This is a genomic window from Paenibacillus sp. V4I5 (genome assembly GCF_030817255.1).
In the GTDB taxonomy this organism is placed as follows: Bacteria; Bacillota; Bacilli; order Paenibacillales; family NBRC-103111; genus Paenibacillus_E.
In genome coordinates this window covers 5,619,213-5,676,883 of sequence record NZ_JAUSZB010000002.1, presented here as the reverse complement: position 1 = coordinate 5,676,883, position 57,671 = coordinate 5,619,213, and the positions used below count along the sequence as shown (strand labels likewise).

At 44.9% G+C, this 57,671-nt stretch carries 55 protein-coding genes and 1 pseudogene (2 of these 56 cut by a window edge); 12 read left to right on the top strand and 44 right to left on the bottom strand.

Annotated features, from left to right (window positions below):
* On the top strand, window positions 1-641 hold the 3' portion of the coding sequence (locus QFZ78_RS27975; protein ID WP_307552369.1) for a DUF2264 domain-containing protein. 1,222 nt of this gene lie to the left of the window's left edge; 641 of the gene's 1,863 nt are visible here — the last part of the coding sequence; its start codon lies off the left edge, out of view; it ends in the stop codon at window positions 639-641.
* 635 nt (window positions 642-1,276) lie between these two features.
* Here QFZ78_RS27975 and QFZ78_RS27970 read toward each other — a convergent pair.
* Complete coding sequence (locus tag QFZ78_RS27970) at window positions 1,277-2,566, bottom strand: hypothetical protein (protein WP_307552368.1); 1,290 nt, start codon at window positions 2,564-2,566, stop codon at window positions 1,277-1,279.
* Between the two features lie 135 nt (window positions 2,567-2,701).
* Here QFZ78_RS27970 and QFZ78_RS27965 point away from each other — a divergent pair, with 135 nt between their 5' ends.
* A complete protein-coding gene (locus tag QFZ78_RS27965; RefSeq protein WP_307552367.1) occupies window positions 2,702-3,502 on the top strand; it encodes an AraC family transcriptional regulator in 801 nt (266 codons plus the stop codon).
* Between the two features lie 65 nt (window positions 3,503-3,567).
* Here QFZ78_RS27965 and QFZ78_RS27960 read toward each other — a convergent pair whose 3' ends face one another.
* A complete protein-coding gene (locus QFZ78_RS27960) occupies window positions 3,568-3,897 on the bottom strand; it encodes a hypothetical protein (RefSeq protein WP_307552365.1) in 330 nt (109 codons plus the stop codon).
* A 79-nt stretch (window positions 3,898-3,976) separates the two neighbouring features.
* On the opposite strand from QFZ78_RS27960, the gene QFZ78_RS27955 reads away from it, so the two are divergent.
* Window positions 3,977-4,111: a hypothetical protein gene (locus QFZ78_RS27955; RefSeq protein ID WP_307552363.1), complete on the top strand. Its 135-nt coding sequence runs from the start codon at window positions 3,977-3,979 to the stop codon at window positions 4,109-4,111.
* 392 nt (window positions 4,112-4,503) lie between these two features.
* Here the strand turns inward: QFZ78_RS27955 and QFZ78_RS27950 are convergent, their stop codons facing one another.
* The 11 genes from QFZ78_RS27950 to QFZ78_RS27900 all read right to left on the bottom strand — a co-directional run bounded on the left by QFZ78_RS27950 (window position 4,504) and on the right by QFZ78_RS27900 (window position 19,440).
* Window positions 4,504-5,925 carry an NAD-dependent malic enzyme gene (locus QFZ78_RS27950; protein WP_307552361.1) on the bottom strand — a complete coding sequence of 474 codons (1,422 nt, stop codon included), beginning with the start codon at window positions 5,923-5,925 and terminating at the stop codon, window positions 4,504-4,506.
* Between the two features lie 15 nt (window positions 5,926-5,940).
* Window positions 5,941-7,434 carry a gamma-glutamyltransferase family protein gene (locus QFZ78_RS27945; protein ID WP_307552359.1) on the bottom strand — a complete coding sequence of 498 codons (1,494 nt, stop codon included), beginning with the start codon at window positions 7,432-7,434 and terminating at the stop codon, window positions 5,941-5,943.
* Window positions 7,427-8,443, bottom strand: a complete 1,017-nt coding sequence (locus QFZ78_RS27940) for an ABC transporter ATP-binding protein (RefSeq protein ID WP_307552358.1) — start codon at window positions 8,441-8,443, stop codon at window positions 7,427-7,429. Before QFZ78_RS27940 ends, QFZ78_RS27945 begins: the two co-directional genes overlap by 8 nt.
* Window positions 8,444-8,468: 25 nt before the next feature.
* Window positions 8,469-9,446 (bottom strand): ABC transporter ATP-binding protein, encoded by a 978-nt coding sequence (locus QFZ78_RS27935; protein ID WP_307552356.1) that lies wholly within the window; start codon window positions 9,444-9,446, stop codon window positions 8,469-8,471.
* Between the two features lie 30 nt (window positions 9,447-9,476).
* On the bottom strand, window positions 9,477-10,403 hold the full coding sequence (locus QFZ78_RS27930) for an ABC transporter permease (RefSeq protein ID WP_373460192.1): 927 nt from the start codon (window positions 10,401-10,403) through the stop codon (window positions 9,477-9,479).
* 12 nt (window positions 10,404-10,415) lie between these two features.
* Window positions 10,416-11,333 (bottom strand): ABC transporter permease, encoded by a 918-nt coding sequence (locus tag QFZ78_RS27925; protein WP_307552354.1) that lies wholly within the window; start codon window positions 11,331-11,333, stop codon window positions 10,416-10,418.
* A 106-nt stretch (window positions 11,334-11,439) separates the two neighbouring features.
* Window positions 11,440-12,981, bottom strand: coding sequence for an ABC transporter substrate-binding protein (locus tag QFZ78_RS27920; RefSeq protein WP_307552353.1), 1,542 nt, complete (start codon window positions 12,979-12,981; stop codon window positions 11,440-11,442).
* Between the two features lie 60 nt (window positions 12,982-13,041).
* Window positions 13,042-13,758, bottom strand: a complete 717-nt coding sequence (locus QFZ78_RS27915) for a gamma-glutamyl-gamma-aminobutyrate hydrolase family protein (RefSeq protein ID WP_307552352.1) — start codon at window positions 13,756-13,758, stop codon at window positions 13,042-13,044.
* 230 nt (window positions 13,759-13,988) lie between these two features.
* Window positions 13,989-17,072, bottom strand: a complete 3,084-nt coding sequence (locus tag QFZ78_RS27910; protein WP_307552351.1) for a gamma-glutamyltransferase — start codon at window positions 17,070-17,072, stop codon at window positions 13,989-13,991.
* 219 nt (window positions 17,073-17,291) lie between these two features.
* Entirely contained in the window at window positions 17,292-18,290 is a 999-nt protein-coding gene (locus tag QFZ78_RS27905) for an NAD(P)H-dependent amine dehydrogenase family protein (RefSeq protein ID WP_307552349.1), read from the bottom strand.
* Window positions 18,291-18,531: 241 nt separating this feature from the next.
* Complete coding sequence (locus QFZ78_RS27900) at window positions 18,532-19,440, bottom strand: LysR family transcriptional regulator (RefSeq protein ID WP_307552347.1); 909 nt, start codon at window positions 19,438-19,440, stop codon at window positions 18,532-18,534.
* 52 nt (window positions 19,441-19,492) lie between these two features.
* Between QFZ78_RS27900 and QFZ78_RS27895 the strand changes: the two genes are divergently transcribed.
* Complete coding sequence (locus tag QFZ78_RS27895) at window positions 19,493-19,795, top strand: discoidin/SUN/FTP domain-containing protein (protein ID WP_307552346.1); 303 nt, start codon at window positions 19,493-19,495, stop codon at window positions 19,793-19,795.
* 84 nt (window positions 19,796-19,879) lie between these two features.
* Here QFZ78_RS27895 and QFZ78_RS27890 read toward each other — a convergent pair whose 3' ends face one another.
* From QFZ78_RS27890 to QFZ78_RS27870, 5 genes are all read right to left on the bottom strand, one after another.
* Complete coding sequence (locus QFZ78_RS27890; protein ID WP_307552344.1) at window positions 19,880-20,155, bottom strand: hypothetical protein; 276 nt, start codon at window positions 20,153-20,155, stop codon at window positions 19,880-19,882.
* 248 nt (window positions 20,156-20,403) lie between these two features.
* Window positions 20,404-21,027 carry an MBL fold metallo-hydrolase gene (locus tag QFZ78_RS27885; protein ID WP_307552342.1) on the bottom strand — a complete coding sequence of 208 codons (624 nt, stop codon included), beginning with the start codon at window positions 21,025-21,027 and terminating at the stop codon, window positions 20,404-20,406.
* A 12-nt stretch (window positions 21,028-21,039) separates the two neighbouring features.
* The gene (locus QFZ78_RS27880) at window positions 21,040-21,606 is read right to left on the bottom strand and encodes a thioredoxin family protein (RefSeq protein ID WP_307552340.1); all 567 of its coding nucleotides are present in this window, start codon (window positions 21,604-21,606) and stop codon (window positions 21,040-21,042) included.
* A 77-nt stretch (window positions 21,607-21,683) separates the two neighbouring features.
* A complete protein-coding gene (gene uptA, locus QFZ78_RS27875) occupies window positions 21,684-22,283 on the bottom strand; it encodes an undecaprenyl phosphate transporter UptA (protein WP_307552339.1) in 600 nt (199 codons plus the stop codon).
* A gap of 71 nt (window positions 22,284-22,354) precedes the next feature.
* On the bottom strand, window positions 22,355-23,266 hold the full coding sequence (locus QFZ78_RS27870) for a LysR family transcriptional regulator (protein ID WP_307552338.1): 912 nt from the start codon (window positions 23,264-23,266) through the stop codon (window positions 22,355-22,357).
* 119 nt (window positions 23,267-23,385) lie between these two features.
* Here QFZ78_RS27870 and QFZ78_RS27865 point away from each other — a divergent pair, with 119 nt between their 5' ends.
* The 3 genes from QFZ78_RS27865 to QFZ78_RS27855 all read left to right on the top strand — a co-directional run bounded on the left by QFZ78_RS27865 (window position 23,386) and on the right by QFZ78_RS27855 (window position 24,974).
* Window positions 23,386-23,862 (top strand): HPP family protein, encoded by a 477-nt coding sequence (locus tag QFZ78_RS27865; RefSeq protein ID WP_307552336.1) that lies wholly within the window; start codon window positions 23,386-23,388, stop codon window positions 23,860-23,862.
* Window positions 23,863-23,972: 110 nt separating this feature from the next.
* A complete protein-coding gene (locus tag QFZ78_RS27860) occupies window positions 23,973-24,419 on the top strand; it encodes a cupredoxin domain-containing protein (RefSeq protein ID WP_307552334.1) in 447 nt (148 codons plus the stop codon).
* A 237-nt stretch (window positions 24,420-24,656) separates the two neighbouring features.
* Complete coding sequence (locus QFZ78_RS27855; RefSeq protein ID WP_307552332.1) at window positions 24,657-24,974, top strand: dehydrogenase; 318 nt, start codon at window positions 24,657-24,659, stop codon at window positions 24,972-24,974.
* 60 nt (window positions 24,975-25,034) lie between these two features.
* Here the strand turns inward: QFZ78_RS27855 and melA are convergent, their stop codons facing one another.
* Window positions 25,035-26,333: an alpha-glucosidase/alpha-galactosidase gene (gene melA, locus QFZ78_RS27850; protein ID WP_307552330.1), complete on the bottom strand. Its 1,299-nt coding sequence runs from the start codon at window positions 26,331-26,333 to the stop codon at window positions 25,035-25,037.
* A gap of 146 nt (window positions 26,334-26,479) precedes the next feature.
* Between melA and QFZ78_RS27845 the strand changes: the two genes are divergently transcribed.
* Window positions 26,480-27,334: a helix-turn-helix transcriptional regulator gene (locus tag QFZ78_RS27845; protein ID WP_307552329.1), complete on the top strand. Its 855-nt coding sequence runs from the start codon at window positions 26,480-26,482 to the stop codon at window positions 27,332-27,334.
* A gap of 257 nt (window positions 27,335-27,591) precedes the next feature.
* On the opposite strand, the gene QFZ78_RS27840 is transcribed toward QFZ78_RS27845, so the two are convergent.
* From QFZ78_RS27840 to QFZ78_RS27830, 3 genes are all read right to left on the bottom strand, one after another.
* Window positions 27,592-28,614, bottom strand: a complete 1,023-nt coding sequence (locus QFZ78_RS27840; protein ID WP_307552327.1) for a hypothetical protein — start codon at window positions 28,612-28,614, stop codon at window positions 27,592-27,594.
* Between the two features lie 259 nt (window positions 28,615-28,873).
* Window positions 28,874-29,167: a Dabb family protein gene (locus QFZ78_RS27835; RefSeq protein ID WP_307552326.1), complete on the bottom strand. Its 294-nt coding sequence runs from the start codon at window positions 29,165-29,167 to the stop codon at window positions 28,874-28,876.
* Window positions 29,168-29,337: 170 nt separating this feature from the next.
* The gene (locus tag QFZ78_RS27830) at window positions 29,338-30,135 is read right to left on the bottom strand and encodes an RDD family protein (RefSeq protein ID WP_307552324.1); all 798 of its coding nucleotides are present in this window, start codon (window positions 30,133-30,135) and stop codon (window positions 29,338-29,340) included.
* A gap of 127 nt (window positions 30,136-30,262) precedes the next feature.
* Here QFZ78_RS27830 and QFZ78_RS27825 point away from each other — a divergent pair, with 127 nt between their 5' ends.
* On the top strand, window positions 30,263-31,234 hold the full coding sequence (locus tag QFZ78_RS27825; protein ID WP_307552323.1) for a stage II sporulation protein M: 972 nt from the start codon (window positions 30,263-30,265) through the stop codon (window positions 31,232-31,234).
* On the opposite strand, the gene QFZ78_RS27820 is transcribed toward QFZ78_RS27825, so the two are convergent.
* The 6 genes from QFZ78_RS27820 to QFZ78_RS27795 form a co-directional block, all read right to left on the bottom strand.
* Window positions 31,229-32,602: a DUF58 domain-containing protein gene (locus QFZ78_RS27820; protein WP_307552321.1), complete on the bottom strand. Its 1,374-nt coding sequence runs from the start codon at window positions 32,600-32,602 to the stop codon at window positions 31,229-31,231. The genes QFZ78_RS27825 and QFZ78_RS27820 overlap by 6 nt on opposite strands.
* Complete coding sequence (locus QFZ78_RS27815) at window positions 32,553-33,473, bottom strand: AAA family ATPase (RefSeq protein ID WP_307552319.1); 921 nt, start codon at window positions 33,471-33,473, stop codon at window positions 32,553-32,555. The genes QFZ78_RS27820 and QFZ78_RS27815 overlap by 50 nt, the downstream gene beginning before the upstream one ends.
* Before the next feature lie 5 nt (window positions 33,474-33,478).
* Complete coding sequence (locus QFZ78_RS27810) at window positions 33,479-34,717, bottom strand: DUF4350 domain-containing protein (protein WP_307552317.1); 1,239 nt, start codon at window positions 34,715-34,717, stop codon at window positions 33,479-33,481.
* Complete coding sequence (locus QFZ78_RS27805) at window positions 34,701-35,354, bottom strand: DUF4129 domain-containing protein (protein WP_307552316.1); 654 nt, start codon at window positions 35,352-35,354, stop codon at window positions 34,701-34,703. Before QFZ78_RS27805 ends, QFZ78_RS27810 begins: the two co-directional genes overlap by 17 nt.
* Complete coding sequence (locus QFZ78_RS27800; RefSeq protein WP_307552313.1) at window positions 35,347-36,402, bottom strand: DUF7847 domain-containing protein; 1,056 nt, start codon at window positions 36,400-36,402, stop codon at window positions 35,347-35,349. The genes QFZ78_RS27805 and QFZ78_RS27800 overlap by 8 nt, the downstream gene beginning before the upstream one ends.
* Before the next feature lie 108 nt (window positions 36,403-36,510).
* On the bottom strand, window positions 36,511-38,118 hold the full coding sequence (locus QFZ78_RS27795) for a sensor domain-containing diguanylate cyclase (RefSeq protein ID WP_307552311.1): 1,608 nt from the start codon (window positions 38,116-38,118) through the stop codon (window positions 36,511-36,513).
* A 200-nt stretch (window positions 38,119-38,318) separates the two neighbouring features.
* Here QFZ78_RS27795 and QFZ78_RS27790 point away from each other — a divergent pair, with 200 nt between their 5' ends.
* Entirely contained in the window at window positions 38,319-40,466 is a 2,148-nt protein-coding gene (locus QFZ78_RS27790) for a DNA topoisomerase III (RefSeq protein WP_307552309.1), read from the top strand.
* Window positions 40,467-40,512: 46 nt separating this feature from the next.
* Here QFZ78_RS27790 and QFZ78_RS27785 read toward each other — a convergent pair whose 3' ends face one another.
* The 4 genes from QFZ78_RS27785 to QFZ78_RS27770 all read right to left on the bottom strand — a co-directional run bounded on the left by QFZ78_RS27785 (window position 40,513) and on the right by QFZ78_RS27770 (window position 42,512).
* Window positions 40,513-40,851, bottom strand: a complete 339-nt coding sequence (locus QFZ78_RS27785; RefSeq protein WP_307552307.1) for a hypothetical protein — start codon at window positions 40,849-40,851, stop codon at window positions 40,513-40,515.
* 104 nt (window positions 40,852-40,955) lie between these two features.
* Window positions 40,956-41,426 carry a signal peptidase II gene (gene lspA / locus QFZ78_RS27780; RefSeq protein WP_307552305.1) on the bottom strand — a complete coding sequence of 157 codons (471 nt, stop codon included), beginning with the start codon at window positions 41,424-41,426 and terminating at the stop codon, window positions 40,956-40,958.
* A 160-nt stretch (window positions 41,427-41,586) separates the two neighbouring features.
* Window positions 41,587-42,222: an HAD hydrolase-like protein gene (locus QFZ78_RS27775; RefSeq protein ID WP_307552304.1), complete on the bottom strand. Its 636-nt coding sequence runs from the start codon at window positions 42,220-42,222 to the stop codon at window positions 41,587-41,589.
* Window positions 42,216-42,512, bottom strand: coding sequence for a hypothetical protein (locus tag QFZ78_RS27770; protein ID WP_307552302.1), 297 nt, complete (start codon window positions 42,510-42,512; stop codon window positions 42,216-42,218). The genes QFZ78_RS27775 and QFZ78_RS27770 overlap by 7 nt, the downstream gene beginning before the upstream one ends.
* Window positions 42,513-42,822: 310 nt before the next feature.
* Here QFZ78_RS27770 and QFZ78_RS27765 point away from each other — a divergent pair, with 310 nt between their 5' ends.
* Window positions 42,823-43,335: a CBO0543 family protein gene (locus tag QFZ78_RS27765; RefSeq protein ID WP_307552300.1), complete on the top strand. Its 513-nt coding sequence runs from the start codon at window positions 42,823-42,825 to the stop codon at window positions 43,333-43,335.
* 42 nt (window positions 43,336-43,377) lie between these two features.
* Here QFZ78_RS27765 and QFZ78_RS27760 read toward each other — a convergent pair whose 3' ends face one another.
* The 8 genes from QFZ78_RS27760 to QFZ78_RS27725 form a co-directional block, all read right to left on the bottom strand.
* Window positions 43,378-44,202: a carbohydrate ABC transporter permease gene (locus tag QFZ78_RS27760; protein ID WP_307552298.1), complete on the bottom strand. Its 825-nt coding sequence runs from the start codon at window positions 44,200-44,202 to the stop codon at window positions 43,378-43,380.
* On the bottom strand, window positions 44,199-45,083 hold the full coding sequence (locus tag QFZ78_RS27755; RefSeq protein ID WP_307552296.1) for a carbohydrate ABC transporter permease: 885 nt from the start codon (window positions 45,081-45,083) through the stop codon (window positions 44,199-44,201). The genes QFZ78_RS27760 and QFZ78_RS27755 overlap by 4 nt, the downstream gene beginning before the upstream one ends.
* Entirely contained in the window at window positions 45,084-46,370 is a 1,287-nt protein-coding gene (locus QFZ78_RS27750) for an ABC transporter substrate-binding protein (protein ID WP_307552294.1), read from the bottom strand. It abuts the gene before it with no gap.
* A gap of 122 nt (window positions 46,371-46,492) precedes the next feature.
* Window positions 46,493-47,653 carry a response regulator transcription factor gene (locus QFZ78_RS27745; RefSeq protein WP_307552292.1) on the bottom strand — a complete coding sequence of 387 codons (1,161 nt, stop codon included), beginning with the start codon at window positions 47,651-47,653 and terminating at the stop codon, window positions 46,493-46,495.
* 32 nt (window positions 47,654-47,685) lie between these two features.
* Complete coding sequence (locus QFZ78_RS27740) at window positions 47,686-49,518, bottom strand: cache domain-containing sensor histidine kinase (RefSeq protein WP_307552290.1); 1,833 nt, start codon at window positions 49,516-49,518, stop codon at window positions 47,686-47,688.
* Between the two features lie 169 nt (window positions 49,519-49,687).
* Window positions 49,688-50,644, bottom strand: a complete 957-nt coding sequence (locus QFZ78_RS27735; protein ID WP_307552288.1) for a glycoside hydrolase family protein — start codon at window positions 50,642-50,644, stop codon at window positions 49,688-49,690.
* Window positions 50,645-50,657: 13 nt separating this feature from the next.
* Window positions 50,658-50,912, bottom strand: a complete 255-nt coding sequence (locus tag QFZ78_RS27730) for a DUF6171 family protein (RefSeq protein WP_307552286.1) — start codon at window positions 50,910-50,912, stop codon at window positions 50,658-50,660.
* Window positions 50,909-52,390 (bottom strand): alpha-N-arabinofuranosidase, encoded by a 1,482-nt coding sequence (locus tag QFZ78_RS27725; protein ID WP_307552284.1) that lies wholly within the window; start codon window positions 52,388-52,390, stop codon window positions 50,909-50,911. Before QFZ78_RS27725 ends, QFZ78_RS27730 begins: the two co-directional genes overlap by 4 nt.
* Window positions 52,391-52,587: 197 nt before the next feature.
* Between QFZ78_RS27725 and QFZ78_RS27720 the strand changes: the two genes are divergently transcribed.
* A complete protein-coding gene (locus tag QFZ78_RS27720; RefSeq protein ID WP_307552283.1) occupies window positions 52,588-53,367 on the top strand; it encodes an AraC family transcriptional regulator in 780 nt (259 codons plus the stop codon).
* A gap of 114 nt (window positions 53,368-53,481) precedes the next feature.
* Here QFZ78_RS27720 and QFZ78_RS27715 read toward each other — a convergent pair whose 3' ends face one another.
* The 4 genes and pseudogenes from QFZ78_RS27715 to QFZ78_RS27700 all read right to left on the bottom strand — a co-directional run.
* The gene (locus QFZ78_RS27715; RefSeq protein ID WP_307552281.1) at window positions 53,482-53,991 is read right to left on the bottom strand and encodes a hypothetical protein; all 510 of its coding nucleotides are present in this window, start codon (window positions 53,989-53,991) and stop codon (window positions 53,482-53,484) included.
* 926 nt (window positions 53,992-54,917) lie between these two features.
* The gene (locus QFZ78_RS27710; protein ID WP_307552280.1) at window positions 54,918-55,226 is read right to left on the bottom strand and encodes a hypothetical protein; all 309 of its coding nucleotides are present in this window, start codon (window positions 55,224-55,226) and stop codon (window positions 54,918-54,920) included.
* A 97-nt stretch (window positions 55,227-55,323) separates the two neighbouring features.
* A pseudogene (locus QFZ78_RS27705) lies at window positions 55,324-55,619 on the bottom strand (iron-sulfur cluster assembly accessory protein).
* Window positions 55,620-56,065: 446 nt separating this feature from the next.
* On the bottom strand, window positions 56,066-57,671 hold the 3' portion of the coding sequence (locus QFZ78_RS27700; protein ID WP_307552278.1) for an ABC transporter ATP-binding protein. It continues 179 nt past the right edge of the window; only the last 1,606 of its 1,785 coding nucleotides appear in the window; its start codon lies beyond the right edge, outside the window — the gene reads right to left on this strand; the stop codon is at window positions 56,066-56,068.

Sequence of the window (57,671 nt, the reverse complement as noted above, 5' to 3'; positions counted from 1 at the left end):
ACTCCAATGTATTCGGTTTTAGTGTACCCAGAGCCGAGTGGGGACTCGCCCAAGGAGCATTTGACTCCATGCTTGCGCTTAGCGAAGGAGATAATATTTTCCGAGTAAAACGAAAATGCGAGGAATATTCGATCCAAGAGAATACCATCTTTACAAAGTGGAAACCATGGTCGAATGTTACAATCCAGACCTGGTTGATTCCTGGCGCCCCGTGGCATGTCCGTATACACTGTATAGACTCAGAACGTTATCTCGATACAGCAGATGGAGGCTTTGCCTTAGGTCTTGAACATAATCATTATCATGGCGGACAAAGTTCAGCAACGAAAAATGAAATCATCATGCAGAATGAAAATGGGGCATGCGGTGCCAAAATTTTATATGGGAACGGAAAACCTGATTTGATTTATCCCAATTCGAACACGAACATTATAGCCTCGCGTACCGTAATCCCTACTGTGAAAACTGGTATACAACCCGGTAGAAACTGGTTAGTATCGGCCTTCTACGGCGAAGCAGATAGGACAGCCTTTCCAGAGAGTGTCCAAGAAGCGCCTTATGCTGAAGTGAAAGAAAATCTATTAATCATTTATGCGGCAGACGGATCGATACGGTTTTCCCAAATGTTTTTTATAGCATAAGGAGGAGTGAGTTGGGAAATAAGGGAAATAGCGCCCTTCCTAATACTTTCCGAAATAATGACAAAAGCAGCCGCAAGCGGCTGCTTTTAATGTTTTTTAACTCATGGACTCGATTCCGAATTTGCTTCTCGAACACTCGCTAGCAAGCTTGTCTCCCTCTGTTTATCATCTTGGCGATTCATAAAACTGTATGGAATAAGAGAAACCAGCTTCCAGCCGTTCATAGGGGATTCTCGCTTAGAGATCAAATAGTCTGATGATCCCCACAAACATTAAAATCGCAGAATTTCACGACAAGAAACTAAAGCGCGAAAAGAAAATCCCTCGAATATGTGCAGAAATCAAAAGTGTATCACGGAAACAACTTGAATATTGGATATACTACTTCACCATTCATCCTCCAAGGAACAGATTGCTTACAGCACTTGGATTTGACCCCAATAAAAGAAACAGCGGTAGCCATGGCGTAGGTTGTGTTTGGAAATAATGGATGTTTGAAAGAACAACCAATAACCAAACAAAGACTACAATACAAAAGGAGTCGGTTCATTATGAGTAATTATACAAAATATGTGGTTTTTTTGGCTACGAGACAAACACAGGCTGCCGTATTGTGACGGCAGCCTGTATTCTTGTTAATAATTACCCGCGAAGCGGCTTGGCGGCGGTACATTTTCTACTTTTTCGAATGAGCCCATGTACACAGCTCGCTTCGCCACGGTAGCCTCCGCAGCCTCCAACGCTTTCACGTTGTCCCCGCTAAACAGCTCATCAATAATCCATTTCTGACCGAAACCGGCATGAACCACTTCGTCGGCCCAATCGAAATCCTGGAAGGTTGTCATTAACGGGTCATGGACAATGTCCCGGCAGAATTCCCATTCTTCCCTTTTTCCCGGGGGGTATTTCATTGCAGCTTTTTCAATGGCAATGGTTAAATGCGTATAGGCTTCATCGTTATTAAACAATTGACTAGTCATATCATACCAACCCGTCCAGTTCGGAATGGCATGGACATCATAGCCCTTACTCCGCAGCGCCGCTTCTCCGAACCAGCAGTGTCTGACTTCATCCCATAGATGTCTCGCGGTATCGTAGTAGAAGGACCATGGCTTCCCTTCCGTAGAGAAATGCACATAGGCAACGCCCTCAGCAGGCGACATCTCGAAATAACGGGAAAGCATCATTTGGAGAAAACGCCCTTCATCATTGTCTTCGAATGTCATTCCCTTCATTTTGACGACGGACGTTTGAAAACGATTGTCTCGGGTGCTCGTGAACGGTAGCTGAAAAGGTTCCGTAGTCACTATCAAACTCGCATCCACCGGTACCTTATCGGCGCATCCGTCAATGCCTCCGGCTGCTTGCAGCAGCGCTTGGATATATAGCTTCCAGCGCTCAGCGCTCGCTTTCTCCTCCTCAGTCGCTGATTCCGTAAAATGAGCAATCGCCTGCTTGCCCCAAACCATTTGCCCTTTGCGGTCAATGAGCTGATGCTGCAAAAGATGTATCGTCGGTTCATCAACGAGCGGCTGCGCTTCAGAAAGATACTTATGTACCGCATTGATGAGCGCCGGCTTCAACACTTCAAAAAGTGCGACAAGCAAATTCAACGTATTAGCCGATGCCAGAATGCTAGCCATCAGCGCCTCTAAAGGATTATCCGGGCATTTCTCAAAAGCTCTTGTGCCCATCCGAAGCTGCTTGCAGCGGTTCCGGAGTTGGTTATAGAATTCGGCATCCTGCCAAGTAAAGCGGGCTAATGCTCCTTTCACTTCATACTCCGGCCGTGCCGTCATATGACCCGCTTCCAGTCTCACGGAACTTCGGTCTACATACGCAATGCGCTGAAGACGCCTAGCTGATTCCTCAACAGACAAGCCAATACGATCCCAATGTTCAATCCCCATGAATGGATGGAGCATCTTGATACCACTCCCTCAAATATTTGTATTATGGACATCTAGCTATGGCTTCATATTACTGATAAATCGTTGTAAAATGAATTCACTGCAACACCTAATCTTTGTACTTTTCTACATAAGGGGAGAAACCTGAAGATGGAAGTGACATCTCATTTAGACTTGAATGGCAATTTCGGCAAAGTCACCTGCGAGCGGACATGGAAATGGGATACGCGGCATCAACCATTAGAAGATTTCGATTTATGGTATGCATGGAGCGGTACGGGTACGATGCTTCGAAACAAGAAGACTTATTCGGTCGAAGGCGGAACATGTTTTTTATTCCGGCCGGGAGACAGAACCGCAGCAAGTCATGATCCGCAGCAGCCTTTAACGGTCACATACATTCACTTTTCTTTACCTGCCTCTGAACAAATTATGCAACGTATTCCTTCCGGTTTTCATTTTGTAAAAGATCGATTTGTGTTCGAAACGTATCTCAATCGCTATGTGGAAACGATGATGGAGAATACGAGGGATTCCGCACTTGAGGGGAAATTGCTGTTGACTTTGATGTTGATGCAGCTAAAACGCGAGGAAGAGCAGCCGGCTGCACATCCTGCCGATCATTTATCTGCGATGATTCGAATGCTTGCTTACCGCATCCGCCAGACGCCGGGCATTCCTTATTCTCTGGGATCTTTAGCGGAGAACGCAAACTTATCTCCTCGCTATTTCTCTTTAAAATTCAAGGAAATCATGGGGATTTCGCTTGAACAATTTTTAATTCAGACACGCATTGAACGAGCCGAACACCTACTGCGCTTTAACGGGATGAATGCCTCTGAAGTGGCGGAAGCTTTGGGGTACAGAGACTTGTCTTTTTTCAGCAGACAATTCAAAAAGATAAGAGGAAAAAACCCTTCCGATATTAGGAAGGAAGGGGCTAGGCGTTAGATTCAATAAAGCTTGTCCTTGCAACACGAGCCGTTCTGTGCTCTTGGAAGCCAGTAAAGCGAGAGTTATTTCTTGTAAGCATCGAACAACGCGATTTTGGCGTACATATCCTCCAGTGTAAATCGCGCATCCACCTCGTTGTACCACCGAATGAAGCGTTCTTTTTGGTGATGGACATAGCACATATCCCGTGTAATTCGTGGTGCGCACTTCATTTCATAGGCATATTCATGGGTATCCAAAAGCAGACTAACCGCCGGCGAATCGTCTAGCAACCACATTTTTCCTTTCGGGAAACGTGGATTCCCAGCTGCAGCGGCGGTACAACTGAAAGCTGGCGAGCCGGCAGCCAAGACATTCTGGAACGGTAAGCTGGCAAATGTCGTCAAGCTCACGGAAGCGCCGGCTACGGATTCGGATTCGAAACAAGGGGCTCCCCTTCTAAGCTTAACCCATCTCAGGATTTTGTTCGGCGTGACCACAGCTTACTATGATAAGGTTTCCTATGGAGATAAGAATATGACGCTCAGCACCACGGAGTATGAGATTTCCGGCTTTGACCTGCCCGAGAAGGCAAACGCAGCAAAGCTTCATCGGGCTGCTGTATGAGGTACAAGGATGAAAAGGAGATTGACCCGCAATTGCAAATCATTGTCAACAACCGTGAAGCTGCAGACAACCAATCCCCTGTTCAACTTGCACATATGAAGCAACTCTACTGGGCTATGCGTGTTATGTAGGGATATTCATTTCGTAAATACAACGACAAGAACCTCCCTACAAAGTCAAAAAACCTTGATTTAACAAGGTTTCGTTGTAGGTACTTTCATGTCGTTAGACTTCAACAGAAACAAAGGGTGATTTTTTCTTTTTTTCTTTTTGAGTTCCCTTTGTTTGCAGCTTCTTTAAAGGCTAGGAACTCTCCAAGTACCTTGGAGAGTTCCTGATAGCCAAACAACAATTTCTCGTGCATCGCTATGATCTCATATTTAACAAAGCCCTTATCTGAATTCTTTCGGGACTTTTCGAGCTACCTTCGTAAGTAGGGCAGCTTTGATAACTTGGTCCCTGACGGCGGTTACAACTCTTTGATTGAATACACTGGGTATAATATGATTCTTGTTTCTTTCCTCATCACTGATGATAGAGGCAATAGCTTCAGCCGCCGCTAGCTTCATTTCTTCATTGATCGTAGTAGCTCGACAGTCCAAAGCCCCACGGAATATTCCTGGAAAGCAAAGGACGTTGTTGATTTGGTTTGGGTAATCCGATCGACCCGTTGCGACAACAGCGGCAATATCCTCGATATCCTCAGGTAGAATCTCTGGAGTAGGATTTGCCATCGCAAAAATAATGGGATCTTCTGCCATGGTCATAACGTCTTCTCGAGTTAATAAACCGCCCGAGGAAAGGCCGATGAACACATCAGCGCCACGTAAAGCATCCTGTAAAGTTCCTTTAATCCGATTGGGATTCGTATGTTCAGCAAACCACTGCTTCATTGAATTATCCTGTTCTTTATCTGAAGTCAATATACCCGTTCGATCTACACCAAGAATTTCCCTTACCCCTGCTGCCAACATCATATTCGTGCAGGCAATACCTGCTGCTCCAACTCCACATACGACCACCTTAATATCACTGATCGACTTTCCCACTAGTTTTAAGGCATTGATTAAACCAGCATACATAACAACTGCGGTTCCATGCTGATCATCGTGAAAAACAGGAATGTCCAATTCCTCGCGCAATCGTTTCTCAATCTCAAAGCAACGAGGGGATGAAATATCCTCTAAATTTATACCTCCAAAGGAGGTAGCAATGTGTTTGATGGTTTGAATAATTTCTTCCGTATCCATCGTGCTCAAGCATATAGGAAAAGCGTCTACATCAGCAAATTGCTTGAACAGTACAGCCTTTCCTTCCATGACAGGCATAGCCGCGCGAGGGCCAATATTTCCCAATCCCAATACAGCACTTCCGTCTGATATAACCGCTACCATATTTTTCTTAATAGTTAATGTAAATACTTTATTGGGATCTTCATGAATGGCCATACATACTCTTGCCACGTCCGGCGTATACACCCGTGATAAGTCATCGCGATTTTGGATCTGGCTTTTGGGAACCGTGGTGATCTTTCCACCGAGATGAAGTAAGAAAGTTCGATCGGAGACATGTACAAGTCTGATCCCTGTAATCAGGGATAGCGCTTCCGTAATTTGATTAGTTAGTCCTGCATCGGAACCATTAACCGTAACGTCACGAACTGTATTCGTTACGCTAGAATCGACAATATCTATGGCTACAATGTCCCCTCCGGCTCTAGCAATAGCTGTTGCTACTTCGCCGAACTTAATATGTGTCTCCATTTCAATACGAAGAATAATATTATTCCCCTCAAAAAAAGATGATTTCCCCATTGTTAATCCTCCTAATCAATATTTACCAACACCCCATGATCCACCTCTTCTTGGATCGGCAGCACCCCATACTTGACCAGCAGCATGAGTAGTCTTCAGTCCATGAACCCCGCCATAAAACAAGGCATCAGGATTATGTACAACCTCATAATCAAGCCTGATCAGCTTTTCTTCAACTTCTGCTTGTAGCTTGTATTCCGTTTGAACTACCTTTTCGTCTATAAAAAAACGGGGGGCAGCGACTGCTTCCTCTATACCTTTATCCCGCTTCACCATATTCTCCAGAATGATGGACATCGTCATTGGGATTCGTTTACCTCCAGCTGAACCGATTACTATGCTCTGTTGGTGGTTTCGCAGAATTGTTGGACAAGCGAAGCTTTGCGGCCTTTTTCCAGGTTCACATGCATTGGGTGAATCCACATTACTAGAAAAATTGCGCAGCTGGTTATTTAAGAAAAACCCGCCCGCAGCTATACCAGGCCCAAAGAAGCCGCCGATTGTATTGGTTGTGGATACAAGCATGCCATCACGATCGACGATAGCAAAGTGCGTCGTATTGCCTACATCCCCCATTGTTACTGCTGCCTCAGACGATTGATCCAATCTGATGCTTTCAACTAGTGGATTCATATATTCTCGACTAATCAGTCGTCGGCTTGGAAAATCGTAGAAATCTGGATCTCCCAATGTCGTACTTCTCAGTGCATAGCATTTACTCATAATTTCTCCCCACAAGTGGACATGAGGCACTGATCCTTGCGGAAAAGTATGTAGACCCAGTGCTTCGCTCATCTTCAACGCCTGAATCAAGCTAACTCCGCCGAATGGAGGAGGACATGTGATCAAATCGTAATTATCATATTCACTATAAAGAGGTTGCTTGAAAGAAATCTTATAATTCTGAAAGTCGCTTTCCTTCATTCCGTCAACGATCGATGAAATCTCGCGCGCCAATTCTCCTTGGTAGAACCAATCTGAACCATGCTCCTGAATAGCTCGCAGGGTCTGGGCTAACAGAGGCTGCTTTAATGGTTCACCTGGCTGAACCGCGGCTGTTCCTTCCGGGAAGAACTCTGGAAAGTTTTCCGGCTGGACATGCTGTACCTTCATCAATTGGCGATGCAACGCTTCTCCGACAGGAATTCCTTCCTCCGCGGCTTTAATAGCCGGATCAAGCAAGGTCCGTAAATCTATGCTGCCGAATCGCTCATGCACCCCTTGCATACCTTTGACGAATCCCGGGACGCCAACCTCCTCCATAGAGACAATCCCTGACATCGGAGCCACTTCACGATAATCACATACCACTGGTTCTTGTCCGGACTCAGGAAATATGAGCATAACCCCGCCCCCGCCAATTCCGGAAGCATAGGGCTCGACAACTCCGAGCATATAAGAAACCGCAATGGCTGCATCTACCGCATTACCACCTGATTTCAAAACGGATAAGCCTGCTTCCACAGCTAAAGGATGTGCCGCACTAACACCGTATTGACGCTCACCCATGAATTTGCACCTCCTGCTTGCTCGTCAGTGGATAATGACAAGCAACCAAACGATCCACTCCACTTGAAGCAAGTGGCGGCGCTTCAGCTCTACAAAGGTCCTGCACATAGGGACAGCGTGTATGAAACGCACACCCGGAGGGCAGATTGATTGGATTCGGGGTTTCCCCTTCCAAGGCCTTTCTTTTGATTCCACGATGTTCCGGATCAGAGATCGGTATGGATGCCAATAAGCCTTCGGTGTAGGGATGATCTGGCGCATGAAGCAAATCCTCCTTATTCCCAATTTCGACTATTCTTCCAAGATACATCACAGCAATACGATCACTGATATAAGCGACAGCCGGTAATCCATGCGCAATAAACACATAGGTTAAGCCATAGCGCTTTTGCAGAACAGATAGAAGATTGAGAATTTGCGATTGTATAGATACATCTAGTGCAGATACGGGCTCGTCACATACGATCAACTTAGGCTTCAGCGCTATGGCACGACCTATCCCTACCCTTTGCCGCTGACCTCCGCTGAATTGATGAGGAAATCTATTGGCATAATCTGGTGATAAGCCTACAGCTTCCAAAATATTATGCACTTGTTCCTTCAGTTCCTTACCTCTGGCAATTCCATGAGTGAGCAGGGGCTCTGCGATGATATCAAAAATCTTCATACGTGGATTGAGGGACGAAAATGGATCCTGAAAAATCATTTGAATGTCTTTACGCTTTCGCCGCAGCGTCTCACGTGACAACTTACTAAAGTCAACACCGTCAAATTCAACAGTTCCGTAAGAAGGCTCCGTTAAATACATCATCATGTTGCCCAAGGTAGATTTGCCACATCCGGATTCTCCCACTATACCTAGGGTTTCCCCCTCAAACACAGTAAGATCAACCTGGTCCACCGCTTTGAGAATTTGTTTTTTCTTATTAAATATCCCGTGACTGATGTCGAATTGCTTGCTTAATTGCTGAATTTGCAAGATCACCTTTCGTCCTTCCGTTGTTTTCATGGCAGCACCTCTTCTCTTGTTCAGCTTATTGGAATCCGTTCTCATAAAGTAAACACCGCACCTGATGGCCTGACTCTAATTCCCTCAATTGAGGTTCGTTTTGGTTGCATTTATCCGTAGCGTAGGAGCAGCGCGGATGGAAGCGGCAGCCTACTGGCATATTCAAGGGATGGGGTACAGAGCCTTCAATGGAATCCAAAGTCTCTTCATTATTATGCAATTTGGGGGTACTCTTGAGCAGTCCCTGGGTATAGGGATGCTTGGGGGCTTTAAATAAGGTATATACGTCACATTGTTCGACAATTTGACCTGCATACATGACCGCGACCCTATCTGCCATTTCAGCAATAACTCCCAAATCGTGAGTGATCAAAAGAATAGAACTGCCTTCATCACGGATAATTTCTTTCATAATCTTCAAAATTTGCGCTTGAATTGAAACGTCCAAGGCGGTGGTTGGCTCATCTGCGATTAAAATCTTAGGTTTGCAAGCAATCGCCATGGCAATCATAGCCCTTTGTCTCATTCCTCCGCTAAGTTCGTGAGGGTATGAATCGTATGCGCTTTCAGGTCTTGAAATTTTGACCTTTTTAAGCAGCTCCAGAGTTTGCCGTTCGGCATCTGCCTTATGCAATTGATTATGGTTCATCAGTACTTCCTGAATTTGATGCCCGATTCGAAAGACCGGATTCAATGCGGTCAGCGGCTCTTGAAAAATCATACTGATTTCCTTACCTCTAATCTTCCTCATTTCGCTTTCCTTCAGCTGCAGTAAATCCCGACCCAGAAATCTGACCTCACCTCCCACGATCCTGCCCGGGGATTCGATTAATCCTATAATCGATAAAGAGGTAACACTTTTCCCTGATCCTGACTCCCCCACGATTCCAAGCGTTTCTCCCTCCAGCAAGCTGAAGGTAACACCGTCAACGGACTTTACAGCACCATTCCCTGTAAAGAAATGTGTTTGTAATCCTGTAACTTGCAAAGTCGGCTGGTTCAATTTTTCTCCCCCTCATTACAGTCTCAATTCTTATACATCTCCAGAACGGGGGTCGAGAATATCCCTCAACCAATCCCCCACAAAAATAATTCCCAGGGTTGTAATGGTTATCGCCAAACCAGGAAACGTCGCCAGTCCCCAATTCGTCGCCAAATAATCCCGTCCAGTGCTGAGCATCCCTCCCCAAGAGATTGCCGGTGGTTGAATACCTAATCCCAAGAAACTCAAGGAAGCCTCAGCAATTATGGTCGTAGCCATACTCAACGTAGCGATTACACTAAAAGATGAAAATACATTGGGCAACAAATGTTTGACTATGATGCGCCAATCGCGGACACCAATCGATTTGGCTGCTCTTACAAATTCTCTCTCCTTCAGACTGAGAATTTCACTTCGAATTACCCGTGCATAAACTACCCAATTCGTTATCCCCAGCACAACAATTAACGTCATTAACCCCGGACCTGTCAGCTTCAAGATGACCAACGTAAAAAGAATACTTGGAATAGCCAGAAACGAATCGACAAGACGCATAAAAAAGTTATCGAGCCATCCACCGTAATAACCCGAAAGGAGACCAATGGTCATCCCAATCACACCTGCAACAACAACTGAAAATAAACCAACAATGACGGAAACCTGAGAGCCGTAGATAATTCTGCTTAAAAGATCTCTGCCCAAGTTATCGGTACCTAGTATGTATTGCGCACTACCGCCTTCCATCCAAAAAGGCGGAGCCAGCATATCGGCAATGTGCTGTTCTCCCGGATCGTAGGGTGCTATCCAAGGAGCAAATATGGCTGTCAGTGTAACAATAGTTAAAACAATGCACCCTATTGTCCCTGTTTTGCTTTTAAGCAGCAGTTTCCCCCACTTGGAGATTCGAGACTTTTCGTTATCTATTTGGTTTTCTTGCAAGGCTTCACTTACTAGGACCGTTTGCGTACTCGTCATCATCCATCTACTCTCCTATCTATATTTAATACGCGGATCGAGCCATCCTACCACAATATCCGTTATCAGATTCATGACTATAACCATAACGGCAATAACACATATTGCGGCTTGTACGACAGACATATCCCTTGCATTGATGGATTGAACAAGAAGCTGACCTAATCCCGGCCAAGCAAAAATCGATTCGGTAACAAGAGCCCCCCCGACCAAACCACCCGTCTGCAGCATAATAATCGTAACGACAGGAATCAATGCGTTTCTCAAAGCATGCTTATAGATCACAATCGAGTGTTTCAAGCCCTTGCTTTTTGCTGTCCTAACATAATCCTGATTCAAGGACTCCAGCATACTGGAACGTGTTAAACGAGCAATATATGCGGCAACGGATGTGCCGAGTGTAATAGCTGGCAGGACAAGATGTGCAAGTGTACCGCTTCCGGAAACGGGAAACCATTGCAAATTGACGGCAAACAATAATACAAGCATAATTCCTACCCAAAAGTTGGGCATCGCTTTCCCCAAAACCGTTCCAGTTGTTACTATTAATTCAATAGCCGAATTTTTACGGGTTGCCGACCAAATACCTAGTGGTACAGCCATAGCTATGGCAATAATCATGGAGGCAGCAGCTAGCTGAGCAGTTGCAGGCAGCCTTTCCAGCACAAGCGGCAAAGCTGCTTGGTTGTACCTGAAGGAATTTCCAAAATCACCATGCAGTATATTCCATAAATAGGTGCCAAATTGAACATAGAAGGGTTCATCCAGGTTTAACGCTGTCCTAAGCGCATCTCTATCTTCTTGAGTTGCATCCTCAGGAAGCATAAGTACAATAGGATCACCCGATATGTACATCAAGATAAACACAATAGAAATAATAATAAATAATACAGGTATCATCTGAATCAAACGTCTAATCGCATAGTGCTTCATGGATTCACTTCCTTAAGTTACGCAAAATGGGCACGCAGTTGTCCATTATTAAAAGAAAGGAGCTATACACGGCTCCTTCCCCTTTAGGGCTTAATTAAATTGATAATCAGCGTTTCGTAATGTCATAAGCTTTGAACATTTCATCCAATCGCGGTTTAAAGTCTACCAATTTGTTAACACCATAAGTGTTGTGTTCTAAATAGAGGTAAATACGCATCCGCTCTTGGGCTTCGATCTCTTGAGCTCGTAGATATTGCTTAGTACGATCTTCTGTATTCATGTTGTTCTCTGCCTGTTTAAGCAAGTTAAGAAGTTCCTGATTTACGTACCCCAGATTTTCCATTTTTCTACTCGATGTGAGATGCTCGCCTATCATAATATGTGCATCAAAGAATGAGTTTGCAAACCATACCATATGCAAATCACCGATCTTGTTCGCATTTCTCATTTCCAAATAACTGTTCCATTCCATTAATTCCAATTTCACTTTGATTCCTACGTTGGCCAACATACCAACAACCATTTCAGCAACTTCTTTGTCCCTTGCATAGCGACCATTAGAAGATTGCATGGTTAGCTCCAAGCCTTTTTCGTAACCGGCTTCTTTCAATAACTCTTTAGCCCGATTAATATCATACAAAGCAACATTATATAGTTTATCATTAGCTCCAAAGTTTCCAGGTGTTATACGAGTTCGAACTGGCGTAGCTCCATCTCCCAGTAACTTATTAATGATCAGCTTCTTATCGATGGCTAATTCTATGGCTTCTCTTACCCGAGTGTCCGCAGTAGGAGTGCCGGAGGTAGCCTTCGGCACTATCATTGCTACACGGTTGGATACCGCAGAAGCTAATTCCGTTTTGTTGTTTCCTTTAATACGTTCCCATTCGTTGCTAGTAACTCCAGGAATGATATCTACACCACCTGTTAGCAGCTCTCCAACCCTTGTCGTACTCTCAGGAAGGATACGAAACACCAACTTGCTCCAATCCTTAGCAGGTCCTTCGAAATAGGACTCAAAAGGCTGCATAGTAACGTGACTTCCTCGTTTCCATTCGACAAATTTATAGGGTCCCGAACCAATTGGATGTTCGTTAAAATAGTCCATACCCTTTTCTTCGATATATTTCTTTGGATAAATAGCAGCGCTGGTTCGAGCAAGCACTCCTAATAATAAAGGATCTGGCTTTGGCGTGATAATTTGGAATCTATGTGAATCTATTATTTTAACTTCTTTAATCGACTTGTAAGCACTACTTTCGTTCAGCGTTTTATCAGTAGCCGCTCTCTCTAATGAAAATTTAACATCCTCGGCCGTTAATTCTTGATCGTTGTGGAATTTCACCCCTTTTTTCAGGATAAACTCCCATGTTGTTTCGTTTAAACTTATGTATTTCTCTACTAAATCTTGAACAATTTCTCCCTTCGTATTACGCTTAAACAAAGTGCTATATAGGTTATTAATCGCCATCCATGTGACATGGTCGTTATGTGCATATAAATCCATCGTCTTGATTTCTGTCGGTAACGCGAAGGTAAGCGTACGCTGTTCGTCCTTTACATCGGTTGGAACTTCCTTTTTACTGCAACCCGCTATTAGAATTGAAATTGTAAGCAAACAAATTACTGCTGATTTCATAATACGCATAGTATTACCCCCTTTTTATTTTAAAAAATAATCGGAAAATCAGCTTAACAATTGGTCACCTTATCGTCGACAGGCTTCAATGAATGCGTTAAATAGTCTTAACGAATATACATCATTTTTTTGCGCCAAATTTTCGGGATGCCACTGTACGCCTAGAACAAAATGATGTTGTTTGCTTTCATACGCCTCTACGATACCATCACTGGATAATGCTGTGACATCAAATCCCTCTGGAACGCTCCGAACCGCTTGATGATGGAAACTGTTTACTTTGAAGCGGGTGGACTGAACAATGTCATGAATTAAAGAGCTTTCCTTTACATCTACATAGTGGGTGGGATGTGATCTAGGTGCTTTTTGAGTATGCTGCAAGAGGGGCTTGCCATATTGTACATGAATGTCTTGATACAATTTACCGCCAGCAGCAACGTTGATCATCTGACACCCTCGGCAAATTCCTAGAATGGGCTTATTTCTTGTCAACAGCTTGGTTATGAGCCTTATTTCGAAGTAATCCCTTTCCGGACAAACCTCACCGAGATTAGGATGAGGTTCCTCATCATAAAGAGTCGGATCAGCATCGTTACCGCCAGTCACCAATAAACCATCAATTGAATCGGCCAAACGATCGATCATAGATTCATCCGATAAATTCGGTAATACAATGGGTACACCTCCTCCTTTCACAATCGCGTGTATATTGCTTATGCCTGTTGTGAGTAATTTCTCTTCTCTGATGTTAGAGGTAATACCGATAATTGGTTTCAAATCGTACACTCCTTTTGCTCATTCATTGAATTGCTTGAAAATTTTTACTATTTTACTATTCTACCATGAAGCATTTCAAGGCAGTAAATACAAGATTCTTATATAATTATAATCAGAAGTTATATATACAAGCACTTTTATTAGTTAATTTTACATATATCCAGATAAGCAACAAATAAGAGACTCTCCTTCAATTAAAATACTTTCAGGAAAGCCTCTATTTTTGCTACTCAATTCTATTATGGATTTTGAACCATTGCACTTCCTCCACCTCTTCGGGAAGGTTCGGAAACAGCCTGCACTTCGCCGTTTGGAAAGAACTCTATTGCATTAACTGCTCCAATACCCTCTACTCCCGAAGTAACAAATAATTGCTGCCCACGAGCCAGTAATTGCTGGTATTCCACCGCATTTTGAAATTCAGCCTCAATAAGCGTATTTCCAAAAAAGCTATGGTTGCGCTGGGATAAACGAGGAGCCGCAACCGCCTGGGGAAGAGTCATCCCAAAATCAAGGCGATTCAATAATACCTGTACGACCGAGGTTATAATTGTCTCTCCTCCAGGTGAACCCAAAGCCATCACCGGAATCCCATCTTTCATAACAATAGTGGGTGACATACTGCTTAAGGCGCGCATTCCAGGACGTGGCCCATTAGGAGCTCCGACTGGAGAATTGGAAGGTACACGCGTGGCCAAATCGTTATTCAGAAGAAACCCATACCCTGGTACAACTATTCCATTGCCGCCAATGGAGTTAATGGTGCTTGTATAAGAAACGATATTTCTATCACTGTCAGATACGCTCAAGTGAATAGTAGATCCTTGATTCTTGAATACATCTAGGTCGAATACCTGCATATCATCCACTTGGAAGCTTCCCCCAGTACCTCCAGTTAGCTCGACTGCGCTGAGCAGGAATTTCCCAGGTGCAACAACATCACTATTCGTGCGCTGATGCAGCCAACCAACGGGCTCTACTTCCCCATCCTTCCAAATTTTAAGCCTAATTACATTGCCTTCGACACTGAAACGCAGCCACTGCCAATCTGTAGTTCGAGGATGGTTGATTTCAGTGAGAGCAAAGGCTCCGTTGCTTTGTCTTGTTCGAAGAATCCTCACCTTGTCAGAATTGGTCTTTATCTCCACACCATAACCGTTATGAGGAGCACTCGTGCTGTTCCATCCATCAGCTCTCAACCAAAACCGCAAATTACGATCGTTTGTAAGCTCATTCATTTTGAACTTAACTAACAATTCGGAGTCTGAGAGAGTATTCATCGACGATTCGGCCCTTGCGTAAGCAAATTGGGTTTTATCCAGATAAATCCTTCCTGTTTCACTCTGCACGTCGATCTGTGCCCCTACCCCTGGGTTACTTGCTCCTGTACCCAATTGGGTTGTGTATAATCCTGTGGAATCCCATGAGGAGCCGTTCGCTACACCGTTAAAGTTCGATGAGAATGCTAGTGGATGCAGATCAGTTACATGAATATCGTCTACGTTGAAGCTGCCACCTAAACTTCCGTTTGATAATGCAATAGCGCTCAGCAGCAATTTACCTGTACCAGTAACTTGACTATCTTGCATGGAATATTTCCAGTCTTCCCTAGGTTCATTCACGCCATTATTCCAAATACGCACTTGGAGTTGATTGTCTTCCACACGGAAACGCAGCCACTGCCAATCCGTGATGCGAGTATGTGCAAATGTTGCAATTGTTGTTATTTGGCCGCCTGCTGCTGCTCTTATGAGCTTTACGCTGTCCGTATTTGTATTTAATTCTACACCATAGCCGTTATTCGGAACGGTAGTGCTATTCCATGAATCAGCCCTCAACCAAAACCGTAAGCTGCGGTTTCCGGTTAGTTCATTCATCTTGAACTTAACAAGCAGTTCACTGTCGCTAATGGGTGCCATCACCGATTGGGCTCGCACATAAGCGTTTTTGCTTCCTGAAATTTGCATGTTACCCGTTTCGTTTTGAACATGAATCGCGACGGTTCCATTTCCACCCTTTGCGGTTATAAACTTCCCCGTGGAATCCCAGGTAGAACCATTCGCTATACCGGCAAAATTGTAGGAAAATGTATGCTTACCAGCAGCCGGTATCGGATTAGTCGGAAGGTTAGGGTTCGCATCGTACGGCCAAGGATCTCCTGCTTCCACCAAGCGTTGGGTACCGATATCTCCAATATTTTGTCTGACTCTTTCCGCATAGTTTTTGGACAACAATCCTGTAACAGGCATAGTCCCCGTATACGTCGCAGGATCACCTAAATAAGCTTTGCGGTCGGCAAAGGCATAACGCGATGCTTCTATAAAGTAATGCAGAGCCGCATCACGGGGAATTGTCCCCATATTGTACCCTTCAAGAATATTGAGAGTTTGCCCAACGGTAGTCCCACCGGATGAAGAAGGAGGAGGAGCATAAATATCATAACCCCTATAATTCACCTTGACGGGTGCATATTCAAGAACATTGTAATTTTGAAAATCGCTTAAGGTCAGGTCACCTGGGATGACTTGGTAAGGGGGATTAGCTACGACTGGCGGATTATACACCGCATCCACCACAGCTTGCCCAATCTCTCCGTTGTAGAATTTACTACTTCCATGCTGTGCTATGAGACGGTAAGTGTTAGCCAAATCCGGATTTTGCATGAGTGTTCCAACTGGCGGCACGCTCCCATCCGGATTTAAGTACAAATCAATTGTCGATTGATAGGCGCGAAAGCGAGGCGCATTCTCGGTTATCTCACGGATGAAATTATCATCTGCGTAGAAGCCATTTTCCGCCACCTGGATAGCTGGCTGCAGAAGTTCGCTCAAGGTTTTTCCTGTTCCATGCTCTTGCAGTGCCTTTTCCCAAGCTTTAACCACACCTGGAACCCCGGCGCTCGGGCCGCTACTATCACGGATATCTTCCGCATACTCTATGCCATTCGTGTCTAGAAATGAGTGAGCGCCAAAACTGCTTCCTGCCGTAGTACGATGATCAAGGACGACGAATTTGTTTTGATCTTTTAAGTAGATGTGCATGTATCCGCCGCCGCCAATGCCTCCAGAAAATGGTCTTACCACACCATGAACGGCTGCCGCAGCAATGGCAGCCTCTACTGCATTACCGCCCGAATTAAGAATATCCATGGCAGCCTGCGAGGCAAGAGGGTGCTCTGTAGCTGCAGCCCCCCCAGTCCCCGTAGCAACCGGACTTTGTTGATACCAAGGGAGACGATCTGCGAATATAGCTGTGGGAGTCGACAACACCAGGATGGTTGTTAACGTGGCACAAATCAGTGACCTTACATGTTTTCTAACCATACATCAACCTACCTCTCACAAATATAATTTCTTGTATTTCCTTCCTCGTTCTTATGTAAGAACCATGATGTAAGAAATTCAGAAAATGTGACGAGCTTGGCCTTGCGCTCCCAGTCTATTCACGACAGGAATTCTGGAAAGAAGCGTTCTTGCAAGATCGGAGCGTTATTGAACCGTCATTAATTGATCCACCTCCCTTCATAGATTGAATATCCGGGATTAGAGATTATGTATATTTCTTGGCAATCCAAGATCAGCCATCGTCAATAGCCCTACTTGATTGGACTGGTTAACAAGCTTGGCACAATTGATAGCTATGGCCGACGTTGCAGTATCACCAAAAATTCCGTCTGGGATCAACAGTCGGTGTATGGCATCCCCTTCAACAATGATTTCATCCGCTTGCTGGACTCCAACTGACATAACCAAATCAAGAATGATTTCCTTACCATCCTTTGTTTTTGCTGTTGAAACTTGGTGCAGTCCGCTCACTTGGCCTACCTTCAAAGAAGTTAATGCTAAGTCCACATTTTCTGAGGAAACCGTTGGCTCGATTTGGTTATTGACCTCGCCTACTTCCCAATTCAAGCCATAAGCAATCAGGCGTAAGGATTCTTCCAAACCAACATGGCCGATTTTATTATCTCTCGCTAACCCTTCAAACTCCTCTTTGGTCATGCCAATCCCAACCTTTTTTTGAAGAGGAATCCTCCGTTTGGAAACATCCACTTTCCTAGACACCGTTACTTTGGATATAGATTTGGTTACTGCCGTTAAACAAAGCACCATCGTATCCATGATAAACCCAGGATTTACACCAGTTCCGATCACGATTTGCCCTTTTTGCTTGGAATACTCGTTTATTTCTTTGGCCAATTCCGGGTAACGGTGAAAGGGATAAGATAATTCCTCACAAGTAGATACTACTGAAAAGCCGTGGTCCAAAAGCTCTCTAATCTGAGGCCATACTTTAACAAGATTTGATCCAGTTGCATGAATAGCAACCTTTTTGCCCTTGTTGCTTGGAAGACTATTTATATTAGAGACGACATAACTATCACTTCCTTCTGCTTCAGCTAATGCACCGATGTTCTTACCGATTTTATCAGGATCAACATCAACAGCTCCGATCACGAGAACATCGGGAGAGTGATAACCCATTTTCAAAATTTCCATTCCTATTGGACCAAGTCCAAATTGCACCATATTTAATTTCATTGCGATACTCCTCCTTGTTGGTTGTCTTTGCATGTGAATCGTATCAAAATATTAGAATAGTCGGAAATACCTATTTCTTATATATTTATAATAATCGATTATAAATAACGCCTGTTGTTAAGGTAAAATTATATCAAAGAAATGAGAAAAGAGAGTCTTTAAAAAAGACTCTCTTAAGAGAAGTTATCTATCCGTATGCTAGATTCTTGTTTATATCGAATTTATCAGTTTTTATCAGAGATTATTTGCTAAGCATGCTGGCCTTGATAATATTCAGGGTATGCTGTGTGGTAAGAGGCACATAATTGCTGTCTCTCCAAATGACCGAAATCGAACTGTTCAGTAATATTTCCTTCAAATTTAATGATTTAACTCTATTAGATTTCAGTAAATTGACCATGTCGCTTGGCATTAAGGTGACCCCAAGATCATCAGCAATGAGATTTTCAATCGTTAGGATCTCTGATCCTACACAAAGAGTTTTGGGCTGAAAGCCTGCAGTGAGACAAGCCTTTTCCAGTAGAAAATGAAGGGATGGTGCTTGTTCTTTATCATAATGAAAAAAGGGGTCATTTCTAAGCTCATACAGATCTATCGACTCATTTTGTGCAGAAGGGTGATTTAATGAAACAACGGCCTGCATGGGGTATTTTGTAAACTCAATAAGATTTAGCCCTTGATCCGTAATCGCTTTTTTGTCGATTGGTGTACGAATAAATGCAATGTGACTACTTTGCTGCTTAACATCTTCAATAGCTTTAGTAGAAGATGTCTCTTGAACATAAATTTCAACTTCCGGCAATTCTGAATGCAGTGTTTTAAATAGCTTGGGCAGCCAGGTGCTCGCAGCGGAAGGGACCGTTGATATGCGGATTATCGTTTGGGGAATAATTTTTCTATTGGAAATTTCATTCACAATAAATTCGATATTTTCAAATGAAGGGGAAAGCTTCTTATAAAGATACTCTCCTTCTTCAGTTAAGGTTACTTTTTTCGTGGTGCGGTTGAATAATTTCAACCCAATTTCTTTTTCTAGTGTAGATATTTGCTGACTAAGTCCAGGCTGAGAGATATGCAGCTCTTGGGAAGCCAAGCTGAAATTTAAGCTTTTGGCCACTTTCAAGAAGTAACGCAGACCTAATAAGTTCATAATGCATCACCTGTTTCTATTGATTGAGTAGAATACTAACAAGAGTCAATTCATGACGTCAAACTCGCAATTCTTGTTATCTATTCTATCATCTCAACTAGGAACTATCTACGTTAATGCTCTTTCCGTCCACGGTGAATGTTGGCAAACAATTATAGCCTGCTGCTTGTGCAACCATCGCTCTTCAATTGATAACACGACCTGGACGGATGCCTTTGTAACAACAACCGGCAATGGCGGTATTGACGATAATGCGTTTACCGCGAAAAACGGAAGATATGTGAGAGTGCTTTGTACAGCTAGAGGAACAACATACGGATATTCATTATTCGATTTCGAGGTTTACGGCTCTTAAGTTCACATTGAATAATAACAAAAAAGTAATCCACTCCGGTCGGAATCCCCGAGGTGGATTACTTTTTTGTTGACGATCAACGAATTAATATTTACAAATCCCACGTGTAATAATGACAAGCAAAATGAACAGAACGAGAATACTTCCTACTGAGTTATAAGAGCTAACTTTGGCTACAGGCTGCGCGGCAACTGGTTTTGGGAAAACATACGATGTTTGTTGGTAGGATGCATGCAAATGGATATCATTGTGAACCGGGCTTTGCATCATTGGCGCTTGCTGCTGTTGTACCGGTAACGGCATTGGGGTTGGCATCGGCATCGGGGCTATCGGATACGTTGGAGCTTTTACATATTCCATGAAAGAGCACCTCCTCATAGTTTTCCTTAAGGAAAACTTTCATCATAAAATTAAATGGTCTTAAACTTTGTTTTCGTTTAGGTTAGGTGAATAGCTTACAACATCAGTCTATGGGGGAGCACCTACCTTGAACACGGTAAACACCCAGATCCAAATAAAATGGTTAGATGTCATGGGCGAACGAGCATTCATGCTGCTAATGAAACGACAGAAGGACTGTCCACTACATCATGGACAGTCCTTCTTTATTACACATAAGGATTGTTTTCTCGTTCGAAACCAATCGTTGTTTTGGCGCCATGTCCAGGATACACAATGACGTCGTCTTCGAGTAAAAACAGCTTATCTTGAATGGAATCCAGCAGCACGTTGTTATCCCCACCGAGAAGGTCCGTTCGACCTACCGACAGTTTGAACAGAACATCTCCGCTGAACAGGTGCTTCTCGTATAAGAAGCTCACACTTCCCGGTGAATGACCGGGGGTATGGAACACCTTAAGCTTAATGCCAAGAAACTCGAGCGTTTGCCCTTCATCTAGCGCATATTCAGCCGGGTCCGTTTCAATCGGAGCACCTAGATCAGGCCAGCGAGCTGAGCCGTTTTTCTTCGGATTTGTCAGCCAATCGGCTTCTAGGTCGTGAATATACACGGGGCAGCGTTTGAGCTTGCGAATCTCATCAACACCACCGATATGGTCAAAATGAGCATGCGTGAGGAGAATCGCTTCGATTTCCAAATCAGCAATCTTTTTAATCAGCGACTTAGGGTTCATACCAGGATCTATGATAATGCCCTTTTTCGTTTCTGGATCAGATAATAAATACGCGTTCGTACTTACCGGACCTAGAACAAATGATTCTATTTTAATCATATGTATTCACCTTTAGAACGACTCGATTAATTCACGAAGTTCTTTCACAATAACAGCATGATATCCGTTACCTTCACCATATTGACGGCCCATTTCGGCTCTGGCTACTTGAATTTTTTCGTTATAATCTGCCGCTTCACGATCTGGATTTTCTTTTTTGAATTGATTCATGACAGCTTGCACGTGTTTCGGACGCGGACCCCATTGTCCCAAAACAAAACCGCCTGTATCTGTAAATATAACAAGTGGAATAGCACGACCGCCACCCGTTAGGAACTGATCAATGACGTCGTAGTTTTGTTCAATGATAAGTACTTCCGTAGGAATACCGCTGTTCTCTAGCGCTTTAAATACGACAGGTACGTTGCGAACAACGTCGCCGCACCAATCCGCAGCAACGATCAGACAGCGCAGATCATCCCGGTTGTTAAGAGAATCAAAATACTCCTTATCCTCTTCATTACCCCATTCAAATCCATTGTAATAAGCTACAAATTGCTCTTGATTTTTCTCCATGCTGTCAATGAACTGTTGTGGCTTTAAGCCAGTGCGCAGTTTGCTTGCAAGATTCGTACTCATCGCTGATCATCCTCTCTTATCGTCATTCGTTTCTTTTATTGTAGCAAATGCAAGCGAAAGCGCCAAATCTTTGTGGCCTATTTCTTCGCTTTTCTTTTCAAATATAATTGATAACCTACATATAAGATTGTTAAGACAACTGCTGCAATAATTAATGGCTTAATGTAAGGTCCTGCAATTTCGTCAATCGTTTCCCAGTTATCTTTGAGCTTCATGCCCAAGTAGACATAGAGAAAGGAATATGGAATTAAAGCTAGACCTGTGTAGAGTGTAAACTTACCTAGTGGCATTTTGGCCATACCGCCGGGAAGGGATATCGCATGACGGACAATGGGAATGAATCTAGCAGTGAAGATCATGCCTGTCCCATAGCGGTTAAACCAAGACTCGGCTACATCAATATGATGCTTGCTGATAAGCAAATATTTGCCGTACCTCTCAAGAAAAGGCCTGCCTCCGTAGCGTCCGATCCAATAGAGTACCACTTGTGCTAAGGTACCGCCAATTACTGCGCAAATAATGGCGCCAACAAAGTTAATTTCACCTTTAGATACCAGATAGCCTGCATAAGCCAACAGCAGTTCGTTAGGGATAACTTCCATCATTAATCCGAGGAAAATACCCCAATACCCAAGCCCTTCCAAATAAAGCAAAACATTATGAATTATCTCACTCATCCATGAAACCTCTCTCCACTTAGAATATCCGTCTCTAGTCTATAAAACATTCTATCACAGACGGGCTCCTATCAACCAGTTTCACGCTCTTTTTGCGCTAAAAAATAGGATATAATGTGCTCCTTGCAGGCCTGTACAGGTGCACTTAAGTCTTTGCCTGTGCGATGAATGAGCCCATGCTCTAACAGAATTATTTTTTCCTGCTGCAGTCTCATCAGCTTGCCCGATTGTAGTTCTTCCTGAACGGATGTTAACGGCATTAAGGACAGTCCCATTCCAAACATCATGGTCTGTTTAATCATTTCCGTGCTGTCGAACTCCATTGCTGTAAAAGTGGACAATCCTTTGTCTGCTAAGACCTGAGAGGCCATCGTTTGATAAATGCAGCGGCTTCCAAATCCGATTACCTTGGTATCCGCTATCGCTTCCCAACCATCGTTCTCCATTCGACTTATCAATGCAGGAGCCCCTACCCATACCAATTCATCTTGGATAAGCGGTATAAAAGTAAGATTGTTAGCTTTCGGGTCGCGAGGAACAATACCAAGGTCAACGCGGTACGCTGACACTTCTTGGATAATATCACGTTGAAACCCGGTTTCCAGATGCAATTGAATCTGAGGATATTGTTCAAATATAGTAGGCAGCAGCTGCGGGAGATGCGGCACGCAGAAGGATTCAAGCGCTCGGAGCCGCACCACTCCTTTGGGTTCATGCAGGCCGGTTAATTTATCTTGAAGGGATTCGCCAAGCTGTAGGTAACGATACGCATAGGGGGCAACTTCTTTGCCCGCAGCTGTTAACTCTACACCTCGGGGCAATCGCTTAAACAGAGCTTGACCCAATGTCTGCTCAAGCTGATGTATATGCATTGTAACCGTTGATTGTACGTATCCGAGCTTGAGGGCTGCCTTGCTGAAGCTTTTCTCCTCCATCACCGTGATGAAGGTTTTCATGCTGCGCCCGTCCATATGTTCAAGCATCGTACTCCACCCCCACCTATTGAATTTTCGAATACCTGACATCGAAATCATTCGTTTTTCAAATGATTTAACTCATGATACCATGAGAATTAATAAAGGAAAAGAGGTGTACACCAGCAATGAATAGCCCTGCATCATTCCCAAAAGTATTCACTTTGCTCATCCCCGGAATCGGCGGGTTTCTCGCCATTCTGGTTTGCAGCTTACTCGGCGATTTCACCCGATTCTCGCTGCTTATGGCGCCCTTCGGTGCTTCCTGCGTCATCGCCTTTGCGCTCCCGCAGAGCCCGCTCGCGCAGCCCCGCAGCCTTATCGGCGGCCACCTGCTGAGCACGCTCGTCGGGCTATGCGCACTCTCCGCCTTCGGCGTCCACGCGTGGAGCCTCGCCCTTGCCGTTGGCGCCGCCATCACGCTCATGCAGCTGACGCGCACGCTGCATCCGCCGGCCGGCGCTGACCCGCTGCTCGTGATGCTCACGGGCGCGGGCTGGGGCTTCTTGCTCACGCCGGTGCTGCTCGGCGCCGCGCTGCTCGTGCTGGTTGCCCTCGTTTATCACCGGGCAACCCGAACCCATTACCCCACAGCATGGTGGTAATTAGAACCCTCACTCGAACAGCGGCTAGAACTGTTCATCAGATCATTATCATGCGCTGACAAGCCTCTGCATAAGATGTACAAGAACCTTGTACAGGAGGCGGACCAACCATGTCCCAAGTATGGATTGTTAAACGTAAGCATCTCTATCTGGCAGCCGCTGCTCTGCTGCTGCTCCTCTCCGGCTTGCTGTATTTAAACCGTGGGAGCATTGTCTCAACAGCAGCCGAGCCGACTGCAGAAAGAACGATTCACATGGTTGCCGGAGAGTTTAAATCAACCACGGCAGACGGTAAAACAATCGAAGCCTATCGATGGGATCCAGGCACCGTCGTTGTCCAAAAGGGCGAGAGAATCAAGCTTAGCATCTATGGTGTGAACGGTCAGAGCCACCCTTTTCTCATTGAAGGGCTAAATATTAGCGGTGAAGTCAAGAAAGGGAAGGAAACCGTTGTACATTTCACAGCCGATCAGGAAGGGACTTACCGCCTCATTTGCTTGACGCACACGGATATTGCCCATAGCGGTCCGATGATCGGCTACATCGTGGTGGATTAGCAGCTTTTCTGACGAAAACCTTATCTGCTCTCAGGTCTCTTAACTCCTCTCGTGGCGTTCAGATATCAGGTGAAGCAGTAAGGTTTTTTTTCGTTTACACTGTTGCAAAGTTCAATGATTTCAAATAAGGCAGTAAATCGATAACACTCTCCCAAATGGGCGACTTAGGTTCCTGTCCCCAGTGGCTCTGTGCCCTCTCCATGCATACAAATAGCATAGAGGAGTGTGGATACAGTCATGATCAATAATAAGCCGAATGAAAAACATAAGCAGCAGTTCCCCAGTGCACGTGGAATTCGGAGAGCTTGCAGCAAGGAATTATACCGAACGATTAAACGCTTGAAAGTATGGATTTCCCCCGAGCAGATTAGGGCTGCTGAGGAGCTCTATGTGAAAAAGGTGATGTTGAATCTTCCATTCATCATGGAGAACGGCAGCAACCGCAAAGCGCTTTCCGACTGGTTCGACGAAAACGTAGGACCAGAAATTGCCCCGCTTTGGAATGTGGAGCTTGACGTATTAAACCATGCGTTTCGTGACGCATTCGGTGGTTAAAGCAAAGAAGGCCATGGGTATGTTAGACATACGCCACGACCTTCTTTTTCATATGAACATTTAGTGATATTCAGGCAGCCATTTGCCATGTGCTTCAATTAACTCATCACACATCGCAACGATATCGTCCATCGACAGTTCTGCTGATGTATGTGGATCCAGCATGGCAGCGTGATAAATATGCTCGCGTTTACGTGTGATAGCTGCTTCAATCGTCAACAACTGCGTATTGATATTCGTACGGTTCAGCGCCGCTAGCTGCGGAGGAAGATCGCCAACGTAGGTAGGTGTAACACCGTTACGGTCCACTAAACAAGGCACTTCAACGCATGCTTCGCGCGGCAAATTCGTGATCAAGCCAGTATTCATCACGTTACCGCCGATTTTGAACGGAATATCAGTCTCAATCGCTTCGAAAATGTAGGAAGCATACTCATGAGAACGCTTATGGGTCAAATTCGCATCATTCACCAGATCCTCGCGCATTTGTTTCCATCTGCTAATTTGCTCGATGCAGCGGCGTGGATACTCGTCGAGTGGAATATTAAAGCGGTCAACCAGCTCTGGATAATTACGTTTGATGAAATACGGATGGTACTCAGCGTTATGCTCGGACGACTCCGTGATATAATGGCCGAATTTAAGCATCATTTCAAAGCGAACCATGTCATTATGCTTTTCCTTCTGCTTCTCGATAGCCCGCTTCTTAATCTCCGGATAGAGATCTACACCATCCTTAGTTACTTCCAGCAGCCATGCCATATGGTTAATACCGGCGATTTTGGCTTTAACGCCTTCTTTTTCCAAACCTAGACTTTTGAAAAGCTCCGGAATACACGCTTGCACACTGTGACATAAGCCAACTGTACGAACACCGCCATATGTGTTCATAACATTGGTTAATACCGCCATCGGATTCGTATAATTAAGGAACAGGGCATCCGGACAGACCTCGCGAATATCCGCAGCGAAATCCAGCATCACAGGGATCGTACGCAGATTTCGGAAAATACCTCCGATACCGACCGTGTCAGCAATCGTTTGGCGCAAGCCGTACTTTTTAGGGATTTCAAAATCAGTTATTGTACATGGATCATACCCACCTACTTGGATGGCGTTCACCACATATTTAGCTCCGCTCAGAGCTTCTTTACGGTCGGTATATGCTTTTATAACTGACGTACTTCCGCTAGTTTTTTTGATGTTATTCAGCATGTTAGCTGAATCCTGCAGACGTTCGTGATCAATATCAAAGAGAGCGATTTCAAAGCCTTGCAGCGCAGGTGTGAGCAAACAATCACCAAGTACATTTTTCGCAAAAACCGTACTTCCGGCACCTAGAAAAGTAATCTTGGACATGTGTGAATCTCCTCCAATGTGTGGTCTTGTTTCTTATCTTCACTATAGCGCAGGACAGCTCCCAAATATATGGATTGAATGAACTCCTATATGGACATTTGTAGTTTATTCATGTACCCTAGAAACAAAAACAAAAAGAGGCTTCTATGAATCAGGATCATTCCTATTTCAGCGTTCATATCAATCCGCTCCATAGTACCAATGAATTATCTGTACTTTTCAGTGGCGAAGGCAAGCCTATTCCTCTACATAAAATGGGACCGGCTGTGCATGATTATTACCTTATCCATACCGTGCATGCGGGAGAAGGCACGTTCGAGATGCATAACCGCACTTACCGATGCTCCGCCGGAGATACCTTCGTTATTTATCCCGGAGAGTTGTTCAGCTATATCGCAGACAGCCATCATCCCTGGCACTATACGTGGGTTGCCTTTTCAGGCCGCGCAGCAGGAACCTTGCTTTCGCAAATCGGCGTTTCACCCCATCAGGCCGTCATTTCGGGGAGTAACCCCCGCTCCATTCGTCATTATTACCGCCATATTCGCTCAAGTTTCCAGCATTCTGACACACCAGTGCTTGAGGATATGGAATCCGCTGCTTGGCTTCGCCTCTTAATCCGGGAACTTGGGCGCGTGAACAGCCACCAGATTGCTTTTACCCCAACAACCGAAACCGATATCGAGCGTCAAGTCGGACAGGCCATCCGATATTTAGAACTACAATATACACAGCCGGTATCTATCGAGGAACTCGCACACAATCTAGGTTATCACCGTACGTATTTATGTAAAATGTTCAAACAATCTACGGGCTTAGCCCCTATGCAGTATCTATTAAAAGTTCGCATGGAACGGGCCAAACAGTTGTTAGAGACATCCATGACCATTGACCAAGTAGCGGCTTCTGTCGGATTCAACGATGCCCTCTATTTTTCCAAACAATTTCGCAAATGGAGTGGGTTAGCACCTTCGGTTTATCGTAAAGAACAGAAAGCCTAATAGGTCTTCTCTATGAATCCGCTTCTATGGAAAAGAAAGCCTCCAACCCCTCAGTTTTTCTGGGGCTGGAGGCTTCTTTATTTATCTAGATCATACGGAGAACGCAAGGGTTCATGTCCCATATCATGGGGAACGGAGATAGACATTTCAATTATGAGGTAGTTAAATTATTCTGCAAGCACATGTCTTCTTATCAGGTAGCGGCTCAGGTCTTTCTTTCCTCTGGAGAAAAAGGGTTACGCCCTCAGTGTGATCAACTAAGCTTTCCTTGAATCGGTTTTTGAAATAACCGAGCGAGCTGCGTTTAGCCGCCGCCGTTTGACAGGCTGCTTTCTGTTTCGCTTGCAAATGACGTTTCTTTTCTTGGAATACGGGGTCTTCGATTTTCTTCCTTTGGATGCACGCTTGCGGCGACGCGAAAGAGCGGGCTTCTTTTTTTTCATCGTTTTCCTATTTGAAGAAGTGCTCCCATCTTCCTTGTGTACGAGTTTCGTTTGGGAAGAGTTGATAGGGGTTTCACACTGATTTAAGCCCTCGTTGTTCGAATTGGTTATCGGGCTGTATACGTTTTGATACGATTGCGATTCGGAAACCTGGGATACGGTTGTGGCCTGGTAACTGGGGCTATAGTTAGGGGTATAGTTAGGGGTATAGTTAGAGTTTCCGTCGATTTCTTGGTTGTTGTTGCTTGCTCCATCATCAGCTTCCCCTTCGGCTGATACAGGCATTGCTTCTATTGTGCCAGTGCCAGCATCCAGTCTCTGAATGGGTTCATCTTTCGAGACGCTTTGAGTGCTCAGTGAATCGAAAGCTTCAGATTGCAAAGCGATAGGCTGGTAGGATACCCCGTTGTCGTTCGTCCCGTAGCGGATGCTTAAAATATGTTCGGTTGACACATATACGACTTCATTATGCCGGGTCAAAACCAGATGGTAGTCTCCCACTTCGACAAGCAAGCCTTGCAGGATTTCGGCATCGTTTTGCCTAATTTGCACGGGACGATATTTTAGGAGCATCAGCATTTCAGGAAGAGTCTTGTCCTGCAAATTTTCTAATGAAAGGCTGTTAGGGTCGTCCGTTACGCTGACAGTCATGTTTTTCAACTGGTGTCTTGGAAGAAAAATCCACCCGGAAACGGCGTCGTACAACGTCAGATGATCTTTATTGATCGCCTTTAACTGGCCAATCACCTGGTTCCCGTTTATGTCGCTGGCTTTAACGGTTCTCCCTAGGAAAGGGGGCAAGTTGACGTCGTCTGCCGCCTTATTTGCTTCGCTCATTTTTGCAGCACCCCGTGTTTTCCGTCCTTTTGTCCTCATTATACATAAACCTATCATCATCCTATGCGGTAGCATGGGATTCTCCTGTACCCTTATCCCGGCTGTATTTAAAAAATGTTCTTTAGATAAACTGTGGGTTAGTATTGAGTTGTTTATTCGAGTGTATGCCCGAGGGATGTATCATTTAAAACCGGATTTATAAATAGGATTAGTAGTACACTCTTTAAGGACGAATCCCTATCAGCAGTTTTTATCTTCATTAAATTTCAATATCAACAATCAAACTATCGACTCTGCCTACTTCTCTAATATATGCAGCAACCGCTTGGTGCTCCGGATTTGGACCATAAGCTTCAAGAGCTGCCTTATCCTCAAACCGTACAGATAAAACAATTTGATAGCCTTTGTTCTTTTCTGAAAAGTTAATTCCCGCTTGAATATCTACTATGCCTGTTAGATGTTTTTTTAACGCTTTAAATCTATTAACGACTTCTTGGAGCTGCTCCTGCGTCGTTGTTTCACCGAATTTTACAAGTACAATATGATCGATCATGATATAAAACCTACTTTCCCCAACATGTTTTAGTGTGTTTATAATTAACGCCTTTAATCATAACAGGAAGGCGTGTACACGTCGATATGGAGCCTCTACTTTGAAGTAAGCTCAGAAATCTGAGCTAACAGTAGCAAATATGCGCCTATCTGACATATGAGCTGTCCTATTTAAACTTCCCAATCATTTCTCAGCTTCTCATAAAGCTGGGCTAAGTATGCCGCAGAATTCCGTGTAAACCCTTGGTCATGTTCTAGCTTCTTAACAAAATGTTGAGCAATGGGTACGGCTAACTCCTGTAATCTTACATGATGCATCGTCGGTATTCGCTCGACCCAGGCTTGTAAAAGCTGCCAGTCTATCGCAGTGATCTCTTGTCTTTTGGCTTCCTCTATCTCCACGGTGAGTATGGGGAAATTCTTTTTGGAGATTGCCTTATCGATATGTTGACGACGTTTCATTCGCTCAAAACGAGCTTCAATCACAACAATGGTTCCGGCTACCATATCACCGATGCGCTTATCTTTTGAATTAAAGATGATACTGACTGCACCAATGAAGTAGAAAGTTGGCATTATATCCAGCAGACGAAACAAGTTACGAATCAAGATCGATAATAAGGTTGCCGACTGCCCGTTATTTTGAAGCACGCGTAGTCCTAGTATTCTTTTCCCGGGTGTTTGCCCTCCCAGGAAGGCTTCTGTGCAAACGAAATAGCCTAAGTTCACTACAATCCAAAAAATGATGGCAATCGCGATCAAATAATCAGCAAGAGCCGGCAGCCAGTCACCCGAATATAACCTGCTTATCAAAATAGCGAATAAGAATAATAGGCCATTCATCACAAGCAAAATTAAACAATCAAGTAGATGCGCTATCGCCCTGCTGCCAATGCCTGCGGTATGAAATTGCAATTGCACCTGCTCAGGTGTAACGACGGTTAGTTCTTTATCCAGAGACTCGTTCATAGCATCTCCTTATATTTCAAAATTATGGTAACGAATGTCATTGATATGCTAAAATGAACAAGCAAAACTCAGAGATTATGCTTACGATGCAAGTTTTGCTAAAGCAAAACTCTAAGGAGGTCCCCCCATGAATATCTCGCGCTTTATTCGAGAACATAAATCGCAATGGACAGAGCTTGAGCAGCTGCTGATTCAGCTTAGTAAACGGAAGAGCAGTTTGCAGGCCAGCCATGTGAATCGATTCACTGAACTTTACAAAGTCGCATCCGCTCATCTTGCTACCTTACAAACTCACATGCCTACACATGAAACAACCCTATATTTGAATCATCTCGTATCTCAAGCTCACAATGCGATGTATAAAGAAAATAACAAAAGCAGTAAACAGATGAAGGAGTTTTTCCTCCACTACTTTCCATCGCTAATACGCGTGAGAAGTCTATTTGTGGGCTTTGCCCTTTTCTTATTTTTGCTTGGCGGGCTGCTCGGCTTCCTGTCCGTATGGAACGATCCATTAAATCTATCCATGATCATTCCTGGGGCAATGGCCGATAGTATTGACCCTGCCAAAACTGCCGATCCACGCGGCGACCTGCACTCCCCACTCGTATCAACAGCTATCATGACGAACAACATTCGGGTCGCCGTTCTCGCCTTCATAAGCGGTGTAACGCTTGGGATCGGGACCATCTATTTAATGATAAGCAACGGCCTTATTGTAGGAGCGTTAGCTGCTGTTTTCATGCAGTCCGGGAAAAGCTATGTATTCTGGGCCTACATATTACCGCATGGCATTATTGAACTTACCGCTATTTTCATCGCAGGCGGCGCCGGCTTATATATGGGGTACCGTTTCTTCGTTCCAGGACCCTATCCGCGCAAGCTGCGCTTTCTGGAATCAGCCAAGGAATCCGCCCAGCTCCTCATCGGCACCATTCCTTTATTCATCATTGCAGGGATTATCGAAGGTTACATTACACCGTCCACGATGTCGCTTGAGGTTAAATATCTCATTGCCGGAGTGACTTTATTGTTACTCGCACTCTATTACGGATATGGCATTAGCAAATCATCTAAGCAGAAACAATTAACGCTATAAACGATCTCGCGATTTCAAATCCAAATACGCATTAACGGCGCTAAGCGTCAGTTGGTCGGCAGGGACATCCATCACCGGGATGCCTTGGCCGGCCATTTTGGTTACATAGGCGTAACGGTCTGTCGTAAAGTGGTGGGCAATACTTTGCCGATAAGCTTGGCGGCTATCCTCAGCACGAATACGTACCCATTGATGAAGAAGCGGATCCTGCAAGGACAAGAGCAGCACATGGTGACTTCTGCGCAGTCGCTGCACATAAGGCAATAACTCTTGATCATACAGATAACTTTCCATATCGGAAAATAGCACGACAAGCGAGCGTTTTTTCAGAAAACGCAGCACATGGGAGAAGGCAATCTGTGTGTTCGACTCCACGAAATCCGTACGCAGATCATAAACTGCCCTCGTTAACTCCTGAAGATGGGGAAGCCCTTTTCCAGCTGGTACGTAGACTTTCACTTGGCTCGCGTAAGCAATTAACGCTACTTGATCCCCTTGTTTAAGAGCTACCGCAGCAAGTGTTAATGCAGCTTCCAGTGTCCGATCAAGCTTCACTTGTCCCTCAAGCTCAATAGCCATTTGCCGACCACAGTCCAGTACGAGGGTCACGATCTTCCCTTTTTCCGGCTGAAAAAGATTCGTCATCAGCTTCGTCGTGCGAGCAGACGCTTTCCAATTGATATGCCTAATGTCGTCTCCTTGCACATAATCACGGATATAGTGGAATTCGGAGCCGCTGCGCTGTTTTTTGAATAGTCGCTGGCCTTCTAATATTAAGGCATCCTGTACAGCACCTAGTACACCTCGGACCTGAGATAAATCAGGATAAATATCAATCTTATCTACTTGTTTCAATCGCACTTGCTTCTTCCAAAGACCCATGCCTCCAGAGTAGCGTATATAGACGTGTTCGAAGAGGTATTCCCCTCTTTCGAGAGCCAACGTTGTATAAAAGAAGGAGGCAGCAGTTCCTCGAAACGCGCCGCTCAAATGGTTGCGGACCATACGAAATGTTTGGGGCAAATGATCCATTAATTCAACGTGAACGGATTGCTGCTCCTCAGATTCAAGCTCAAGACCCACCTCAAAGCTGCTTCTGACATCCATCTGCTCCGGAAGTTTGCGACGAATTCCCCAGCTCTTGCGTTTAGGAAGCAGCATAAGCTCAACGCCACTTAGCACGCAGAGCAGCGCATTCCAGCTCCAGAATACAGGTAGGGCGGCATCAAATATTGAGGCTATTAAGGTCACAACAGCACCTACGATTACGAGTACAATGAATCGGTTCGTTGGCAGGATAAAATCCTCAAGCAGGACTTTATCGAGGAACCGGAATAGAGCCGAGCGTCTCTTGGATGATGTGGTCACTTGTTCCGCCCTCCAATTCCGCTTGCGGTGTTAACAGCAGTCTGTGCCTCAGCGCAGGTCGCGCTACAAGCTTGATATCATCTGGCGTCACATACGTTCGACCATCCAGTAAGGCCCAAGCCTTACTAGCCATCAGCACGGCAATTCCCGCCCGGGGACTGGCTCCCAGCTGTACGCGTTTGGACTCGCGGGTTTTGCGAATAATAGTGGCAATATAAGTGAATAAGGATTCCTCCACAACCACATCGGAAAGCCTGCGCTGCAGCTCCATGATGCGTTCTGGGGTCAGTATGGCCGCGAGTGACTCCTCTTGATGCTGCCCGAACGATACATGACGGCGAAGAATTTCTACTTCTGCTTCTTCACCAGGATAATCAAGCACAAGCTTGAACAAGAAACGATCGAGCTGTGCTTCCGGAAGTGGATAGGTACCTTCGTACTCGACAGGATTTTGGGTAGCTACGACAAAAAAAGGATTTGGCAGCTTGTACGTGTTCCCCTGAATCGTTACTTGGCGCTCTTCCATTGCTTCTAGCAGAGCCGCTTGTGTCTTCGGTCCGGAACGGTTAATTTCATCAGCCAACAGAACATTCGTGAAAATAGGACCTTGAATCGTAGTAAATGAATGATCCTGCATATGATATATGACGCTGCCCGTAATATCACCGGGCATCAGGTCTGGTGTAAATTGAATACGGCGGTAGTCGCCGCCTGATAATTCCGCAAGGGTCCGCGCCATCTTGGTCTTTCCTAGACCCGGCACACCTTCAAGCAGTACATGGCCGCCAGCCAATAGGGCGGTGACGAGCAGCCTTATGTTCAGCTTTTGCCCGAACAAGCGCTGCTCCATCGATTGGATTAATTCATTCATTGCGCTCACTCCTTCTCCAAGTAGGCGATCATCTCGCCCATCTCCCGCGTTCGCTGCACGAACGCTTGGGTGCTCACGCCCCGCTGCTTCGCTGCGCGGGGCCCTTCAGAGCCGCCGCTAGCAGGCGGATCCTCCAGCAGGCGCGCGAGCTGCGCCGCCTGCGCCTCAGACATACGGCCGCGCGCAGCTTCCGCGGCCTGCAAAGCACTTGCGCTGGGGCTAAGCCCCCAGCGCTGATGCAGCAGCTGCCGCAGGAACAGCTGCTGGTGAGCAAGCGCCTCGTGCTGGTAGCTGAGGCGCTCGTACCAAGCGGCGACGGCGTGCACGCCCTCGTCGCCGCGGCGAACCGTCCACGCCCGCGGCGTGTGGACGGGGCCAAAGCGCTTGCCGCGCAGCCAGAGCCACAGCAGCAGCGCGAGACCAAGCTGCACGCTCGCGAGCACGAGCCACGCGGGGTAGACGGCAAGCAGTCCGGGCTTCGTCCCGAAGCCGTGATGGGTCTCATCGACCCACACGACATCCCAGGACTTCGCGAACAGCGGCCAGATCAGTTCAAAATGGGACTCCTGATCAATCGTCCCATTCTGCATCCAATTCGGGGTCAGCACCACGGTGATGCTGCCCGAACCGTCTTCCATACGGCTGGCGAGCACGCCGTGTTCATCTTCGAACAGCACCCGCCCGTTTTCACCGGGCTTAAGCCGGTACGGTGTATCAACCCGCCCCGTAAGCAGCCCCTCTGCTGGCGTATAATCCGTCGAGACCCTAATCGTCGAGACAGATGCCCTTTCTTTCGTATTTTCAACCGTACTTTCATCCGTACTTTCTTTCGTATTTTCTTCCGTACTTTCATCCGTACTTTTTTTCGTACTTTCCGCCACCAATTCAGTCCCCCATGGCCCCCACCCCTCGGGATTACGATCAAACAGAACAACATCATTACCCTTCCGAACCCAACCCAGAAGCTCCTCACGATCGGCCTTGGTCACACCAACCGGCTGTAAGGCAACCAACAGCATCGCTTCACCATTAGGTAGGTTTTTCCAGTTAAGACGCCATTCCTTTACAGCCTTCTGCTTCGTACTCAGCAGCTCTTTCCAAGCTTTCGTGCCGTCTATATCCGCCGAAAAAGACAGATATGGAGGTTGGTCTGGGAGCTTTGGCTTCACTAGCCAGTAGCCTAATGCGAAAAATAACAGGATGCTGAGTGCTAGTCCCACATGCAGCTTATTCAGCCCTCTCATGTGCAAAGCCCTCCTCCCTGCTGATAACACGGGCAACCTGTTCATACATGAAAGTGAACTGCTCCTTCGTTACAACTTCCTTGCCATACCATATACGCTCAAATAAAAGCGAGCTATCATGGAACAAAGGGACTAGGGATGAAGCTGAACTTTCCAGCTCCTCCGCATACTCCCAGTTCGTCTTCCATGTCTCCACACGAATCATACGTTTAGCTTCCATAAAGAACAGAAGCGACAGAAAGACAGCGCGTACACCCTCTCGCAAGTACCCAGTTCCCCTCAGTTCCGCTGCTTGCTGCCAATAGAAGCGATAAGAACGGCTTATTTCTCCTACAGGCAAGTAAGCGTCAGAGCGGATCCTCTTTTGCCAAATCATTTGTTTCAAGAACCAATAAATCGCGAATGCAGCAATACCAAGAAGTATAACGACAACACCAATGGTCAGCCAGTCCGTTACCGAATCAGAAACTTGAAAATCTGGCAGCAAGCCCCGTATTTTTCGAAAAAGCGGCTTCAACCATGCCCAAAACGAGCTGTTTTCTTTGACCTCATAAGCCGTGTATTCGCTTTGATTTAAGATTTGTTTTAATTGCTCTTTATCCTCTTGCAAAGAAGTCGCTAAAGCTGCATTAATCATTCTTTTTATCCAAGTCTATCGGACGAAGATCATCAAAAGTATCAAACGGCTCCAGTTCTTCCGCTGGTTCAGTTGGAGAAGTTTGTATGGTGCTTTCAATCAACGATTCAAGTCCCAGACCCTCATTGCGAACCTTGAGATCGAAGAAGCTTACTGCATAAGGCAGAAACCATAGAGACATGACTAGAATTGAAATTAAACTTTGTAATAACTGAGCGCCTAGTCCTAATCCAAAGATTGCAGCAATAATCAATTGAATGACGAACAGGAAAAGATACAAAATGAGCGTAAGTACGAAGTACATCAAAAATAAGCGCCAAAAGCTTTTGCGGGTCAATTTCCAACTGCGGCCTAGTCCAACAGACTCTTCACCCATTGCAACAAAAGGCAAATAATAGCACCAGCGAATGAAAAAATAGGAAAAGGTGAAAATGGCTCCAAGACCAAGGATGATGAAGAAGATAATGGATAGTGCCACCGCACCTCCACCAAAACCTCCTACCGAACTGGATAAGTTTCCACCTATCGCAAAGACGACAGCAAATATGACAATAATAATAGCGAGACCTATGTATATGCCAAACATGATAAGAGCATCCAAGAACGTGCTTCCTGCTAACGGCCAAAATCGACGGAACGATTTGCGCAATAGCTCCCCGACTCCCGGTGTTTCTTCGCCGAAGAGGCTTGCTTTAACCAGATGTAAGACAGAAGCAACGGAAGCTGGCATAAGGCCAAAAATCAGGATTGGAATTAATACCAACACCAAGAGGAGTGTCTTCCCTATGTCTTGCGGTGTCGGATTATTTTGCATGAAAGAACCAGATCCAAACAAATCCTGCATGGATGCTCCACTGCGAATCTGTTCAAGAAGGGATGATGACGTACTTGCCGTCTCTTGATACGTAAGCAAATGCTGCAGCAAGTAAAATGGACCATACAAGATCAGCATGATAATTGTCAGTGTCACAAAGTGCTTACGATACAACTGGAAACTGCGATCTAATATTCTTCCAATTCCCATTGGCCTTAACGATGCGTTTTGCATGGTAAACCCCCTAAATGTTGGTAATTCAAATACTCTCTGACTATTATACACCAAACCCTCCAATTTCTGACCATCAAATTATACACAAAAAAACTAGATCAATACCCATCATCGATCTAGTTCTACTCTGTTTCGTCCACTGGATTTCGCGCGATAGAGCGCATGGTCTGCTCTAGAAACCATATCTTCAAGCACAATCGTACCGAACTCCAGTGTAGGAGAATATTCTGCTATGCCTATGCTCGCTGTTAGTAGTACAGTAACCTGCTCATCCGAGTATGGTTCTTCCATGATATGTCGTCTCAAATCCTCTGCCAAGCTTACACTTTCTTGTGCATTTTTACGCAGGGCAAGTAGGATAAACTCTTCGCCTCCATAGCGTGCAACAATCGTATCTGTTCCCGAATGCCGCTGTAGTATAGAAGCAACGCGATGAAGGACACGATCACCCACCAAATGCCCATAGGTATCATTGATTTTCTTAAAATGGTCAATATCGAACATCATCACGGAGCACATTTGCCCAGCAGCAATGCAGGCTTGAAGCTGTTTATTTCCTTCTTGCATCATATAACGGCGATTAGGAATCTCAGTCAGTTGATCCACCAATGCGGAATGCTCCAATAGAGAAATATTCTTCTTGAGCTTATCAGACATTATGTTGAATGTATTGACCAACTGCCGCAATTCAATCGGAGCCATTTTAATTTTTTCCGCATCAATCTGATAGTCGTAGTTCCCGTTCTGAATAATTTTGGTACCGCGTAGCAAGTATCGAATCGGTCTCTCAATTCTAGAAGCAATCGTAACAGCAGCACCGATACTGAAAATAAGTGCAATAAGCGAAATGATAATAATCGCAATACTTAATTGATTTAATTTCTGAAACACTTCTCTCTGCGTGATCTCACCTACGACTACCCAGCTTTTTCCCGTAGACCATTTATACTGACCATATACCTTTTCACCGCGAAATCCGATGTAGGAATCATTTGAAGTGCTGCCTGTCTTGGCTCTTTGAATAATTTCAGTTTTCATCGGGACATTGACGAATTCTTCGCTTTTGCTTGTATTACTTGAGGCTGTGACAATATACCCGTCCGAATCCAACACATAGACTTCCCCAGTTTCACCAAAGCTTAGCTGCTTCATTAAACTATTCAGCATTTCCAGCGTTACTACGCCTAGCACAGCACCTTTGAAATCATTATGGTCGCCAAGCACGGGAGCAGAGAACGTTATGACGGGTTTCCCTGAATCTTTAGATAGAATAACGCCGGAGATAAAGCTTTTCTTCTCAAGCGCACGTTTAAAATAAAGTGTATCTCCGACATACATCTGGATCCTAGGATCCGCATCCGAACGAATATAGCCATCTTTTTCTACGTAACTAATCAACAAGAATTCAGAATTCACTCTTGAATAATCTTGAAATTCTCTTTTCAGTTCGCCTATTTCATGAAATTTTGCATGGTCGGATAAGGCGAATCGTGTAATCGTATCCAGTTTTTCCTGATTCCATCTTTCGATATATAAGCTTTGCAAGGCAATCACTTGCTTTAATTGATTTCCAGCTTCATCTAAGCGATTTTTCTTCTCTATAAAATAAAAAGGGACAATAATTGAAAAGGCTAGTGTCACAATGACAACAACAATCCATAATTGAAACCTCATTTTTATCGTTTGATTTGAAAAATAAGCATACATCGGTTTCATTAAGCTTTTTGCTCCTCCTCATCCCTTATTTCTTCATTATACCCTTATATTAGGACAAGAACAGACAATTTTCTCCTTTTTCAACTTAAAAAAGCTCTCATTTGAATAGATTTGAGCTTCTGTTTCGAGATGCAGCGCATTGAAAAGCGTGCTTTTTTCGCTTATGCTAATTTGTAAGCAGAAATGAGGTCATTTTCCCTATGAAAATTCTTGTACTCACCGAAAAACCAAGCGTCGCCAAAGAAATTGCCCGTGTCCTTGGCTGCAACCAAAAGCAAAAACACCATTATGAAGGTGCCAAATATGTCGTCACTTGGGCACTTGGCCATCTCGTCACCCTTGCCGAGCCCGACGATTACGATCCCAAGTACAAAACATGGAACCTGGAAGATCTCCCTATCATCCCTGAACGCATGAAGCTTAAGGTGATGAAGGAAACATCGCAGCAGTACCGTGCGATCGAACAGCTTAGCCGTCGGGGGGACCTTGCAGAGCTGGTCATTGCGACGGATGCGGGGCGCGAGGGCGAGCTCGTCGCGCGCTGGATTATGGAGCTGATCCGCTGGAAGAAGCCGTTCAAACGGCTTTGGATCTCGTCGCAGACGGATCAAGCGATTCGCGAAGGCTTCGCGCAGCTGAAGCCTGGCACGGACTACAACCGGCTGTATCAAGCAGCCGTCTGCCGTTCCGAGGCCGATTGGCTGATCGGCCTGAATGTCACCCGCGCGCTGACCAGCAAGTTCGGCGCGTCCTTGTCTGCTGGGCGTGTGCAGACGCCAACGCTAGCCATGATGATCAACCGCGAGGCGGAAATCCGGGATTTCCGGTCCGTCGACTATTGGTTGATCGAAGCCGATCTGGGCTCTTTCCGCGTGGTGTGGCGAGACCCCAAAACAGGCGATACGCGCATTTTTGACCGCGAGCGCGCAGATGCCTTAAAAGCGAAGCTGCATGGCCATAGTGGCAAAATCCTGCACGTCCAAAAAACCGAAAAGCAGATTCCGCATCCGCTTGCTTATGACCTAACCGAATTGCAGCGCGATGCTAACCGCAAATTTGGTTTCTCTGCCAAGCAAACGTCGAATGTGCTGCAAAGATTGTATGAGCAGTACAAGTTGGTCACCTATCCGCGCACGGATTCACGTTACTTGACCTCGGACATGGTGCCGACCCTGCTTGGCAGACTTAAGGGCGCAGCTATTGGCCCCTACGCAGCGCTAGCGGCTCCTTTTATTCGTAAACCCTTAACGATTACGAAACGCATTGTAGACGATTCCAAGGTCAGCGATCACCATGCGATTATTCCAACCGGAGAAGCCATTTCACTCGCTACCTTAAGTGCAGACGAACGACGTCTCTATGATCTCATTTTGCGGAGATTCTTAGCCTTATTCTGCGGTCCCTGCCGCTATGATGAAACCAAGCTGACTGTGGAAATAGCCGGGGAGAAGCTGTATGCATCAGGTAAAGTAGTTAAACAAGCCGGTTGGAAGGACGTGTATGGAGCCACTGATTTCACCGATCCAGATCGGGAAGAAGCAGAGTCGGATGACGACTCTGCTCAGTTATTGCCCCAGGCTGCTGAAAAAGACGCCGTAACCGTCCGTAACGCCCGTCAATTAAGCCGCCAGACGAAACCGCCTGCTAGGTACAACGAGGCCTCCTTGCTTTCTCAAATGGAAAAATGGGGCCTGGGCACACCCGCTACACGCGCTGATATTATTGAGAAGCTTGTGTCTTCCGACACCATCGAACGTCAAGGCTCCTTACTTATTCCGACTGGCAAAGGCACTCAGCTTATAGAGCTTGCTTCGGAGGAGCTGCGTTCTCCTGAGCTTACAGCACGTTGGGAGCTGGAGCTTGAACGCATTTCCAAAGGCAAAGGAAGCATGGAGCAATTCCTAAGCGGCATTCGCAAAAAAGCAGCCGAGCTGGTCGATGAGGTCAAGAAAAGCTCTGCGGCCTATAAGCCGCATAATTTAACAGGCAGCAAATGCCCGGATTGCGGTGAGTTTCTTCAAGAAGTGAAGGGGAAACGAGGTCGTTACCTCGTTTGTTCCAGCCGAGAATGCTCCTATAAACGCGAAGCTGACGGACAACTGACCAACCACCGCTGCCCGCAGTGTCATAAGAAAATGGAGATCCACACCGGCAAATCCGGCAAGTATTTCCAATGCCGTCCTTGCAACGTCGTGGAGAAAATAGATAACGAATCAACCGGCGGTGGCCGTCGCGCCTCTGCCAAAGCGAACCGTCAGCTGATCGAGAAGTTTTCCGATCAAACCCAGCTGGGCAACTCGCTCGCTGACAAATTGATGGCTGCGCTGCAGCAGAAGAAAGATGAGTAACCAAACAAAAAAACCAAGCGAGACAGTGTCGTCGCTTGGTTTAACTTTATTTACTACTCACAGCTACTTTTCCTCTTACGGCTAGTTGAAGCTGCTCCAAACTCGTAATCCCCAAACTAATGAGCGCTTCTCCCGCTTCCATGTGGACATTCGCTAGCATATGCATACTTGTATTAGGTACAAGTGATTTTCGGAATTCATGAAATAAGACAGCGTTGTACGTTTTAAGAACTGTCATGAATTCTACCGTTGGAGGGATAAATGAACGGATTTCGGAAGCTTTCCAGAAGAAATCCCTCACTAACATAATATCAGCACCCGTACGCGTCAATTTTCGAATCATTGCAAAAAATTCATCAATCAATATCTGTTTATCCGGCCTCATGTGACCATCCCCCAGTTTAACGTCTTCTCGATCAAAAACCGTCTATTTGAAGGATATCACAAATGGTACTTTAGATCTACCTATATAGTTTAATATACCTATGTTTATTGAAATTTTTTCTCTTTTGGAAGCAATTTATGCCTGTAAGAGAGCAACATATCCAGTACAAAAAACACTACACCCAAATTAATGGCTAAGTCAGCCAAATTCATCACACCATTGCCAGAGCGAAACACGATGAAGTCGGTCACTTTGCCAAATAATAATCGTTCGATTCCATTACCAATCGCCCCGCCCACGAAAAATGCGGCACCACACTCTTTGAAGAATCCTTGAAAGCTTCCTTTTTTCCGGTAATACAAAATAACAGCAATAATTACAACTGCAAGAATTCCTAAATAACGAGCTGAGCCCTGCAGCGTACTGCCTGCTGCTCCACTATTTTGATAATGCGAAAACGAAATGATGTCTTTATAAAACGGCATAGATTCGCCTACTTTTAGGATAGACCGAATCCATACCTTCGTAATTTGATCCACGGCTGTCACTACAAATATGATGAGATAAAATAACATTAGACGCCTCCTTCCGCAAATATCACCTCATAAGATCTATTTTACATGATGACACCACTCGACTGCGAATGTTGCCAATAGCTCTTACAACAAGCAAACACAAATAACTACCTCAGACTCTGTCTGTGATAGCTATTTGCTCCCTCTTTTATCCTTCCACTCAGGTTAAGGACAGAAGTGTTTTTAGCAGCTCTCCGGGAGAGTTTACTAAGTAATCGGGCTTTCCGCTGAGCAATAAATGCTGCGAGTCATAGCCCCATGTAACGGCAACTATGGGTACGCCTAGTTTCCTGCAAGCCTCGATATCCCTTAATTCATCTCCAACATAGATCATCCGCGAGGGGGAAGTCCCCCATTGTTTCATTACTTTGCGAATCGAATGATGCTTACCAAAAATATGTTTAGCCGAAATGATTTCCTTGAACGCGCCATCCAGCTTATTATTTTTAAGAATCTGACGAATATTTACCTCGGAATTGGAAGAGAGAATGGAGCTTTTCATCCCTTGTGACGAAACTCTGGCAATAACCTCTTTCATCCCAGGTACAATGTGTAGTGTACGAATATTCTCTTGATAGAGCTGTCTTCCGGCCGTTACTAGCTTTGGAATTTGGAGTACCGGAACACCTAAACGATCCACCCGCTCAGAGATCGAAAGTGATCTCAGAATCGCAAGGTCTTGATCTCGAATCCTGCGAAATTGATACTGCACGGCCATTTCATTATAAAGCTTAACAAGCAATGCTCTAGAATCGACCAGTGTCCCATCAAAATCAAAGAGGATGTGTTTTACCATTCTGTTGTATATAGAAATATGACCGGACCCTCGGGCGGCACTTGGCGGATTTGATTATGAATAAACTCCTCAAGCGGGTCCACAGCGATATGCGGATTGCTAACGACACGTACATCTTCCCATACACAGGATACACCAAGACCATGTTCATCGGCATCACCGGCAAACATTTTACATCCATTGCAAAATTGCTCCTTCTGTTGATCATCAAGCTTCACAATTTTATTACGAAGACAGCAGTAAATTTCATTCTCTGTATTACATACATTAACATGGGTGATTAGAGCCATTGACTGTCAACTCCTTGCGGCACTTTTTGTGTGTAATAGTAAGTTTATCGCGCTATCATTAAGTGTATGACAGTTTTTTGTAAACGAAATATTTTTTCTCTGACAAACCACCTAAATTTGTTACAATAAGGAAAAACCACGTTCTCTTGGAGGAAATTTAATACAAAAATGGTAATCACTAACTCAAAAAAGAGGCCCGCTCTCTTATGAGAGTGGGCCTCTTTTACAAAATGACTTCATTGAATTTGTATGAACGATGGGTTAATTGGAATAATAAGGACTTAACATAAACAAAGGAGCTCGAAACCCCTTGGTTGCGATTATATACTCGGTTTTATGGTTACTAGTAGCTCTTCGGTTTGCGGACCGAAACTGGGAGAAGTACTATCCAACACTCCTCTTTGCTGCGCTTTGTAATGCTCTATATGAGTTTATCTGTTATCAATATCAACTTTGGCAAATGGAGCCGAATGGTCTTCCTGTTGCAACGATTCCGATCCTATTGCTTATTCTGATAGGCATGCCTGTATCGACTTGGGTATACTTGTCGAACTACCCGCGACATCGCAAACTTCTTTCCCAAGCTTATTACATCATCCTTTTCACTGGTATTTTTGTTTTGCTTGAATTTGTATCTGTAAAATGTGGATCAATAACGTATCATAACGGATGGAACCTACTTTGGTCCTCATTATTCGATATGATCATGTTTATCATGCTGCGTATTCATTATCGCAAACCATTATTCGGCCTGCTCATGTCGGTACCCTATACCGGATTATTGATGATTATTTTTAATGTAGGTTTTGATAAAATGAAATGAATCTCGCTTTTAGAAGCTTGTCATTCTATAATTTTCCATTTTCTAACCTTTAATAGCTCCACCAACAATGCCTTTCACGATTTGCTTTTGCATCAAAATAAAGAAGATAAAGATCGGAATCAGGGCAATCACCGTTAGCGTCATAAACATTGGCCAATTCACGGAGAATTCACCCTTGGCTTTATAAATTTGTAGAACAAGTGTAGCTTTACTCTGTGAATTAAGAAACAGCATCGGAGCCAGGAAATCATTCCAGATCCACATCGTTTGATAGATAATACTCGTTACCGTAATCGGCTTCAGCAGAGGCAGGATGATTCTCCAGAAAATCCCCCCAATGCTGCATCCATCAATGATTGCAGCTTCCGTCAACTCGCGAGGAATCGTCTTCATATAACCCGTCATCAGAAAAAATACGAAAACAGAACCGCCCATATAGAGTAATATCAGCCCCGACAATTTATCCGTCAGATGAAAGTCTGTCATCAATTCAAACAATGGAATCAACGTCGTTTGGAACGGAATGAGAAATCCGGCTAGTAAATAGGTTGTGATCCATTTATTAAGCCTGTTCGGATTAAAAACAATGGGATACGCCGCCATAGCGCCGATCAGCACCATGAATAGGACCGACACAACGGTTAAAATCAGACTGTTTTCGAAACTGCGCAGAAGATCAGTCTCTTTGAATACTTTGACATAATTAGAAAAATCCAAACGTTGAGGCAAGCTCATTGGGCTTCTTGCCGTTTCCTGAGTGCTCTTCAAGGTATTGACGATGATTAGGTAGAATGGAAAAAAGGTCATAATCCCTACGGGAAGCATCAAAATATCAAGCAGCCAGTTGCGTTTGTTCGTGACCATCATTGGATCTTATCCTCCCGCTTTTGCATCCACATCACTTGGAAATAAGTCAGAACCAACACGATGAGGAAGAAAATAATGGACATGGCGGATGCAAGCCCGTAATTGGTTTCAGAAATACCCCGAAGAACAATGACTTGTGTGATGGTATACGTTTCAAAGCCAGGTCCGCCTTTCGTCAGTGCAAACGGAATTTCAAATACCTTCAGTCCTCCGGTTAACAGCAGCATGACACTAACCGTCATGGCCGGTGCAAGCAGTGGCAGGGTGATATGGCGAATCTGCTGCCACTTGCTGGCACCATCGATCGATGCGGCTTCGAAATAGTCTTTGGGAATTGACTGTAGAAAGGCTAAGTACAGCACAGCGTGCCACCCTGTTCCCGCCCAAACGGATACAACAACCGTCGAAAGTTTGGCGAGCAAAGGATCAGACAGCCATGGTTGAGGACCGAGATGGAACAAGGTCTTAAGCACTTTGTTAAGCACCCCTGAAGAGATGGGAGCAAGTATAAATCCCCAAATATAAGCTAGAAGCAGCCCGCTAGGGATAGATGGAAAGAAGAAGATAGCCCGATACACATTTTTTGAGAGAAAGTTCTGATCTAGGATTAAAGCTAACGGTATAGCTAAGAGTGTTATAATAACAGTCGTTGCTATGGCATAGAAAAGTGTGTAGGAAAGACCTGAAACAATCGCGTCGTCGAAGAAAATCTTCGTATAATTTTTAAATCCAACGAAGTTGTAGACTTTGGTATAGCCGTTAAAATTAGTTAAGCTGAGTAAAAAAGACTTGATGAGCGGGTATATCGTAAACAAGGTATAGAAGAACAAGATCGGAATTAGAAAAACCTGATATTGAAACTGCCGCATGAATTTGACCATTTATTTCTTGTCCATTTCTTTCATTTTCTTGTCGAGAGATTTGGCCGCATCCTCTGGCGTGATTTTACCGACAACCATATCCTGTGTGGAGATGGTCAGCTGATTCCGTAATGCCTCTTGATTGCGGGACCATGAAACCATAGGCAGATAGAATTTCCCTTGTAGCAGTCCTTCCTTATATGCCTTCTCAATCGAGGGATGAACCTTACTCTCATATCCTTTTGCAGTAATAATGGCTCCAGTACCTTCCTCGAACTTCTTCAGACCTTCTGGCGAAGCCAAGTATTCGATGAATTTTAGTGCTTCGTCTTTGCGTTTCGTTTTGCTGTTCACTGCGAATCCAACGCCTGGCGCTCCAGCGTAGTAATTGCCCCCTGGTTTTGGTCCCGGAATCGCCATCATGCTGTATGCAAGATTCGGGTTCGCCTGTTGGATCGTATTGATACTCCATGGACCGCCAGTAAACATGGCCACATTCCCTAATGCGAATTCATTAACAATTTGGTCGCCAGTCAGGCCTATCATATCTGCTGTTAAGATTTTATTATCGAGAAGGCCTGTCTTGAACGCTTTAAGCGGCTCTGTCCAGCCTTGTTCGAACGTTTTTTCGCCTTTAAATATTTTCTCATCAAAATTCGGATCACCCGAGAGTGTCAAATTTGCGAATAGTCCGTCATGCATCATCGTGACATCCTGCATGTTATCATAAAATGGAATGATGCCTGCTGCCTTTAGCTTCTTGCAAGCTTCTATGAACTCGTTCCAAGTCTGAGGCTCCTGCTCAATCCCAGCTTTCTTAAATAGTGCTTTATTGTAAAATAATCCGCCAACCCAGCCCGTTTGTGTAAAAGCATATACCTTCCCATTCTTGCTGAGCATCGGCTTATTGCCGTCAAGCATTGTTTGGACGAATGGCTGGTTCGTTAAGTCCAACGCATAGCCCCCGTCAATGACTTCATTGCGGTTTTCGGCCGCGATAATGAAAAGGTCTGTTGCAGAGTCAGACAATAACATAGTCTGCAGCTTGGCAATATAATCTTTAACTGGAGGAGCCGTCTGGAAGTCAAAGGAGACATTCGGGTTTTGCGCCATAAAACCATCCATGACTGGCTTCATCTCCTTCTCGTTATTCCAGGAAAGAAGGCTTAGCTTTACTCCTTTTTCGGATCCTTTAGCAGCATTCCCCCCGTTACTGTTCGCATCAGAACTCGTACCACTGCTGCATCCTGTTGCGATCACAGACAAACTGACGAGCCCAACCATGGTCAACTTCGATACTTTTTTCATCTTTACATACCCCCGTAACGGTTTTTGAAAGCACTTACAATCTGATTGTAACCCCTTTCTAGCCCTTGTTTGAATTCATATTGTTGCACGATTTCTTGTCAATTGTTGCACGCCCTAACTCATCATGCATCCTTGTCCACGATTTGGGATGATCGATATTCCTTCGGTGTTACGCCAAAATATTTCTTAAATGTCCGGCTGAAATGACTCTCATCTACAAAGCCAATTCGTTCAGCTATGCTGTTATTTTTCCAACTTGTCTCCAGCAAGAGATGTGCTGCTTTTTGCATCCTTATTTTGGTGACAAAAGCCCAATAATTGACGCCAATTTCCTGTTTAAAAATACGGCTTAGCTGATACTTATCGATTTGGAATTGATCAGCAACGGTTTGTAAAGAAAGATCATCATCTACTTTCGATTCCACATACGCTTTGATTTTACGCACGGTATGTTCAAGCTTAGATGTTCCGGATTGGTTAAGATTTGTTTGGGCGGCATGCGCACTAACGTTAATTGCCGAAGAAAGTTCTTCGATATTCGTCTCGATACGACTCATACCAATGCTCAGGATACGATCAGGCGCTTCTTCTCCCCATTTTTTCAACAAAGATTCACGGAGTTCCATGAGATATTCGTAGTTATAAGCCTTTTTCATCCCGAAGCAAATAATCCTATTTTCACTACTGATTGTAGATTTAAACGAAAACAATTCGTTCTGAACATCTATACTTGACATGCACTTATCCGAAAGGAACTCCGGCATAGGCACGTTACCTGATACTGTCCATACAGCATACCGAGTAATTCCCAACAATTGAAAACTATCCCTCAGGATGATTAGATCTGTATTGGATAAAGGAATGCGATGCGCAGCCTTGTCCAAGCAGTTTGTAATCAGCAAATGGTTCTCTGCATGAATCTCTTGTACAAGCTCAATAATCACATTCTCCAATAATCGTGTATCCACTGGCTTTAGGAGATATTGGAAAACATGAAGCCGGAGCGCATCCCTCGCATATTCAAACTGATCATAGGCACTCAAAATGACGCTCTTCGGTCGCTTATCCATCGATTGCAGCTGTTTAAGTGCACCAAGTCCATCAAGGATAGGCATCCGGATATCGATGATAAGAATGTCGGGCTTATAAGTAACCGCCTGCGCGGCTGCCTCTTCCCCGTTGTAGACATGCAGAATATCTGTAATACCTAGAGACGCCCAGTCCATCATTTTATCCAAAAAAGTGTGAAGTGACATTTGATCATCAGCTATCATCAATTTCATGTGGAACACCTCGCGTTCAAAGGATTTATTTTTTATCGATCAGGAAGTACAATGTATACGCTTGTAAACGAATGTTGCACGCTTCGAATCCTAAGACCATAATCAGGACCGAACTTTAACCTTAATCGCTGGTTAACATTGTATAAACCGATACTTCCTTCTGAAGATTCTGTATTCTCTAACTTGGAAGCAAGCACCCTCAAATGGTCTTTCGTCATACCGCCCCCATTATCCTTAATTTCGATCAAAACGCCCTTTTTCACAGATACAATGTGGATGGATAACTTCGCACCTTGCGGATTCTCCTTAAAGCCATGTAGAATGGCGTTCTCAACAATTGGTTGTAGAATTAGCTTCACCGTTTGACATTTCAGTACAGCAGGATTCGGAATATGGGTCTGAATGAGGATTCGATTGTCATATTTGCGGTTGATGATAAACAAATAATCATTGACGTTTTGCAGTTCTTGTTTCAATTCAACGGTTTCATCTGATCGCCGCATGGAATACCTCAGTAAATTACTAAGCGAAAGCACCAAATGGTTGGAGTCCTCTGTATGGCCGCAGACGATTTCTGTTTGTAGAAGTTGAAGCGTATTAAACAGAAAATGCGGATGGATTTGCGACTGCAGTGTTTTAAGCTCTACTTCCTTCATTGCGATTTGCGCAACATAATTTTGCTTAACCAGAAGTTCGATCCTGTTAACTAATTCCTTAAATTTGTTGCCAATTACGTTCAGCTCCTGATATTTGTAATTTTTGGGAACGACGAAGAGACTGTCTTCTCCCGTACTATCAACCGTGGACAGCAGCCGCCTAAAGGGACGAGCAATGTGAATGGTCATCAAGACTGACGTAAGCGCATTCAATATGAGGAAAAGATAAAGAAATCCGATAAGGTTCGATCTGAGTTGTGAGGATTGCTTACTAATCTCCGACATTGGAATCGTAGAGATCATGCGCAGCCCTTTCACCGCGGTTGTGTGATAAATGACAAGCTGCTCCCTTCCCTCAATTGTAGAAATGAAACTTCCGGAATCTTCTTTGTAAATGTTAGCAATGCCTGGGAAAAATAAGATTTGGCCTATAGACTCCTTACTTTTATGAACCATTATTGTTCTATTTTCATCCACCATAAAAATATTTTCATTTTTTTGATAAGAGCTAAGTTCGAACATCGAGTTAATTTTGTTTAAATCCAAATTAGCGATGACCGCGCCGACGGTCGTTCTCATGCTATCTGTCACCGGAAACGCAATCGATAGGGTAGGTTGATTATATTTGGAAATACTCGATGTTACATAGTAATTTTGTTTATGGAGACCTAGTGTTACGAAGCCCTTATTCGGATTTGCCCAAACAGCTTCTTGAAACCATGGTTGGTTAGTGAAAGGATAATCCCAACGGAGCGTTTTGCGACCATCCAGATTGTTGATATAACCATTTTTTCCTAGAATTAAAATATCGCTAATCAACGATTGAAACGAAGTTACACCAAATGCCAGATCGGCTATGTTCCGCTCATGCTGAATTCGCTCTTCGATCGAAATCTTGTCGCCGTATGCCATTAACGAGATGACTGAATAGTGACCTGCCATGAGGACTAGCGGACGGGTCGCTTCCTCAAAATTAAAGCTTAACCCCCGAGCAGCCTGCTCCATTATTTTAAAACTGGATTGCGTCATTTCCTGAGTCAGCGCAGCCGTAGAATCACGGACGGACAGCAGCCCAAGAGTAGCGAGCAATAACACATTAATGCCCAGATACGATAATAAGATCGTACGAATAATCGTTCTTTGCAGCAGTGAGCGAATCAAAAATGCAATCCCGTTATTGAAACTCATTCCACGTAATCTTTGAATCACCTTAATCACCACTCATCATGATTAATATACTCATTAATTGGATATTATTTATTTTAATGTTATTTGATTTTTATCATAAACGTCTTCTTAGACTGTTAGACAGTTACGGTTTAGCAAAAGAAGGCTGCCATCGGCAGCCTTCTTTTGCTTCTAACCTTTCGTTTTCCGTTTATATAGTCGACTTTTCCCAAAGCTGCGGTTCCTGACGGAGCAACAGCTCGAAGGGTTCGTCACGATCACATACCAGGATGCCATCGATTACATCTAGCCGTGCAGATTGAATAGAGGACCGACGGGTTGCATAGGATGAGCCTTGGGAAACTGGTTTGTCGCTTTTCCGATCCGGATGGGTGAAATAAAAAATATATGCGGCGTCACCTTGCACCACGACATCGGCGTGAAGGCCAATTGTTCCGTCGTCTTCACGACTGCCGGGTTGGTCGAGAATGAGACCGCTTCGTTCCCATTTCTCCAAATCGTTAGAACGGTAAACGCCCTGGCCACGCCATTCATCGACAATCATCCAATAGTAGCCCTTAAGAAAGAATACGTTTGGTCCTTCATGCGGGCGTTCCGTGAGGACTGAGCCAACTACATGCCAATCATACAAATTCGCACTGTCCGCAGCATAGGTTGTCGATCCATTGGCCTCATCTTTATACCACATCCGGAATCGGCCATCCGGCATCTGGTATATGCAGGCGTCAATGACGTAGTCCGAGCTGAGCTGGATTACAGATCGATAGGTCCATGCAAGCAAATCGGGACTCGTATAGTGAAGCATGCTGCGCTTATGGCTGGCCCATTCGTTCGGTACACCTTGAATGTAGCTGACATACATGTGATAGAGACCGTCGTGCCATATAATCTCCGGCGCCCAAAATGTATTTCGGCCCCACTCTATATTCAAACCGGAAAGAGTACCACGATAAACCCAATTTTTCCCACCATCACTGGAAGATGCGACACCAAGATCGGTTCCATGCACCCATGCGACACCTATTTCTTCGGCCGTAGCTCTCCGGTTGGTGTAAATCATCCACCACTCTTGAGCCTGTCTGTTCCAGATAACAGTGGGGTCAGCGGCTCCATCATAAATCGGATCACGAAATAATGGTGCTTTCATGCTTTCTCCTCCTTTACCATTTGCTCCCTTGCGGTGCCGGACAGTTGGCTGCGGATAGCTTAGCTTTTACAGCCATCAGACAGCCGCACCAACGGCAAGTTGTACCGAATTGGTAGGCCTCGCAGCTTTGACATACCGACATTCGCCGGTCATACTCTTCTTCAGTCGTAAGTTTGACATTGCGAATGCGAAGTGTTTCCCCGAATAATTGTGCAATTTCTTCTGAAGAAACATGCACCGTTGCCGAGCAACCCTTGCAATCCGTCATAGGTTGACTCCAAGCGTCACTACCGACTTAGCAGGCAGCTTGACGATGAGTTGGTCATTTTCGATGCGGAAATCGCTAAAAACGGACGTTTTCACAATTTCCGGTTCCCCAAACGTATTATGCGATTGAATCGTATCGGAGGTTAGTATCCGCCCTGCAACATCGCCAACTTTCCCACCGCGGATTGTACAGGCCACTTCCAAAGCTTCAGCATGATGCAGATTACATAAAGAAATATGCAGGCGATTATTCGCATCCACGGATGCAGACACACTAAGCTGATCTATGCTCTGTCCATCCATTTCGTAAGACGGGCTTTCCATATCTGCGGCAACGAGGCTGGCACCCTGATGAACCTTATACATATCGAATACATGATAGGTTGGGGTCAGAATCATACTGGCGCCTTCCGTTAAAATGATCGCTTGCAGTACATTAACAACCTGAGCGATATTTGCCATGCGTACACGGTCGGAATGGTTGTGGAAAATGTTCAGATTAATTCCGGCAACAAGCGCATCGCGCATCGTATTTTGTTGATACAAGAAGCCGGGGTTGGTTCCGGGCTCTACGTTGTACCAAGTCCCCCATTCGTCCACGATGAGCGCGACTCTTTTGTCCGGATCGTAACGAGTCATAATCGTATCATGGCGCTCGATGAGCTCTTCCATGAACAGTGTCTTCTTCAGTGTTTCAAACCACAGTTTTTCGTCAAATTCGGTGGCCGACCCTTTGTCACTCCAAATACCGGTAGGGACTGTATAATAATGCAGACTCAAGCCATCCATAAAGCGGGCCGCCTCACGCATCAGCACCTCAGTCCAGTTATAGTCGTCGACATTGGGCCCGCAAGCGATTTTGAAAATTCGGTTATCGCCGTAATTCCGGACATAACAGGCATATTGCCGATACAGATCCGCATAATACTCAGGGCGCATGTTGCCGCCGCAGCCCCAGTTCTCATTGCCCACCCCGAAATAGGTTATCTTCCACGGCTGCTCGCGTCCGTTCTCCCTCCGCCAGTTGGCCATAGGCGACTCTCCGTCGAACGTCATATATTCAACCCATTCGGACATCTCAGCCACCGTTCCACTTCCGACATTACCGCTAATATAGGGCTCAGTACCGATGAGCTCGCATAAACGCAAAAACTCGTGAGTGCCGAAATGATTGTTCTCGACGACACCGCCCCAATGCGTATTAATCATCCTTTTCCGTTTTTCTTTCGGACCAACGCCATCTTTCCAGTGATATTCATCGGCAAAGCATCCACCCGGCCAACGGAGCACGGGGATTTCAAGCTGCTTCAACGCTTCTAGAACGTCATTTCGCATCCCCTCCGTGTTTGCAATCGGCGAATCCTTTCCTACATAGATGCCTTCATAAATGCAGCGTCCCAAATGCTCAGAAAAGTGTCCGTAAATATTGCGGTCGATTGTGCTTAAGCGAATGTCTGCATTGATAGTAAGTTTTGCCATGTATTCATGCTCCTTTGATTCACTATTTTCAGTATGCGGCAATCAACCCAAAGTTCATGTAAACATGCCTATTATGCTCTCTACTCTTCTCCACTTTGTCCATACTGTTTAATTAAATTGTACGTACTTGGTAATTCAGATACAATAAATTATAATAGTCAAAAACTGACCTATCGTGCTATTTAAGGAGATGCAGGATGATTCATTTAATTAGTTGCGGATATAATTTTATCCATTGGGATGGGATCACTATTGACCGTCCGGTAGGCGCAGGGAATTTTGCCTTTGTTTTTTTGAAAAATAATTCAGAAGTTATTCTCGACGGCAAGCAATTCGTAGCCGAAAAAAATTCTTATATCTTGTTTCGCCCTACAACCCCCCAACTTTACAGGGAATTGGATAAACCATTTGTTAACGACTGGTTCCATTGTGACGGCAATGACATTCAGGATTTTCTTATGCAGTTGGATTTCCCCCTTGACACGCCCGTCAAAGCCGCAGATCCTCTTTTAATTACAAGATGCATTATGGAATTGCATAGCATCAACCGCTTGGGCGGGCCGCTGCGCGATAAAATCATTGACTCGGATATAAGAACTCTTTTTATGAAGCTTCGCAATCTACTTGAAAGACCCGCCCTGCCCGACAAAACGAGCCGATATTTCAGCCAATTTACCGAGCTGCGCAACGAGCTCTACAGTTCCCCTCAAACGAATAGGTCCGTAGAAAATCTTGCTTCATGCATGAATTTAAGTAAATCTTATTTCCAGCATATCTATAAGGAGCTATTCGGGTGTTCTGTGGTTATAGACATCATCAACAGCAGGCTGGAATACGCCAAGTATCTTTTGGTTAACAGTTCGTTATCCATCGCCGCCATTTCCAAAATGTGCGGGTATGAAAATGATACCCACTTTATGCGCCAGTTTAAAAAATTCGTGGGCCTTACTCCTAGTCAATTCAAGTCCGGACGCTGAATAAGGTAACTAGTTGATATGAAAGCAACTCAGATTCCAAAACAAAAAACCGCTAAACCCAGCACGAATCAATTTCATGTCGAGGTTTCGGTTAAAAAGCCATGGATGTTTTTTTTAATTAGTCCCGCCTATCCTTGGGATGGCAGTGTAACTAGGTGTGCAGAGTTCGTTTTGTATTTTCTTAAAATGAATTTGTAACGAGCCAAAAAATATTTTCCCCTGATTGTAGTGAAGCTCACATTTATACCCGTATGAACGGGATGCGGATTGCAGCGCTTTATAACCTGGTAACGCAGTGACCAAAGTGGTAATCCGTTTAATAATATGGTTAGGCACTTTCGTAAACATCGTCGCGTAAATCCCATCGGCAACCGATACAAAGCTAGGCAATGTACGCTTGTCGAAATGCGAAAGTGTAACAAAATCGGCGACAATCGCCAGCATATCTTTGTTCAAACGGTTTAAATTTATGGTGATATCCTTGTAAAAGTAAATACCAAACCCGATTTTGTTCGTTAATGGGTTCAAACATTTTTTCAATTTCAACCATGTAGCTGCCGTATAAGTCTCAAGTTGATCCATAAATGTATGCCAGTTAAATAGTGATCTCAAACTTTTTTTCATTAAGTTCTCCTTCATTTCTATATGTTTACGTAATTTAGGTGTTTATTTTATTTGACTGTAGAACAAGACGGATTGTTCACAAGAAGCATTGGTAAATGTAGGAAGAGACATTAAAGGCAGCCTCTTTTCATAAAAAGTACAAACAAAAAGAAACCCATTCTGGGTAACTTGTGAAGTGGCGAGCAACACAATTCATCCTATCGAAGGGGTCTTTTTGTACAATAAATATAATAAGGCTTGTCAATAACTCTTGCTGCTACTTGCCGTAAGTTGTCGGGTCTAGGGCGAATGCAAGACTTTTCCAGTCAAAATCGCCTCGTGCTCCTCTAAGTAGATTTTCATGAGCAATGTTCCGGTAAAGTTGAAGCGCCTCGGAGTCGTTAAACTGTATAGTGTCTTGACCCAGGTGTTCGGAAAATAGTTGATTGCGGAGCGATCGCACCACTTTGGGGTCCCAAAACGCAGCGTTCATCTCCGTATGACCAAAGAGTGAATTCCAGTGAAGGTTGCAGGAACCTATGTCGCCCACGCATCGTCGATCAGCATTATTTTGGCATGTACATTAATATGGCTACGCTCCCTCTGTCCATTTAGCCCTGCTATTCCGACAAGTGCGAAATTCTCGTATCGGCCAAGCGCTTCTAAATGATCGAAGAAGCTTTTGCTATCATTAAAGGTTATTAATTTATTAAACAATCCTCTCCGTTATAATCCATGTTTTTAAAATACCTTGGACGAGACTTAACATCTCCTCATGCGCGGCTAAAGCTTTAACATGCAGGAACCCTCCGCATTACATTAAGGATGTTGGAACAGTGCGAAGCAAAAAAGCACAATGGATCAGGAACTATATTCTCCTGGTTCATTGTGCTTTTTTTTTGTATTTGGCCTGGATCGGAAAGCAACAGCTGAAACGCCTCCTGTTATTACCCTTCCAACACATCCGCCCCCAATTCGCCTGCAACCTCAACCATCTTGGGGATCACGGCTTCATGGGTGCCAGATACGTAAATATCTCCCTGATAATGCCGGAATGGGATCTTTATATCGCCGTAGCTCCACATGAAAAAATCCCCCTCAATAGACATGCTGGTAGAGCCTGATACCGTAAACACTGATGTATAGGAAAAATCAGGTTTGGACGTAAAATACTGTTTGCACTCTTCCAAAGATATTGTTTTCGCCGAATTGTCCTTTTCCTGAAATTCTCTTGTAATTCGATAGCGTTGACTCATTGAAATACCTCCATGCCCTTTGAATATAAAATAACCCACGTTTAGAAAACATGGGGGTTCTCAACAATCTGAGATTTTAACTTAAGCAAGTATTCACTTATTTTTCAAGAAATCCTGTTGAAGGGTTCGTTATGAAAAAGCCATCTTCAGGTACATGAAAATATTGAATCCAAACCCCATCTAAAAGATTTTCTCGTTTATCTAGTAAAATTTTAATGTCTCTGTTTCTACGATTTCATCATGTTCAGTAGGTGTATCAAGCTTCACATCATAATGCGCGTGATCTCCGTGATTCAGCGTAATAAATACACGAATCATCTTCCCTTCGGCTTCTTCACTACTCAACATATTTTTTAAGACCTTAGCTGCATTTCGATTGATTTTACATTTCATGTTTTACGACCCCTATTCATTTTTATACTGTAATAATATTAGTTACAGAAGGGTTTGTCAAGATATTCGAACTATAGTTTCCTTTCTCTTGTCATCAAAGGAGACTCCTTTTACTCCGATAAGCAATGACACCTTTGTTAATCTTATTCCCTTGACGTTGAGCTGTTATTCTTTGAGTTGTTTCTTCCCATGTAACCGAATATCAAGTGTAGCGGAACGTGAGTGCGTTATTCGATGGAAATTTGCTATCCGAAGATAACAACGTAATAGCGAAGCGTCGTTCCTCGTAAGCTTGAATTTTAGCTAATTTCACGTAAATAGCGAATCTACGTTCCTCTAAGTGGAGCCTACCTTTGGAAAATGAATGCCTATCCATGAAGAGGCTAATCCCTCTAAAGTATTTATTTATTCTTGGGGCAGCTAGTTACATCAACCGCCGCGTACAGCTACTCCTCAGCAGCGTGAGCGAACTGCGTGCTGTACAGCCGCGCATACAGCCCATCCAGTGCAAGCAGCTCTCTGTGCGTGCCCCGCTCCACGACGCTGCCCGCTTCGATCACCAGAATGTGATCGGCGGCAAGCACCGTGGAGAGCCGGTGCGCGATCACGAGCGTCGTGCGCCCTTGCATCAGCTCCTCGAGCGCCGCCTGCACATAGGACTCGGACTCCGAGTCCAAGTGCGATGTCGCCTCATCGAGGATGAGGATGCGCGGGCGCTTCAGGATCGCGCGAGCAATCGCGATCCGCTGGCGCTCGCCGCCGGAGAGCCGGTGGCCGCGCTCTCCTACCATCGTGTCATACCCTTCGGGAAGCGACACGATAAAGTCATGGATGTAGGCCTGCCGACACGCGGCCTCCATCTCCTCACGCGTAGCGTCCTCCCGCGCGAAGCGCAGGTTGTCGCCTATCGTCGCGTGGAACAGAAACGACTCCTGCGTCACGTACGCGATCTGCGCGCGCAGCGAAGCCAGCTGAACGTCGCGGACGTTCACGCCATCGACCTCGACGACACCCGACGTCGAGTCATACAGCCGCGCGATCATGCCGATCAGCGTCGATTTCCCCGCGCCGCTTGGTCCGACGAGCGCGACCATCTCACCTGGCTGCGCCTCGAATGTAACGTCCCGCAACGCGTACTGCCCTGGCTTATAAGCAAAAGAAACCTGCTTATAAGCCACCCGACCCGCGACCTGCTTCAGCGGCGCAGCCCCAACAGAGTCCATGACATCCGGCACCATGTCCTGGTACTCAAAGATGCGCTGGAATACGCCTAGCGCAGTGGCCACCTCGACATGCAGGTTCAGCAGCGTACCTACAGGCATGTACAACCGGCCAAGATATGCCGCGAAAGCGACGATCGAGCCCAACGTCATGCTGCCGGATATGACGGAGTAGCCGCCGTACATATAAATAATCGCTGTGCCTAACGGCCCCAGCGTACTAGTAGCCATCCCGAACCAACGGCCGATTAGATTGAGCCGCAGCTCCAAATCCATGACCTTCTGATTCATAGCCGTAAACTCGATTTCCTGCTGCTTCTCCCTGCCGAAAATACGCGTCAACAAAGCACCGGAAATCCCGAAGTTTTCGCTAAGCTGAGAAGTAATATCCGAACGCACTTTCTGCGTTTCCGTGCGCAGCGATTTCCTTAACCTTGATACTTTTTTCACAGGCAGCACGAACAGCGGAAGAATAAGCACAGAGATAATGGCCAGCTTCCAATCAAGGGCAAACAAAATACCAATCGTCGAAACAACAATGACAATCTGAGTAATTGAGGACACAACCAGCGAGGTCACGACACTCTGCACAGCTTGTACGTCTCCCGTGATCCGCTGAACAATTTCCCCCGACCGAGCATCCGTAAAGAATGCCATCGATTGCCGCTGCAAATTATGAAACAAGGACTGTCCTAAATCTCGAATAACCCCTTGGGTTACTTTGGTATTGAGATGATTTTGCCATACCCCAAGTATACCGCTAACGACAGGCAGAAATAGCATTAACAGCGCCATCCCTGCCAGAAGCTTCACATTGCCCTTTGGAATCGCT

Bases quoted from the DNA above. Each gene is read 5' to 3' on its own strand.
- QFZ78_RS27950 (WP_307552361.1), bottom strand. From the start codon at position 5,925: ATGGGGAAATCATCTTTTTTTGAGGGGAATAATATTATTCTTCGTATT.
- QFZ78_RS27845 (WP_307552329.1), top strand. From the start codon at position 26,480: ATGAATCAGGATCATTCCTATTTCAGCGTTCATATCAATCCGCTCCAT.
- QFZ78_RS27920 (WP_307552353.1), bottom strand. From the start codon at position 12,981: ATGCGTATTATGAAATCAGCAGTAATTTGTTTGCTTACAATTTCAATT.
- QFZ78_RS27770 (WP_307552302.1), bottom strand. From the start codon at position 42,512: ATGGCTCTAATCACCCATGTTAATGTATGTAATACAGAGAATGAAATT.
- QFZ78_RS27965 (WP_307552367.1), top strand. From the start codon at position 2,702: ATGGAAGTGACATCTCATTTAGACTTGAATGGCAATTTCGGCAAAGTC.
- QFZ78_RS27735 (WP_307552288.1), bottom strand. From the start codon at position 50,644: ATGAAAGCACCATTATTTCGTGATCCGATTTATGATGGAGCCGCTGAC.
- QFZ78_RS27835 (WP_307552326.1), bottom strand. From the start codon at position 29,167: ATGATCGATCATATTGTACTTGTAAAATTCGGTGAAACAACGACGCAG.
- QFZ78_RS27800 (WP_307552313.1), bottom strand. From the start codon at position 36,402: ATGCAAAACGCATCGTTAAGGCCAATGGGAATTGGAAGAATATTAGAT.
- QFZ78_RS27860 (WP_307552334.1), top strand. From the start codon at position 23,973: ATGTCCCAAGTATGGATTGTTAAACGTAAGCATCTCTATCTGGCAGCC.
- lspA (WP_307552305.1), bottom strand. From the start codon at position 41,426: ATGTTATTTTATCTCATCATATTTGTAGTGACAGCCGTGGATCAAATT.
- QFZ78_RS27970 (WP_307552368.1), bottom strand. From the start codon at position 2,566: ATGCTCCATCCATTCATGGGGATTGAACATTGGGATCGTATTGGCTTG.
- QFZ78_RS27795 (WP_307552311.1), bottom strand. From the start codon at position 38,118: ATGAAACCGATGTATGCTTATTTTTCAAATCAAACGATAAAAATGAGG.
- QFZ78_RS27940 (WP_307552358.1), bottom strand. From the start codon at position 8,443: ATGAAAACAACGGAAGGACGAAAGGTGATCTTGCAAATTCAGCAATTA.
- QFZ78_RS27710 (WP_307552280.1), bottom strand. From the start codon at position 55,226: ATGAGTCAACGCTATCGAATTACAAGAGAATTTCAGGAAAAGGACAAT.
- QFZ78_RS27790 (WP_307552309.1), top strand. From the start codon at position 38,319: ATGAAAATTCTTGTACTCACCGAAAAACCAAGCGTCGCCAAAGAAATT.
- QFZ78_RS27755 (WP_307552296.1), bottom strand. From the start codon at position 45,083: ATGGTCAAATTCATGCGGCAGTTTCAATATCAGGTTTTTCTAATTCCG.
- QFZ78_RS27840 (WP_307552327.1), bottom strand. From the start codon at position 28,614: ATGAGCGAAGCAAATAAGGCGGCAGACGACGTCAACTTGCCCCCTTTC.
- QFZ78_RS27805 (WP_307552316.1), bottom strand. From the start codon at position 35,354: ATGATTAATGCAGCTTTAGCGACTTCTTTGCAAGAGGATAAAGAGCAA.
- QFZ78_RS27810 (WP_307552317.1), bottom strand. From the start codon at position 34,717: ATGAGAGGGCTGAATAAGCTGCATGTGGGACTAGCACTCAGCATCCTG.
- QFZ78_RS27775 (WP_307552304.1), bottom strand. From the start codon at position 42,222: ATGGTAAAACACATCCTCTTTGATTTTGATGGGACACTGGTCGATTCT.
- QFZ78_RS27900 (WP_307552347.1), bottom strand. From the start codon at position 19,440: ATGAACTTATTAGGTCTGCGTTACTTCTTGAAAGTGGCCAAAAGCTTA.
- melA (WP_307552330.1), bottom strand. From the start codon at position 26,333: ATGTCCAAGATTACTTTTCTAGGTGCCGGAAGTACGGTTTTTGCGAAA.
- QFZ78_RS27930 (WP_373460192.1), bottom strand. From the start codon at position 10,403: ATGATGACGAGTACGCAAACGGTCCTAGTAAGTGAAGCCTTGCAAGAA.
- QFZ78_RS27785 (WP_307552307.1), bottom strand. From the start codon at position 40,851: ATGAGGCCGGATAAACAGATATTGATTGATGAATTTTTTGCAATGATT.
- QFZ78_RS27725 (WP_307552284.1), bottom strand. From the start codon at position 52,390: ATGGCAAAACTTACTATCAATGCAGACATTCGCTTAAGCACAATCGAC.
- QFZ78_RS27825 (WP_307552323.1), top strand. From the start codon at position 30,263: ATGAATATCTCGCGCTTTATTCGAGAACATAAATCGCAATGGACAGAG.
- QFZ78_RS27865 (WP_307552336.1), top strand. From the start codon at position 23,386: ATGAATAGCCCTGCATCATTCCCAAAAGTATTCACTTTGCTCATCCCC.
- QFZ78_RS27855 (WP_307552332.1), top strand. From the start codon at position 24,657: ATGATCAATAATAAGCCGAATGAAAAACATAAGCAGCAGTTCCCCAGT.
- QFZ78_RS27880 (WP_307552340.1), bottom strand. From the start codon at position 21,606: ATGAGTACGAATCTTGCAAGCAAACTGCGCACTGGCTTAAAGCCACAA.
- QFZ78_RS27890 (WP_307552344.1), bottom strand. From the start codon at position 20,155: ATGGAATATGTAAAAGCTCCAACGTATCCGATAGCCCCGATGCCGATG.
- QFZ78_RS27760 (WP_307552298.1), bottom strand. From the start codon at position 44,202: ATGATGGTCACGAACAAACGCAACTGGCTGCTTGATATTTTGATGCTT.
- QFZ78_RS27815 (WP_307552319.1), bottom strand. From the start codon at position 33,473: ATGAATGAATTAATCCAATCGATGGAGCAGCGCTTGTTCGGGCAAAAG.
- QFZ78_RS27745 (WP_307552292.1), bottom strand. From the start codon at position 47,653: ATGAAATTGATGATAGCTGATGATCAAATGTCACTTCACACTTTTTTG.
- QFZ78_RS27945 (WP_307552359.1), bottom strand. From the start codon at position 7,434: ATGGGTGAGCGTCAATACGGTGTTAGTGCGGCACATCCTTTAGCTGTG.
- QFZ78_RS27730 (WP_307552286.1), bottom strand. From the start codon at position 50,912: ATGACGGATTGCAAGGGTTGCTCGGCAACGGTGCATGTTTCTTCAGAA.
- uptA (WP_307552339.1), bottom strand. From the start codon at position 22,283: ATGAGTGAGATAATTCATAATGTTTTGCTTTATTTGGAAGGGCTTGGG.
- QFZ78_RS27715 (WP_307552281.1), bottom strand. From the start codon at position 53,991: ATGAAAAAAAGTTTGAGATCACTATTTAACTGGCATACATTTATGGAT.
- QFZ78_RS27885 (WP_307552342.1), bottom strand. From the start codon at position 21,027: ATGATTAAAATAGAATCATTTGTTCTAGGTCCGGTAAGTACGAACGCG.
- QFZ78_RS27870 (WP_307552338.1), bottom strand. From the start codon at position 23,266: ATGCTTGAACATATGGACGGGCGCAGCATGAAAACCTTCATCACGGTG.
- QFZ78_RS27750 (WP_307552294.1), bottom strand. From the start codon at position 46,370: ATGAAAAAAGTATCGAAGTTGACCATGGTTGGGCTCGTCAGTTTGTCT.
- QFZ78_RS27830 (WP_307552324.1), bottom strand. From the start codon at position 30,135: ATGAACGAGTCTCTGGATAAAGAACTAACCGTCGTTACACCTGAGCAG.
- QFZ78_RS27720 (WP_307552283.1), top strand. From the start codon at position 52,588: ATGATTCATTTAATTAGTTGCGGATATAATTTTATCCATTGGGATGGG.
- QFZ78_RS27895 (WP_307552346.1), top strand. From the start codon at position 19,493: ATGACGTCAAACTCGCAATTCTTGTTATCTATTCTATCATCTCAACTA.
- QFZ78_RS27905 (WP_307552349.1), bottom strand. From the start codon at position 18,290: ATGAAATTAAATATGGTGCAATTTGGACTTGGTCCAATAGGAATGGAA.
- QFZ78_RS27925 (WP_307552354.1), bottom strand. From the start codon at position 11,333: ATGAAGCACTATGCGATTAGACGTTTGATTCAGATGATACCTGTATTA.
- QFZ78_RS27910 (WP_307552351.1), bottom strand. From the start codon at position 17,072: ATGGTTAGAAAACATGTAAGGTCACTGATTTGTGCCACGTTAACAACC.